This is a genomic window from Pseudomonas sp. B19125, from assembly GCF_044218855.1.
In the GTDB taxonomy this organism is placed as follows: Bacteria; Pseudomonadota; Gammaproteobacteria; order Pseudomonadales; family Pseudomonadaceae; genus Aquipseudomonas; species Aquipseudomonas edaphica.
The window spans coordinates 3042872-3096136 of the sequence record NZ_CP162589.1; the positions used below are offsets into that span (position 1 = coordinate 3042872).

The 53265-nt window shown below is 58.1% G+C and carries 66 protein-coding genes and 1 tRNA gene (2 of these 67 only partly in view); 47 read left to right on the forward strand and 20 right to left on the reverse strand.

Going from position 1 to position 53265, the window contains the following annotated elements:
• The 4 genes in view from AB4P96_RS13910 to tusD are tightly spaced (at most 1 nt apart) and all read right to left on the reverse strand, a layout consistent with a single transcriptional unit that may run on beyond the window.
• Positions 1 to 169, reverse strand: partial view of a TusE/DsrC/DsvC family sulfur relay protein gene (locus tag AB4P96_RS13910; RefSeq protein ID WP_177034998.1) — the 5' portion only. It extends 167 nt beyond the left edge of the window; only the first 169 of its 336 coding nucleotides appear in the window; the start codon lies at positions 167 to 169; the stop codon falls past the left edge of the window.
• Positions 166 to 444, reverse strand: coding sequence for a sulfurtransferase complex subunit TusB (tusB, locus tag AB4P96_RS13915; protein ID WP_065931003.1), 279 nt, complete (start codon positions 442 to 444; stop codon positions 166 to 168). The genes AB4P96_RS13910 and tusB overlap by 4 nt, the downstream gene beginning before the upstream one ends.
• On the reverse strand, positions 444 to 794 hold the full coding sequence (gene tusC, locus AB4P96_RS13920; protein ID WP_099548021.1) for a sulfurtransferase complex subunit TusC: 351 nt from the start codon (positions 792 to 794) through the stop codon (positions 444 to 446). Before tusC ends, tusB begins: the two co-directional genes overlap by 1 nt.
• A gap of 1 nt (position 795) precedes the next feature.
• Positions 796 to 1188 (reverse strand): sulfurtransferase complex subunit TusD, encoded by a 393-nt coding sequence (tusD, locus tag AB4P96_RS13925; RefSeq protein ID WP_058419924.1) that lies wholly within the window; start codon positions 1186 to 1188, stop codon positions 796 to 798.
• A 159-nt stretch (positions 1189 to 1347) separates the two neighbouring features.
• On the opposite strand from tusD, the gene AB4P96_RS13930 reads away from it, so the two are divergent.
• Positions 1348 to 2523 (forward strand): CaiB/BaiF CoA transferase family protein, encoded by a 1176-nt coding sequence (locus tag AB4P96_RS13930; RefSeq protein ID WP_395600883.1) that lies wholly within the window; start codon positions 1348 to 1350, stop codon positions 2521 to 2523.
• Positions 2524 to 2734: 211 nt separating this feature from the next.
• Here the strand turns inward: AB4P96_RS13930 and AB4P96_RS13935 are convergent, their stop codons facing one another.
• Entirely contained in the window at positions 2735 to 3229 is a 495-nt protein-coding gene (locus tag AB4P96_RS13935; protein ID WP_138450916.1) for a SprT family zinc-dependent metalloprotease, read from the reverse strand.
• Between the two features lie 127 nt (positions 3230 to 3356).
• Positions 3357 to 3959 carry a Yip1 family protein gene (locus AB4P96_RS13940; RefSeq protein ID WP_099548019.1) on the reverse strand — a complete coding sequence of 201 codons (603 nt, stop codon included), beginning with the start codon at positions 3957 to 3959 and terminating at the stop codon, positions 3357 to 3359.
• Between the two features lie 388 nt (positions 3960 to 4347).
• On the opposite strand from AB4P96_RS13940, the gene ttcA reads away from it, so the two are divergent.
• A complete protein-coding gene (ttcA, locus tag AB4P96_RS13945; protein ID WP_395600884.1) occupies positions 4348 to 5172 on the forward strand; it encodes a tRNA 2-thiocytidine(32) synthetase TtcA in 825 nt (274 codons plus the stop codon).
• 67 nt (positions 5173 to 5239) lie between these two features.
• Positions 5240 to 5911 (forward strand): DNA-3-methyladenine glycosylase I, encoded by a 672-nt coding sequence (locus tag AB4P96_RS13950; protein ID WP_099548017.1) that lies wholly within the window; start codon positions 5240 to 5242, stop codon positions 5909 to 5911.
• Positions 5912 to 6014: 103 nt separating this feature from the next.
• Here AB4P96_RS13950 and AB4P96_RS13955 read toward each other — a convergent pair whose 3' ends face one another.
• Genes AB4P96_RS13955 through arsC form a run of 3 tightly spaced genes read right to left on the reverse strand, consistent with a single transcriptional unit; the run spans position 6015 to position 7382 of the window.
• On the reverse strand, positions 6015 to 6434 hold the full coding sequence (locus tag AB4P96_RS13955; RefSeq protein ID WP_138450912.1) for a DUF2069 domain-containing protein: 420 nt from the start codon (positions 6432 to 6434) through the stop codon (positions 6015 to 6017).
• Entirely contained in the window at positions 6418 to 7032 is a 615-nt protein-coding gene (gene wrbA, locus AB4P96_RS13960) for an NAD(P)H:quinone oxidoreductase (RefSeq protein ID WP_138450910.1), read from the reverse strand. The genes AB4P96_RS13955 and wrbA overlap by 17 nt, the downstream gene beginning before the upstream one ends.
• The gene (gene arsC / locus AB4P96_RS13965) at positions 7029 to 7382 is read right to left on the reverse strand and encodes an arsenate reductase (glutaredoxin) (RefSeq protein WP_099548015.1); all 354 of its coding nucleotides are present in this window, start codon (positions 7380 to 7382) and stop codon (positions 7029 to 7031) included. Before arsC ends, wrbA begins: the two co-directional genes overlap by 4 nt.
• Positions 7383 to 7498: 116 nt before the next feature.
• Here arsC and AB4P96_RS13970 point away from each other — a divergent pair, with 116 nt between their 5' ends.
• Positions 7499 to 7960, forward strand: coding sequence for a TlpA disulfide reductase family protein (locus tag AB4P96_RS13970; RefSeq protein ID WP_017136574.1), 462 nt, complete (start codon positions 7499 to 7501; stop codon positions 7958 to 7960).
• 115 nt (positions 7961 to 8075) lie between these two features.
• Here AB4P96_RS13970 and AB4P96_RS13975 read toward each other — a convergent pair whose 3' ends face one another.
• The 4 genes from AB4P96_RS13975 to AB4P96_RS13990 form a co-directional block, all read right to left on the reverse strand.
• Complete coding sequence (locus tag AB4P96_RS13975; RefSeq protein ID WP_017136573.1) at positions 8076 to 8477, reverse strand: META domain-containing protein; 402 nt, start codon at positions 8475 to 8477, stop codon at positions 8076 to 8078.
• On the reverse strand, positions 8474 to 8914 hold the full coding sequence (locus AB4P96_RS13980; RefSeq protein WP_017136572.1) for a hypothetical protein: 441 nt from the start codon (positions 8912 to 8914) through the stop codon (positions 8474 to 8476). The genes AB4P96_RS13975 and AB4P96_RS13980 overlap by 4 nt, the downstream gene beginning before the upstream one ends.
• A gap of 71 nt (positions 8915 to 8985) precedes the next feature.
• The gene (locus AB4P96_RS13985; RefSeq protein WP_017136571.1) at positions 8986 to 9975 is read right to left on the reverse strand and encodes a 2-hydroxyacid dehydrogenase; all 990 of its coding nucleotides are present in this window, start codon (positions 9973 to 9975) and stop codon (positions 8986 to 8988) included.
• Positions 9976 to 10200: 225 nt separating this feature from the next.
• Entirely contained in the window at positions 10201 to 12954 is a 2754-nt protein-coding gene (locus AB4P96_RS13990; protein WP_017136570.1) for a response regulator, read from the reverse strand.
• A gap of 248 nt (positions 12955 to 13202) precedes the next feature.
• On the opposite strand from AB4P96_RS13990, the gene AB4P96_RS13995 reads away from it, so the two are divergent.
• Positions 13203 to 13928 carry a response regulator transcription factor gene (locus AB4P96_RS13995; protein WP_017136569.1) on the forward strand — a complete coding sequence of 242 codons (726 nt, stop codon included), beginning with the start codon at positions 13203 to 13205 and terminating at the stop codon, positions 13926 to 13928.
• On the forward strand, positions 13915 to 15273 hold the full coding sequence (locus AB4P96_RS14000) for a sensor histidine kinase (RefSeq protein WP_170040237.1): 1359 nt from the start codon (positions 13915 to 13917) through the stop codon (positions 15271 to 15273). The genes AB4P96_RS13995 and AB4P96_RS14000 overlap by 14 nt, the downstream gene beginning before the upstream one ends.
• Before the next feature lie 3 nt (positions 15274 to 15276).
• Here the strand turns inward: AB4P96_RS14000 and AB4P96_RS14005 are convergent, their stop codons facing one another.
• A complete protein-coding gene (locus AB4P96_RS14005) occupies positions 15277 to 15792 on the reverse strand; it encodes a DUF2062 domain-containing protein (protein WP_017136567.1) in 516 nt (171 codons plus the stop codon).
• A gap of 134 nt (positions 15793 to 15926) precedes the next feature.
• On the opposite strand from AB4P96_RS14005, the gene AB4P96_RS14010 reads away from it, so the two are divergent.
• The 8 genes from AB4P96_RS14010 to murB all read left to right on the forward strand — a co-directional run bounded on the left by AB4P96_RS14010 (position 15927) and on the right by murB (position 22782).
• A complete protein-coding gene (locus tag AB4P96_RS14010; protein WP_395600885.1) occupies positions 15927 to 18152 on the forward strand; it encodes a DNA internalization-related competence protein ComEC/Rec2 in 2226 nt (741 codons plus the stop codon).
• A gap of 109 nt (positions 18153 to 18261) precedes the next feature.
• Positions 18262 to 18897, forward strand: a complete 636-nt coding sequence (locus tag AB4P96_RS14015) for a MotA/TolQ/ExbB proton channel family protein (protein ID WP_016969293.1) — start codon at positions 18262 to 18264, stop codon at positions 18895 to 18897.
• The gene (locus AB4P96_RS14020) at positions 18894 to 19322 is read left to right on the forward strand and encodes a biopolymer transporter ExbD (protein WP_017136564.1); all 429 of its coding nucleotides are present in this window, start codon (positions 18894 to 18896) and stop codon (positions 19320 to 19322) included. The genes AB4P96_RS14015 and AB4P96_RS14020 overlap by 4 nt, the downstream gene beginning before the upstream one ends.
• On the forward strand, positions 19322 to 20332 hold the full coding sequence (lpxK, locus tag AB4P96_RS14025) for a tetraacyldisaccharide 4'-kinase (protein WP_177035002.1): 1011 nt from the start codon (positions 19322 to 19324) through the stop codon (positions 20330 to 20332). The genes AB4P96_RS14020 and lpxK overlap by 1 nt, the downstream gene beginning before the upstream one ends.
• A gap of 23 nt (positions 20333 to 20355) precedes the next feature.
• Positions 20356 to 20541: a Trm112 family protein gene (locus AB4P96_RS14030; protein WP_003174668.1), complete on the forward strand. Its 186-nt coding sequence runs from the start codon at positions 20356 to 20358 to the stop codon at positions 20539 to 20541.
• Positions 20538 to 21302, forward strand: a complete 765-nt coding sequence (kdsB, locus tag AB4P96_RS14035; RefSeq protein WP_058419882.1) for a 3-deoxy-manno-octulosonate cytidylyltransferase — start codon at positions 20538 to 20540, stop codon at positions 21300 to 21302. The genes AB4P96_RS14030 and kdsB overlap by 4 nt, the downstream gene beginning before the upstream one ends.
• The gene (locus AB4P96_RS14040; RefSeq protein ID WP_395600886.1) at positions 21302 to 21766 is read left to right on the forward strand and encodes a low molecular weight protein-tyrosine-phosphatase; all 465 of its coding nucleotides are present in this window, start codon (positions 21302 to 21304) and stop codon (positions 21764 to 21766) included. The genes kdsB and AB4P96_RS14040 overlap by 1 nt, the downstream gene beginning before the upstream one ends.
• On the forward strand, positions 21763 to 22782 hold the full coding sequence (gene murB / locus AB4P96_RS14045) for a UDP-N-acetylmuramate dehydrogenase (RefSeq protein ID WP_395600887.1): 1020 nt from the start codon (positions 21763 to 21765) through the stop codon (positions 22780 to 22782). Before AB4P96_RS14040 ends, murB begins: the two co-directional genes overlap by 4 nt.
• 72 nt (positions 22783 to 22854) lie before the next feature.
• Here murB and AB4P96_RS14050 read toward each other — a convergent pair whose 3' ends face one another.
• A complete protein-coding gene (locus tag AB4P96_RS14050; protein WP_058419884.1) occupies positions 22855 to 23526 on the reverse strand; it encodes a Bax inhibitor-1/YccA family protein in 672 nt (223 codons plus the stop codon).
• 152 nt (positions 23527 to 23678) lie between these two features.
• Between AB4P96_RS14050 and AB4P96_RS14055 the strand changes: the two genes are divergently transcribed.
• Positions 23679 to 23769, forward strand: a tRNA-Ser gene (locus tag AB4P96_RS14055).
• Between the two features lie 116 nt (positions 23770 to 23885).
• Here AB4P96_RS14055 and AB4P96_RS14060 read toward each other — a convergent pair.
• Together AB4P96_RS14060 and AB4P96_RS14065 are read right to left on the reverse strand one after the other, a co-directional pair.
• Positions 23886 to 24935: a tyrosine-type recombinase/integrase gene (locus tag AB4P96_RS14060; RefSeq protein ID WP_242173996.1), complete on the reverse strand. Its 1050-nt coding sequence runs from the start codon at positions 24933 to 24935 to the stop codon at positions 23886 to 23888.
• 1 nt (position 24936) lies between these two features.
• Entirely contained in the window at positions 24937 to 25179 is a 243-nt protein-coding gene (locus tag AB4P96_RS14065; RefSeq protein ID WP_242173947.1) for a DUF4224 domain-containing protein, read from the reverse strand.
• A 170-nt stretch (positions 25180 to 25349) separates the two neighbouring features.
• Between AB4P96_RS14065 and AB4P96_RS14070 the strand changes: the two genes are divergently transcribed.
• The 3 genes from AB4P96_RS14070 (at position 25350) to AB4P96_RS14080 (ending at position 27442) form a co-directional block, all read left to right on the forward strand.
• Positions 25350 to 26144, forward strand: coding sequence for a hypothetical protein (locus AB4P96_RS14070; RefSeq protein WP_395600888.1), 795 nt, complete (start codon positions 25350 to 25352; stop codon positions 26142 to 26144).
• 441 nt (positions 26145 to 26585) lie between these two features.
• On the forward strand, positions 26586 to 27086 hold the full coding sequence (locus AB4P96_RS14075; RefSeq protein ID WP_395600889.1) for a hypothetical protein: 501 nt from the start codon (positions 26586 to 26588) through the stop codon (positions 27084 to 27086).
• Complete coding sequence (locus AB4P96_RS14080; RefSeq protein ID WP_242173928.1) at positions 27083 to 27442, forward strand: hypothetical protein; 360 nt, start codon at positions 27083 to 27085, stop codon at positions 27440 to 27442. The genes AB4P96_RS14075 and AB4P96_RS14080 overlap by 4 nt, the downstream gene beginning before the upstream one ends.
• A gap of 422 nt (positions 27443 to 27864) precedes the next feature.
• Here AB4P96_RS14080 and AB4P96_RS14085 read toward each other — a convergent pair whose 3' ends face one another.
• From AB4P96_RS14085 to AB4P96_RS14095, 3 genes are all read right to left on the reverse strand, one after another.
• Entirely contained in the window at positions 27865 to 28131 is a 267-nt protein-coding gene (locus tag AB4P96_RS14085; RefSeq protein ID WP_242173925.1) for a hypothetical protein, read from the reverse strand.
• 28 nt (positions 28132 to 28159) lie between these two features.
• Positions 28160 to 28540, reverse strand: coding sequence for a LuxR C-terminal-related transcriptional regulator (locus AB4P96_RS14090; RefSeq protein ID WP_242173922.1), 381 nt, complete (start codon positions 28538 to 28540; stop codon positions 28160 to 28162).
• Between the two features lie 410 nt (positions 28541 to 28950).
• Positions 28951 to 29703 (reverse strand): XRE family transcriptional regulator, encoded by a 753-nt coding sequence (locus AB4P96_RS14095; RefSeq protein ID WP_395600890.1) that lies wholly within the window; start codon positions 29701 to 29703, stop codon positions 28951 to 28953.
• A gap of 71 nt (positions 29704 to 29774) precedes the next feature.
• Here AB4P96_RS14095 and AB4P96_RS14100 point away from each other — a divergent pair, with 71 nt between their 5' ends.
• The 29 genes from AB4P96_RS14100 to AB4P96_RS14240 all read left to right on the forward strand — a co-directional run.
• Positions 29775 to 29978, forward strand: a complete 204-nt coding sequence (locus AB4P96_RS14100; protein WP_242173919.1) for a YdaS family helix-turn-helix protein — start codon at positions 29775 to 29777, stop codon at positions 29976 to 29978.
• Positions 29979 to 30123: 145 nt separating this feature from the next.
• Positions 30124 to 30348: a hypothetical protein gene (locus AB4P96_RS14105; RefSeq protein ID WP_242173914.1), complete on the forward strand. Its 225-nt coding sequence runs from the start codon at positions 30124 to 30126 to the stop codon at positions 30346 to 30348.
• On the forward strand, positions 30345 to 31052 hold the full coding sequence (locus AB4P96_RS14110) for a helix-turn-helix domain-containing protein (protein ID WP_395600891.1): 708 nt from the start codon (positions 30345 to 30347) through the stop codon (positions 31050 to 31052). The genes AB4P96_RS14105 and AB4P96_RS14110 overlap by 4 nt, the downstream gene beginning before the upstream one ends.
• The gene (gene dnaB, locus AB4P96_RS14115; RefSeq protein ID WP_395600892.1) at positions 31045 to 32415 is read left to right on the forward strand and encodes a replicative DNA helicase; all 1371 of its coding nucleotides are present in this window, start codon (positions 31045 to 31047) and stop codon (positions 32413 to 32415) included. Before AB4P96_RS14110 ends, dnaB begins: the two co-directional genes overlap by 8 nt.
• On the forward strand, positions 32415 to 32624 hold the full coding sequence (locus tag AB4P96_RS14120; protein WP_395600893.1) for a hypothetical protein: 210 nt from the start codon (positions 32415 to 32417) through the stop codon (positions 32622 to 32624). The genes dnaB and AB4P96_RS14120 overlap by 1 nt, the downstream gene beginning before the upstream one ends.
• Positions 32621 to 33949 carry a tyrosine-type recombinase/integrase gene (locus AB4P96_RS14125; RefSeq protein WP_395600894.1) on the forward strand — a complete coding sequence of 443 codons (1329 nt, stop codon included), beginning with the start codon at positions 32621 to 32623 and terminating at the stop codon, positions 33947 to 33949. Before AB4P96_RS14120 ends, AB4P96_RS14125 begins: the two co-directional genes overlap by 4 nt.
• Before the next feature lie 296 nt (positions 33950 to 34245).
• Positions 34246 to 34635, forward strand: a complete 390-nt coding sequence (locus tag AB4P96_RS14130; protein WP_323624390.1) for an antiterminator Q family protein — start codon at positions 34246 to 34248, stop codon at positions 34633 to 34635.
• Between the two features lie 19 nt (positions 34636 to 34654).
• Complete coding sequence (locus tag AB4P96_RS14135) at positions 34655 to 35905, forward strand: hypothetical protein (protein WP_395600895.1); 1251 nt, start codon at positions 34655 to 34657, stop codon at positions 35903 to 35905.
• Positions 35906 to 36142: 237 nt separating this feature from the next.
• Entirely contained in the window at positions 36143 to 36487 is a 345-nt protein-coding gene (locus AB4P96_RS14140) for a phage holin family protein (RefSeq protein ID WP_323624394.1), read from the forward strand.
• Positions 36488 to 36510: 23 nt separating this feature from the next.
• On the forward strand, positions 36511 to 37248 hold the full coding sequence (locus tag AB4P96_RS14145; RefSeq protein WP_395600896.1) for a hypothetical protein: 738 nt from the start codon (positions 36511 to 36513) through the stop codon (positions 37246 to 37248).
• 198 nt (positions 37249 to 37446) lie between these two features.
• Positions 37447 to 38001 carry a terminase small subunit gene (locus tag AB4P96_RS14150; protein WP_395600897.1) on the forward strand — a complete coding sequence of 185 codons (555 nt, stop codon included), beginning with the start codon at positions 37447 to 37449 and terminating at the stop codon, positions 37999 to 38001.
• Entirely contained in the window at positions 37964 to 40027 is a 2064-nt protein-coding gene (locus AB4P96_RS14155) for a phage terminase large subunit family protein (RefSeq protein WP_395600898.1), read from the forward strand. Before AB4P96_RS14150 ends, AB4P96_RS14155 begins: the two co-directional genes overlap by 38 nt.
• Positions 40018 to 40230, forward strand: coding sequence for a primosomal replication protein PriB/PriC domain protein (locus tag AB4P96_RS14160; protein WP_177024015.1), 213 nt, complete (start codon positions 40018 to 40020; stop codon positions 40228 to 40230). Before AB4P96_RS14155 ends, AB4P96_RS14160 begins: the two co-directional genes overlap by 10 nt.
• On the forward strand, positions 40227 to 41753 hold the full coding sequence (locus AB4P96_RS14165) for a phage portal protein (protein WP_395600899.1): 1527 nt from the start codon (positions 40227 to 40229) through the stop codon (positions 41751 to 41753). Before AB4P96_RS14160 ends, AB4P96_RS14165 begins: the two co-directional genes overlap by 4 nt.
• Entirely contained in the window at positions 41719 to 43812 is a 2094-nt protein-coding gene (locus AB4P96_RS14170) for a ClpP-like prohead protease/major capsid protein fusion protein (RefSeq protein WP_395600900.1), read from the forward strand. Before AB4P96_RS14165 ends, AB4P96_RS14170 begins: the two co-directional genes overlap by 35 nt.
• Positions 43813 to 43881: 69 nt before the next feature.
• On the forward strand, positions 43882 to 44196 hold the full coding sequence (locus AB4P96_RS14175) for a DUF2190 family protein (protein WP_395600901.1): 315 nt from the start codon (positions 43882 to 43884) through the stop codon (positions 44194 to 44196).
• Between the two features lie 32 nt (positions 44197 to 44228).
• Complete coding sequence (locus tag AB4P96_RS14180; RefSeq protein WP_395600902.1) at positions 44229 to 44576, forward strand: hypothetical protein; 348 nt, start codon at positions 44229 to 44231, stop codon at positions 44574 to 44576.
• Positions 44551 to 45075, forward strand: a complete 525-nt coding sequence (locus AB4P96_RS14185; RefSeq protein ID WP_395600903.1) for a hypothetical protein — start codon at positions 44551 to 44553, stop codon at positions 45073 to 45075. The genes AB4P96_RS14180 and AB4P96_RS14185 overlap by 26 nt, the downstream gene beginning before the upstream one ends.
• 29 nt (positions 45076 to 45104) lie before the next feature.
• Positions 45105 to 45659 (forward strand): phage baseplate assembly protein V, encoded by a 555-nt coding sequence (locus AB4P96_RS14190; protein ID WP_395600979.1) that lies wholly within the window; start codon positions 45105 to 45107, stop codon positions 45657 to 45659.
• A 55-nt stretch (positions 45660 to 45714) separates the two neighbouring features.
• Entirely contained in the window at positions 45715 to 45933 is a 219-nt protein-coding gene (locus tag AB4P96_RS14195) for a hypothetical protein (protein ID WP_395600904.1), read from the forward strand.
• A gap of 6 nt (positions 45934 to 45939) precedes the next feature.
• Positions 45940 to 46266, forward strand: coding sequence for a GPW/gp25 family protein (locus AB4P96_RS14200; protein ID WP_395600905.1), 327 nt, complete (start codon positions 45940 to 45942; stop codon positions 46264 to 46266).
• Positions 46263 to 47144, forward strand: coding sequence for a baseplate J/gp47 family protein (locus AB4P96_RS14205; protein WP_395600906.1), 882 nt, complete (start codon positions 46263 to 46265; stop codon positions 47142 to 47144). Before AB4P96_RS14200 ends, AB4P96_RS14205 begins: the two co-directional genes overlap by 4 nt.
• A 1-nt stretch (position 47145) precedes the next feature.
• Complete coding sequence (locus tag AB4P96_RS14210; protein ID WP_395600907.1) at positions 47146 to 47835, forward strand: phage tail protein I; 690 nt, start codon at positions 47146 to 47148, stop codon at positions 47833 to 47835.
• Positions 47832 to 49784 (forward strand): phage tail protein, encoded by a 1953-nt coding sequence (locus tag AB4P96_RS14215; protein ID WP_395600908.1) that lies wholly within the window; start codon positions 47832 to 47834, stop codon positions 49782 to 49784. The genes AB4P96_RS14210 and AB4P96_RS14215 overlap by 4 nt, the downstream gene beginning before the upstream one ends.
• On the forward strand, positions 49781 to 50212 hold the full coding sequence (locus AB4P96_RS14220; RefSeq protein ID WP_395600909.1) for a phage tail protein: 432 nt from the start codon (positions 49781 to 49783) through the stop codon (positions 50210 to 50212). The genes AB4P96_RS14215 and AB4P96_RS14220 overlap by 4 nt, the downstream gene beginning before the upstream one ends.
• Before the next feature lie 102 nt (positions 50213 to 50314).
• The gene (locus AB4P96_RS14225) at positions 50315 to 51487 is read left to right on the forward strand and encodes a phage tail sheath subtilisin-like domain-containing protein (protein ID WP_395600910.1); all 1173 of its coding nucleotides are present in this window, start codon (positions 50315 to 50317) and stop codon (positions 51485 to 51487) included.
• A 12-nt stretch (positions 51488 to 51499) separates the two neighbouring features.
• Complete coding sequence (locus tag AB4P96_RS14230; RefSeq protein ID WP_395600911.1) at positions 51500 to 52006, forward strand: phage major tail tube protein; 507 nt, start codon at positions 51500 to 51502, stop codon at positions 52004 to 52006.
• A 6-nt stretch (positions 52007 to 52012) separates the two neighbouring features.
• Positions 52013 to 52321, forward strand: coding sequence for a phage tail assembly protein (locus tag AB4P96_RS14235; protein WP_395600912.1), 309 nt, complete (start codon positions 52013 to 52015; stop codon positions 52319 to 52321).
• Positions 52322 to 52467: 146 nt separating this feature from the next.
• Positions 52468 to 53265, forward strand: the 5' end (the start) of a protein-coding gene (locus AB4P96_RS14240) for a phage tail tape measure protein (RefSeq protein WP_395600913.1). The gene runs 2313 nt beyond the window's last position; the window shows 798 of its 3111 coding nt (coding positions 1–798); its start codon is at positions 52468 to 52470; the stop codon falls past the right edge of the window.

A 53265-nucleotide genomic window follows, 5' to 3' on the forward strand; every position in this document is an offset into this window, starting at 1 on the left:
CGTAAAACCCGCGCAGCAGTTCGAGGATTTCCCAATGTTCGGCGGTCAATTCCAGGGATTCAGCGGCGGCCAGGGCATTGGCCACGTCGATGGACCAGTCATCCAGGTTGACGAGGTAGCCGTCCTTGTCCAGTTCCAGCGTGCGTTCGCCTACGGTCAGGGTGTTCATAACCAGGTGTTGACCTTGTCGTAGTCGATCGACAGCTGCACGAAACCTGGGTAGTCGACGCTGTCGGCCCAGTCCGGCAGGGGCAGGTTGCGTGCCTGCATGTCTTCGGCCAGGACAAAGACCTTCACGCCACGGGTTTGCAGGGCTGCGTTGTGCAGGCCGTAGGCGCCATCGCCACACAGCAGGATAGCGTCCTCGGCGCCGCACACGCGCAGGCAACTGGCCAGGCGGCTATCGGTAAACGGGGAGTGAGATACCACGTGCAAAGTCGACATCAGAGGGTCATCACCTGGTCATAACGGTCAATCAATTCGGCGATCGCGGCGCTGTCCAGCGCCTGCGCGCTGGCAGGTGTTGCGAGGCTGCGTTCGGCAAGGCTGTGGCTGCAAGCAAACACCTCATCAATGCCGAACAGGCCCAACGCCTGCAGGTTGGCGCTGAGGTCTTTTTGCTGCACGGCCTTGGCATCCTGATGGGTTGCCAGCTGGAACACGCCATCGTCCATAAACAGCAGGCCGATCGGCAGGTCAAAAGCGCCACCGGCCAATACGATATCCAGCGCCTCGCGCGCACTTGGCCCGGACCACGGTGCCTGGCGGCTGATCACCAATAAAGACTTGGCCATCTCACGGCCCTCCAAAACAGATCAGGCGGTCGGCAGCCTGGATGGCGTCATGCAATTGCCCCAGGCCCGACAACGCCCACGGCGCGTCGAGGTTCACCGCGCTGCGTTGATAACGCGTGGCTTCCTCAGTATTGAGTACGCCACGGCGCAAGGCGGCGGCGATGCACACCACGCCGTCGAGCTGATGCTGGCTGACAAACTCACGCCACTGGCGGGCAATGTCCTGCTCATCCTGGGGCGCAACGATGTTATTGGCAGCGCTGTACACGCCGTCCTGATAAAAAAACAGCCGCACAATCTCATGCCCACCGGCAAGCGCTGCCTGGGCGAACAGCAAGGCGCGGCGCGAGGAGGGCGCATGGGCGGCGGAAAATACTGCAATCGCAAACTTCATGGAACACTCTGCAAGCAAACCTGAGCCAATGATAAAGCCGCCGCCGCGAAAAAGCCCGCCGTGATCAAAACGGTCACTCTCGGTGATTGTTCTGACGATTGCCGGTCGGGCCGGACCCGGCCTACGCTGTGGCCATTCGAAGAAGAAAAAGGAGTCCCCATGTCAGGTCCCTTGGCGTCCCTCAAAGTGCTGGATTTTTCCACCTTGCTGCCTGGCCCGTTCGCGTCCCTGATGCTGGCGGACATGGGCGCCGAGGTGCTGCGTATCGAATCGCCCACGCGCATGGACCTGCTGCGCGTGCTGCCGCCCCACGATCAGGGGACCTCGGCGAGCCACGCCTACCTCAACCGCAACAAGCGCAGCCTGGCACTGGACCTCAAGCAGGCCGAGGCGCTACAGATCGTGCGTGAGTTGGTCAAGGACTACGACATTGTCCTTGAGCAATTCCGGCCTGGGGTAATGGAGCGTCTGGGCCTGGGTTATGAGGCGCTGAAGGCGCTCAACCCCCGGCTGATTTATGTGTCGATCACCGGCTACGGTCAAACCGGGCCTTATAAAGACCGCGCCGGGCACGATATCAACTACCTCGCGTTGGCCGGCGTGGCCAGTTACACCGGCCGCCAGGACAGCGGGCCGTTGCCGCTGGGCGTGCAATTGGCGGATGTCGGCGGTGGTTCGTTGCACGCGGTGGTGGGGTTGCTCGCCGCCGTGATTGCCCGCCAGCACAGTGGCGTCGGCCAATACCTGGATGTGAGCATGACCGACTGCTCGTTCAGCCTGAATGCCATGGCCGGTGCGGGCTACCTGGCCTGTGGGGTCGAACCGGATTGGGAGAGCCATGTGCTCAACGGCGGCAGCTTCTACGATTACTATCGCACGCGTGATGGGCGCTGGATGTCGGTGGGTAGCCTGGAACCGGCGTTTATGCGGCAATTGTGCGAAACGTTGGGAAGGCCGGAGCTGGCCATGCAAAGCTTGAAACCCGAGCAGCAAAAAGCCCTGAAGCTGGCGTTACAGGTCGAGTTTGAGAAGCGCAGCTTTGACGAGCTGTGTGAGTTGTTCGCCGGGGTGGATGCGTGTGTCGAACCGGTGCTGAGCCTGAGTGAAGCGCTGGAGCACCCACAGTTGAAGGCGCGCGAGCTGGTCAGCCAGGTGCCACGGGGTGATGGCTCGACCCAGGCGCAACTGGCTTGCCCGCTGAAGTTTTCCGAGGGGTTGCCGCAGCCTCGGCATATTGGCGCTGCCGTGGGGGCGCACAGTGATGAGGTGTTGGCTGAGTTGGGGTTCAGTACTCAGCGGATAGCCGAGTTGCGGCGGGCCAAGGTTGTTGGGTGACTGATCGGGCCTCATCGCAGCATAGGTATCTACACAACCGATTAGAAGTCTGTCGCAAGTGGGCTGTTGTGGCAAGCCTGCTCGCCACAGGAGAAATTGGATGCCTTTAAAAGTTGTGTAGATACCTATGCTCATCGCAGGCAAGCCAGCTCCCACATTTGACTGTGTTCACGAATCAAAAGTGGGAGCTGGCTTGCCTGCGATGAGGCCCTTACTCCACCCGAGTTTCCCCGGTGAATACCAAGGTGTGCCGACACCGCCTGCACAAATACCGCCGCCCCTGATTCACCAGCCCATGCCGCTGGGCTGAAAACGGGAAATCGCTGTCGGCACACGGGCAGCGATAGATATACCGGGTCACTTGGCGGCGCTTGATCGCATAAGTGTGGCAACGATCCGGCGGCAGTTCGTATACCCCGCGCATGATCAATTGCCATTCCTCGCCATGGGGCTGGATGCGCTCGCCAAACAATTGGTGGGCGATCAGATGCGCCACCTCATGGGCCACGGTCTGTTTGAGGAAGTGCTGGCTGTTTTCGCGGTACAACTGTGGGTTGAAGCGCAGCAGGTTCTCGTGCAAATGCGCGACACCGGCCTTCTGGCCCCGCAGCTTGAGGCTAACCTGGGGGCGTTTGAAGCTTCGTTTAAAAAATGATTCGGCTTGTAGGAAACAATCTTCGACGCGGGTATTGAGTTGCTCGGGCATGCTGACCATATCTCCAGAGACGTCCAGTATGCCGCAAAAGCAGGTGTTTCCGAATCTGTCAGGCGCCGAATGGTCATGCATGACGCACAAAGCCACCTTGCGGTGGCTTTGCCTGCGGTTGATCAGCTTAGTTGGTGTAGATCGGGCCTACGCCCAGCCCCCAGACGATCACGGTAAACGCCATGATTGCCACCAGTACCACCAGGCCCACGGCCAAAACCGAGCTGGAAAACAGAAAGCCCTCGTCCGGGTCGATGTTCATAAACGTCGGCAGCCCCACATACAGCAAGTACACCGTGTAGCAGATAGCCGCCGTGCCCACGACCATGCCCAGCCACATATGCGGATAGAGCGCCGCCAGCCCGCCGATAAACAGCGGGGTCGCGGTGTAGGTGGCAAACGCTACGCAGCGCGCCATGCTGGGGCTGGCGTCGTAGGTGCGGGCCATCCAATGGATGAATGCGCCCATCACCGCCACGCCGCCGAGCATCGCCGCGTAGGACATGAGGGTCATCCACAACGCACTTTCCTGGGTCAACATGACCGGGGCGCGGCTGCCGATCACCCAGCCGACCCGGGTGGTGCCGATAAAGGCCGATACGGCGGGGATCGCCGCGAGAATCAAAGTGTGAGTGAGGTACATGTGGCCGATACTTTCTTCCTTATCGCCACGAATTTCCCGCCATTCCTGGTCGGGATGGGTAAACAGCCCCACGACGTGATGGATCATGCCAGTCACTCCTGTCGTTATTACCATCGCCCCCCATCGGAGCGCCCACGGGCCAAATGGCCACATAAGGTCCTGGATAGTTGTGCGACCTTACGTCGCAGTATAGGAAGTGATGACCGGAAAAACTGTAGGGCTTTAGAGCAAATTGCGCTGTAAACATGGGCGCTAATCGCGGTGAGGTCTGTCAGTGACCACTGGGGCTACTGTGGGAGCTGGCTTGTCGGGTCGCCGCATCGCTGCGATAGCGGTGGATCAGTGATGTATTAGTTGCTGACACACCGCCATCGCAGGCAAGTCAGCTCCCACATTGGATCGGCGTCGCCCATTGAAGTATTTTTGCGTAAAATGCTGCGCTTTTCGTCACACACCTCTAGCGGATCCAAGCGCCATGGGCACTCTTACGGTCAACCAGAACAAACTGCAAAAACGCCTGCGTCGCCTGGCCGGGGAAGCGGTCGCCGATTTCAACATGATCGAGGACGGCGACAAGGTCATGGTCTGCCTCTCCGGCGGCAAAGACAGCTACACCCTGCTCGACGTGCTGCTGCACCTGCAAAAGGTCGCGCCGATCCAGTTCGAGATCGTCGCCGTCAACATGGACCAGAAACAACCGGGCTTCCCCGAACACGTGCTGCCGGCCTACTTGAAAGACCTGGGCGTCGAGTACCACATTGTCGAAAAAGACACCTACTCGGTGGTCAAGGAGCTGATCCCAGAGGGCAAAACTACCTGCTCGCTGTGCTCACGCCTGCGCCGTGGCACGCTCTACACCTTTGCCGATGAGATCGGCGCGACCAAGATGGCCCTGGGGCATCACCGTGATGACATCGTTGAGACCTTCTTCCTCAATATGTTCTTCAACGGCTCGCTCAAGGCCATGCCGCCCAAGCTGCGTGCCGATGACGGGCGCAACGTGGTGATCCGCCCGCTGGCGTATTGCAACGAGAAAGACATCCAGGCCTACTCCGACTTCAAGCAATTCCCGATCATCCCGTGCAACCTGTGCGGCTCTCAGGAAAACCTGCAGCGCCAGGTGGTCAAGGAGATGCTGGTGGACTGGGAGCGCAAAACCCCAGGCCGCACCGAAAGCATCTTCCGCAGCTTGCAGAATGTGCAGCCGTCGCAACTGGCCGACCGCAACCTGTTCGATTTCAGCAGCCTTAAAATTGACGAGACCGCCGCTTCGCGCTTCGTCAATGTGGTGAACCTCTAAGACGTTTCAATGCTCTGAAAGACGGCGCTCACGGGCGCCGTTTTCAATTCAACTGCCAGGAGAGGGCATGCGCGATTACAAGTGGCTGCACGAATATTGTCTGAACCGCTTTGGTTCAGCGGCCGAGCTGGAAGCCCACCTGCCTGTACCCAAGACCCCGGCGCAATTGCGCAAGATCAGTGATGATCGCTACCTGTCGACCCTGGCGCTGCGGGTATTTCGCGCGGGCTTGAAGCACAGCGTGGTGGATGCAAAATGGCCGGCGTTCGAGCAGGTATTCTTCGGTTTTGACCCGGAAAAAGTCGTGCTGATGGGCGCCGAGCACCTGGAACGCTTGATGCAGGACACGCGCATCATCCGCCACCTGGGCAAGCTCAAGAGTGTGCCGCGCAATGCGCAGATGATGCTGGACATTGAGCAGGAAAAAGGCAGCTTTGGCGCGTTTATCGCCGACTGGCCGGTGACTGATATCGTCAGCTTGTGGAAGTACCTGAGCAAGCACGGCCACCAGTTGGGCGGGCTGTCGGCGCCGCGCTTTTTGCGCATGGTCGGCAAGGACACGTTTGTGCCGAGTGATGACGTGGTCGCGGCCTTGAATGCACAGAAGATCGTCGACAAGGCGCCGACCAGCCTGCGGGATTTGGCGACGGTGCAGGGTGCGTTTAACCAATGGCACGCCGAGAGTGGGCGGCCGATGTGCCAGCTGTCGATGATGCTGGCTTACACGGTGAATCATTGAGACTGAGTTGATCCGATCGCAGGCAAGCCAGCTCCCACAGGGGAATGCATTCCAAGTGTGGGAGCTGGCTTGTCGGGTCGCCGCATCGCTGCGATAGCGGTCTTCAGGCAGGCTGCAAATCTGCCGCCAACCGCCGATTCAACTGATGCCGCCACCGCACATACAACAGCGCGGAACAAAACACCGCCAGACTCGCCAGCATCTCCAGCACCCCGAACCACTGCCGGTTCGGGTCATATGCCGCCAGTGCGCCCTTGATGAAATACAGGTTCACCACAAAACACATCCACGAATGCCCGCGCGCGCTGCCCAGCAGCATGCCCGGCGCCAGCACCAGCAGCGGCACCAGCTCGATCAGCAGGATCACCCATGGGCGCGCACCGTGCAGGTCGGCGATGAACAGGTAATACACGCACAGCAAGCCCACCAGCCCTAAAAAAGCCACCAGGCTCAGTACGCGTGCCACCTTGACCCGTGGTTCCAGCCACGCCTGGGGTGGCAGGACCTTAGGTTTTCTGGCCACGGCCGTTCTCCAGCAGCGTGGCGGTAGTGGCCAGGCGCAGGCCGAGTGCCCGGCACAGGGTGATTTCGTGCTGATCGAGCATGCGTTTGCCGTCCGGCCCGGAATGGTGGCTGGCGCCATATGGCGTGCCGCCGCCCTGGGTGTCGAGCAAGGCTTGTTCGCTGTAGGGCAGGCCGGTGATCAGCATGCCGTGGTGCAGCAGCGGCAGCAGCATCGACATCAGTGTGGTTTCCTGGCCGCCGTGCAGGCTGGCGGTGGAGGTGAACACGCCGGCTGGCTTGCCGACGAGTGCGCCGGTGAGCCACAGGTTGCTGGTGCCATCGAGGAAGTACTTGAGCGGCGCGGCCATGTTGCCAAAGCGCGTCGGGCTGCCCAGGGCCAGGCCCGAGCAATTCTTCAGGTCATCCAGGCTTGCATACAACGCGCCTTCGTCCGGGATGCTCGGCGCCACGGCTTCGCACTCGGTGGAAATCGCCGGTACGGTGCGCAGGCGGGCTTCGAGGCCGCCTTGCTCGATGCCCCGGGCAATCTGCCGAGCCATTTCGCTGACCGAGCCATTGCGACTGTAATACAGCACCAGCACATAGGGCGCGGTCACGGCAGCAACTCCAGCACGTTTTCCGGTGGGCGGCCGATGATGGCTTTTTCGGCGGTTGCCAGGATCGGGCGTTCCATCAGCTTCGGGTGCTCGGCAATCGCGGCAATCAACTGCGCCTCGCTGAGGCTGGCGTCGGCCAGGTTGAGGGTTTTGTATTCGTCTTCGCCGGTGCGCAGCAGTTGGCGTGCGCTGAACCCCAGTTTGCTGAGCAAGGCCTTGAGTTGCGCGGCGTCCAGCGGCGTTTCGAGGTAGCGCACAACGGTCGGGGTCAGGCCGCGGGCTTCCAGCAGTTCAAGCGCACCGCGCGATTTCGAGCAGCGCGGGTTGTGATAAAGCGTCAGATCGGTCATGTGCGGGTCGCATCTTGCGTAAGGTGGCGGGTATTCTACCTGCGCGGCGACCCGTCCTTAAACCGTAAGAGGCGATAGGTCGCAGCCAACGTTCATTTTTTGCGAAGGATTTCCCCATGACTAGGCGACTGATCGGTGCATTGGCGATCATCACAACCCTGCTGCTCAGCGGCTGCGGTAACGATTACGGCGTTGACCAATATGGCAAGAAAGTGGCGGCCGAACGCCTGGACAAACAATGGGTGGTGGTCAATTACTGGGCCGAATGGTGTGGCCCGTGCCGCACGGAAATTCCGGAACTGAATACCTTGGCCGAACAGTTGAAAGGCCAGAACGTGGGCGTGTTCGGGGTCAATTTCGACAACGTGCAGGGTGAAGAACTCAAGGCCGCCAGCGAGAAGCTGGGGATCAAGTTCACGGTGCTGGCGCAGAACCCGGAAGAGATTTTCGATATTCCACGCAGCGAGGCGCTGCCGGTGACTTACATCATTGATGACAAAGGCAAGGTGCGTGAACAGCTGATGGGTGAGCAGACGGCAGAAGGCGTGTTGGCCAAGCTCAAAGCCCTGCGTGGTTAAATCTGTGGGAGCTGGCTTGCCTGCGATGCGGTTGGCGCGGTGTATCAGGTACACCGCGGTGATGCTATCGCAGGCAAGCCAGCTCCCACAGAAAGCCAGATCACAAGGAAGTCGATCAGCCTTCTTCCAGCCACAGTCGAATCGGCTTGCCTTCAGCCGGCCAGAACCGGGTTTGCTCGATCGGTGAGATATCCCAGCGCTGCACACCTTGCAGGGCCTGGAAGAAGCGGTGCTCCTGCTCCATCAAGGCTTCGGCGCAGAGTTTGCGGGTGCTGCCGATCTTGCCGAAACTGAGCGTCCGGCCTTCGACGGTGTACGGCGCAAACCAGTGGTTGCAGCCGCCATTGCCGTAGGCGCGGCCATCGGCGCCGAGGGTGACGGTCAGGTGCGCGTAATCCATCAACGGCCGTTCGCCAATCCACTCCACCACGTAGCTGTGGTCTTGCTGCAGCTTTACCGCGTCACCGGCACAGCCCGTCAGGGCCACACCGAGGGCGGCGAGCAGCACGCCTTTCATTGCGCAGCCTGCTGGCATTTCGGGCAGCGGTGCTTGTCGCCTTCGCTGGCCCAGCCCAGTTCCTTGATGCGCGCATTGGCGGCCGGTTGCAGCGGCTCTTTGGCCAGCTTGGTTTCCACGGCGAATTCAAACTCCAGCAGGCTGTCGCAGCTGTCGCAGTTGACCTTCCAGGTGTGAATTTCCAGCTCGCCGAATTTCGGCCCCTGGGCCATGGCGACCCACTGGCCCGCCGGGCGAATGGAATAGCGCGCGTCACCTTCGACGGTCAGGCGCATCGACAGGGTTTTACTGCCGCGCAGGGTGACGATCAAGACGTCGCCATGCTTGATCGAACCACCGTTGCCGGTGACCTGGTAACGGCCCGGCACCAGGGCGCGGCATTCGATCAGGGTGTGTTGCGGGCTCAGCAAGCTGAAGCGGAAATCGTGTTCGGCCATGGATCCTCCAAATAGGCGCGGCATCCTATCACGGGTGCCGGCCTATCATGAGCCTGGTATATGACCGCTGATCAACCTTGCACAAGGTTCTGCGGCTGGCCATCGGCCCACGCGGCAATGTTGGCCAGCGTGGTGGCTGCGATTGCCGCCAGGGCTTCACGGGTCAGGAATGCCTGGTGGGCAGTGATGATCACGTTGGGAAAGGTCAGCAGGCGTGCGAGTACGTCGTCCTGCAGCGGCAGGTCGGAGCGATCCTCGAAAAACAACTGGGCCTCTTCCTCATACACATCCAGGCCCAGGTAGCCGAGTTGGCCGTTCTTGAGGGCCTCGATCAAGGCTGGCGTGTCCACCAGGCCACCGCGTCCGGTGTTGATCAGCATGGCGCCAGGCTGCATCTGTGCCAGGGAACGTGCGTTGATCAGGTGTTTGCTGTCGGCGGTCAGTGGGCAGTGCAGGCTGATGATCTGTGCCTGGGCCAATAGCTCTGGCAGGTTTACATAGCGGGCGCCAAGGGCCTGGACCTGCGGATTGGGGAATGGGTCGTAGGCGAGTAACTGGCAGCCGAACCCGGCCATGATCTTGGCAAAGGTGGCGCCGATCTGCCCGGTGCCGACCACGCCGACGGTTTTGCCGACCAAATCGAACCCGGTGAGCCCGTGCAGGCTGAAATCGCCATCGCGGGTGCGGTTATAGGCGCGGTGCAAGCGGCGGTTGAGGGCCAGGATCAGCGCAACCGCATGCTCTGCCACCGCGTGGGGCGAGTAGGCCGGTACGCGCACGATACTCAGGCCCAGGCGCTGGGCGGCGGCCAGGTCGACATGGTTGTAACCGGCCGAGCGCAGGGCAATCAGGCGCGTGCCGCCGGCGGCCAGGTGTTCCAGCACCGGTGCGCTGAGGTCATCGTTGATAAAGGCGCAGACCACTTCGTGGTGTTCGGCCAGGGCCACGGTGTCGAGGTTCAGGCGGGCCGGTTGGAATTGCAGCTCTACACCTGCCGGCAGCGGCTCGCCGAGAAAGCTGTCGCGGTCGTAGGTCTGGCTGCTGAAAAGAATGACGCGCATTAAAAATGCTCCCTGCAGTCACTGAGTTTTAGGTAGGCCGATGTGGGCACCGGGCTTTTTGTGGGAGCTGGCTTGCCTGCGATGCAGGCAACTCGGTACATCAGGTACACCCAGTTGATGCCATCGCAGGCAAGCCAGCTCCCACACAAGCCAGCTCCCACACAAGCCAGCTCCCACACAAGCCAGCTCCCACACAAGCCAGCTCAACACAGGCCTGGAGAAGCCTCAGGCGCTGACCCGTGCCTCACTGGCCAACCGCGCAATCGCCATGTCCAGTTCATCCAGCGCGGCGATGGCCTTGGCGTCGTCTTGCTTGAGCAAGGTTTCCGCGCGCTGGCAGGCGGCGCGCAATTGAGGCACGCCGCAGTAGCGGGTGGCGCCATGCAGGCGATGCACGCGTTCGATCAGCGCATTGTTGTCTTTGGCTTCACGGGCGGCGGTGATCGCCAGGCGATCGGCTTCCAGCGAGGCCAGCAGCATGGCGAGCATGTCGGCGGCCAGGTCGGCCTTGTTGGCCGCCAGGCGCAGGCCTTCCTCATGATCCAGTACCAGCAGTTGCACGCCGGGTGCCAAGCCGTCAGTCGCGCGCTCCGGCCCTTGATTGCGCAGGGCCAGGCCGGTCCACTTCAACACTACTTGGGCCAACTGCCGCTCGCTGATGGGTTTGGTCAGGTAATCGTCCATACCGCTTTGCAGCAGCGCGCGTTTTTCGTTGGCCATGGCGTGGGCGGTGAGGGCGACCACCGGCAGCGGCGTACCGTGGCGTTCGCTTTCCCATTGGCGGATCGCCTCGGTGCTTTGGCGCCCGTCCATGCCGGGCATTTGTACGTCCATCAGCACCAGGTCGAAGGTTTCCTGCTTCACCGCGTCAATGGCCGCATAACCGCTTTCGACCGCGTGCACCTTGGCGCCCATGTCTTCGAGCAACGTTTGCACCAGCAACAGGTTGGCCGGGTTGTCGTCCACGCAGAGTACGCGCGGCGCTCGGCTGGAGAGCGGTTCGCCGGGTTCGCTGCGCAATGGGCGCGGGCTGATCAAATCGGCCAGTGCACGGCGCAGTTTGCGCGTACACGCAGGTTTGGCCTGCAACTGGCTGTTGGGGTTGGGCACTGACTGGTTGAACAACATCTGTTCGGTGGTCGGGCACAGCACCAGCACCTTGCAGCCCAGGTGTTCCAGGTCCCATAGATGCTGGTTGAGGCGTTCGGGCGGAATGTCATTGGCGGTGACACCGAGCACTGCCAGGTCGATTGCCTGTTCAGTCTGGTGTGCGCTGGTGATGCCGTTGGTCAGGCTTTCCAGGGTATTGAACGGTGTGACTTGCAGGCCGCAATCTTCCAGTTGGTGCTGCAACGCCTGGCGCGCGAGCTCGTGGTTTTCCAGCACGGCCACACGACGGCCGAGCAGCGGCGGGGAGGGCAGGTCTTCGGCGTCGTCGCGGGTTTTGGGCAGGCTCAGGCTGATCCAGAACTCCGAGCCTTCGCCCGGTGTGCTGTCGACGCCGATCTCACCGCCCATTTGCTCGATCAGCCGCTTGGAAATCACCAGGCCCAGGCCGGTGCCGCCGGGTTGGCGCGACAGCGAGTTGTCGGCCTGGCTGAAGGCCTGGAACAACGCACGCACGTCCTGGTTCGACAGGCCGATGCCGGTGTCTTGCACACTGATGCGCAGTTGCACGCTGTCTTCCTGTTCGTCTTCGACCATCGCGCGGGCAACGATAGTGCCTTCGCGGGTGAACTTGATCGCGTTGCTGATCAGGTTGGTGAGGATCTGCTTGAGGCGCAACGGGTCGCCCACCAGCGCCAGCGGCGTGTCGCGGTACACCAGGCTGACCAGCTCAAGCTGTTTGGCATGGGCGGCGGGGGCAAGGATGGTGAGGGTGTCTTGCAGCAAGTCGCGCAGGTTGAAGGGCACACTGTCGAGCACCAGCTTGCCGGCTTCGATTTTCGAGAAGTCGAGGATCTCGTTGATGATACCCAGCAGGTTGTCGGCGGATTTTTCGATGGTGCCCAGGTAATCCAGCTGACGCGGCGACAGCTCGCTTTTTTGCAGCAGATGAGTGAAACCCAGGATGCCGTTGAGCGGCGTGCGGATTTCATGGCTCATGTTGGCGAGGAACTCCGACTTGATCCGGCTGGCCTCCAGGGCCTCCTTGCGCGCCAGGTCCAGCTCGATGTTCTGGATCTCGATGGTTTCCAGGTTCTGACGCACATCTTCGGTGGCCTGATCGATACTGTGTTGCAGTTCTTCCTGGGCATTTTGCAGGGTTTCGGCCATGCGGTTGATGCCCGAGGCCAATTGGTCCAACTCCTGGCTGCCCAACGGTGGCAGGCGGGTTTCGAGGTTGCCGTCCTTGAGTTGGGCCACAGCTTGCTTGATCTGGCCGATGGGCGAGTTGATCGTGCGGCTGATGCGCAACGCCAGGGCGGCCGTGCAGATCAGGCCGATGGCGATCAGCAGCAGGCTGGCAAACAGGCTGCGATAACCGCGCAGCAACATGCCATTGTGCGACAGCTCCACTTCGACCCAACCCAGCAGGCGATCGGCTTCATCGGGGATCAATTCGCCCGCGAGGTTGCGATGGCGACCGAACACCGGCAGCAGGTAGCGCGTGGCGTCATTGCCACTGCGCTGCAGCAGGTGCGAACTGTTGCCGACCGGCGCAAGGTTGAGCATGGTCGGGCCGGCGTGGGCCAGGGACGAGCGGTCCGGTGCCAGGAACGACACCGCGCGCACGTCCGGTTGCTCCAGCGACTGAGTGGCGATGCGTTCAAGCAGGTCGGTGTTCTTGCTGCTCAACGCCGGGGCCACCAGCGGCGCCAATTGCTCGGCGATCATTTCGCCGCGTTGCAGCAATTGGGTCTGCAACTCCGACAGCTGCATCCAGGTGAAATAGCCCCCCAACAACAGGGCCATCAGGCTGGTCGGTAATAAGGTCAGCAACAGTACGCGGCCTTTTATCCCCATTCTTCTAAGCACGCCACTCTCCTGCTACCACACTGTTTTCGTTTATCTGCGCGGGCATCCGGCCCACGCCACCTGCGCAGTGTAGCCATTTGCGCAGTGTAGCCATTTGCGCAGTGTGGAACCTCGCAAATTAATGATCGACGTCAATCTCCGACATCAATCGCCGAGCGCAATCTTCGAGCCATCGGCAGCCTGGTGGCGATTGCCTGTCACCGTTTAATCTTGAATAATCAGTGATTGAGAATGACTTGCAGACGCTAATGAATCCCGCAGTTGGCCTACCCAGTATCCTGGCAATCGAAGACGACCCTGTATTGGGCGCCTATGTGCATGAGCAACTGGGCCGCTGTGGCTTCCAGGTCACCTGGTGCCAGAACGGCCAACAGGGCCTGCAGATGGCACGTGACCAGGCGTTCGACGTGGTGTTGATGGACATCCTGCTGCCGGGCATGGACGGTTTGTCGATTCTTACCCATTTGCGCCAGCACCATGCGACGCCGGTGATCCTCATGTCTGCGCTGGGCGCCGAGGCCGATCGCATCAGCGGTTTTCGCCTGGGTGCGGACGACTACCTGCCCAAGCCGTTCAGCATGGTTGAACTGCGTGTACGCATCGAAGCCATCCTGCGCCGCGTGGCCCTGGACCGGCGGCCGTTGCCGCTGCGTTTACCGGCACGCGACGATGCACGCAGCCTGCGTTTTGACGATGAACTGTACGACGTGTTCTTTCAAGAACACTGGGCCGGGCTGACGCGCAGCGAGTATCGCTTGCTCGAGACCTTGCACCGTAGCGCCGATGAAGTGCTCAGCAAAGCCTTCCTTTACCAGCATGTGTTGCAGCGCGGTTACGCGCCTCACGATCGCAGCCTGGACATGCATATCAGCCAGATTCGCCGCAAGCTCAAGGCCATCGGCTACAGCGAGCGCGAAGTGCGCACGGTGTGGGGCAAGGGTTATGTACTGAGCGGCCATGATGAAGGGCTTTGAGCGGCTGCCCGGCCGGCACTCGTTATTCTGGAAGCTCGCCTGCCTGCTGATCGCCTTCTGTTTGCTGATGATCTGGCTCAGTTGGTCCTGGGGCCGCTATATGGAAGAGCAGAACGCCTATGTGGCCGAGGAGTCCCGCGAGATTTTGCGCGGCTATGCCGCGGGCGCGGAATTGGCCTGGAGTACCCAGGGCAGTGCTGGCGTGGACACCTGGTTGCAGCTGATGGCCACGCGCGAATCGACCTGGATCGGGGTGATCGGCCACGACTTGCAGTCGCTGAGCAGCCTGCCGCTGAGCGACAAGGAAAGCCAGCGCCTGACTTTTCTGCGCGGGCTGGAGTGGCCGGTCAGCCGACACGTCAAAGGCCTGCCCTGGGTGAAAATCCCATTCCCGGTCAACCCTGGCGCCGGCTCGCTGGTGATCGAATTACCCAAGCGCTTTATGCCGGGGCGCTATCAGGTGTTCTGGCGCGTGGTGACCAACGGCGTGATTCCCGGCTTGTTTACCTTGCTGCTGTGCGTGGGGCTTTATCGGCTGCTGATCATGCCGCTGAACCAGTTGCGCGAGCAGGCCAACGCCTGGCGCGCCGATCAATTGAATACGCGCATGTCCCGCGAGGCCACCAGCCGCCAGGATGAATTGGGTGAGTTGGGCCGCGCCTTTGACCACATGTCCGAGCGTTTGCAGGGCACGGTGGAGTTGCAGCAACAGTTATTGCGGGACATGTCCCATGAGCTGCGCACGCCGTTGAGCCGTTTGCGCGTGGCCTGTGACAGTGAGCAGGATCTAGCGCAGTTGCGCGAGCGCCTGGGCCGGGAGATTGACGCCATGCAGCGCCTGGTGGAAGACAGCCTGCAACTGGCCTGGCTGGACAGCGAGCGAACGCGGTTACCCGAGGAAGCCATCCAGCTTCCGGCCTTGTGGGACATGCTGCGGGAAAACGCTTGTTATGAAAGTGACTGGCCAGCAGCGCGTTTGCCGTGTCTGTTGCCCGTCGACTGCTGGGTGCGCGGCAACCTGAATGCGCTGGCCCAGGCCCTGGAAAATATCCTGCGCAATGCCATACGACATTCCCCCGCTCAGGGGCAGGTGACGCTGGACGGCTGTCGCGAGGGCGATGATTGGCATATCTGGCTGCAAGACCAGGGCGGCGGTATTGATGAGCAGGACTTGGAACGTATCTTTGCGCCGTTCACCCGCCTCGAAGGCTCACGGCCGGGTGATGGCGGTTTTGGTCTGGGCTTGAGCATCGCCCGCAATGCGGTACAGCGCCAGGGTGGGACGTTGTGGGCGCAGAACAGCGCGCAAGGTTTGTGCGTGCACCTGCGGCTGCCAGCGCGCTAGCTGTCAGGTGCGTCGTTGTTTGCGCTTCTTCCACTGGTGCGCGACCCACCAGCGCCAGTAACCCATCGTCAGGCAGTAGGCCAGCGCGGCCAGCACCAGCCCGCACACCACGGAACCCAACAGGAACGGCTGCCACAGTGTGCCCAGTTGGCTGCTGATCCACTCCCAGGTCAGGTTGTCGGGCAGGCTGCGCGGCGGCGTGTTCATCAGCCAGGCGCCGGTCAGGTAGGTGCAGAAGAACACCACCGGCATGGTGATCGGGTTGGTCAGCCACACCAGGCTCACGGCAATCGGCATATTCCCGCGCACAGCGATCGCTAGCACCGCCGCCAATAACATCTGCAACGGAATCGGGATAAACGCCGCGAACAGGCCCACTGCCATGGCGCGGGCGACGGAATGGCGGTTCAGGTGCCAGAGGTTGGGGTCATGCAACAACGTGCCGAGAAATCGTAAGGACTTGTGTTCCCGGATACTCGTGGGGTCGGGCATGTACCGTTTGAATAAGCGCCGGGGCATAAGGGGTCCAGGTCAGTTCGAGGGGTAAGTATGCCCGCATTCTATAAACAGAAAATTCAGACTTTGTGACAAAACATCAGAGGCCGCGCGGGGTATCCGACTAAGACTAGTGGATCACTTGAAAAGGATGATTCATGAGAACAGGGATGTTCGCGTTCGGAATGGGCTTGTTGTCGCTGCGATTTTTACCCGCATTGCCCGCCACCGCGTGGCTGCTGGCCATGTTGGTAGTGGCCTTGATGTTGCTGCCGTTTCGTACCTATCCGCTGGCGTTTTTGCTGTTGGGCGTGAGCTGGGCGTGCATGAGCGCGCAATGGGCGTTGGACGACCGATTAAGGCCGGCTCTGGACGGTCAGACTCGCTGGGTTGAGGGGCGCGTCATCGGGTTGCCGCAAAACACCAGCACCGGCGTGCGCTTCGAACTGACCGACAGCCGGTCACGCAAGGGCCGGCTGCCCAAGCGTATCCGCCTGTCCTGGCATAACGGCCCGCAGGTTAACAGCGGCGAGCGCTGGCGGCTGGCGGTCACGCTCAAGCGGCCGGCAGGCCTGCTCAATTTCCAGGGGTTTGACTACGAGGCCTGGCTGCTGGCCCAGCGCATCGGTGCCACCGGCTCGGTGAAAGATGGCCAACGCCTGGCGCCGGCTCGCCACGCCTGGCGTGACAGCGTCCGCCAGCGCCTGCTGGCGGTGGATGCTCAGGGCCGCGAGGCGGGGCTGGCAGCCTTGGTGCTGGGCGACGGCTCGGGGTTGGCAACCGAGGATTGGCGGGTGTTGCAGGACACCGGCACGGTGCACCTGCTGGTGATTTCCGGCCAGCACATTGGCTTGCTGGCCGGTTTGATCTACGCGCTGGTGGCCGGGCTGGCGCGCTACGGTTGCTGGCCCCGCGCCTTGCCCTGGCTGCCGTGGGCCTGCGGCCTGGCATTTGCTGCCGCGCTGGGGTATGGCCTGCTGGCGGGGTTCGGTGTGCCCGTGCAGCGGGCCTGCGTGATGGTCGGGTTGGTGCTGCTGTGGCGTTTGCGGTTTCGCCACTTGGGTGTGTGGTGGCCGTTATTACTAGCGTTCAATGCGGTGCTGGTGCTGGAGCCGCTGGCCAGCTTGCAGCCAGGGTTCTGGTTGTCGTTTGCCGCCGTGGCCGTGCTGGTGCTGGCATTCAGCGGGCGTTTGGGCGCGTGGAGCGTCTGGCAGGCGTGGACCCGGCCCCAATGGCTGATCGCCATTGGTTTGTTTCCGGTGCTGCTGGTGCTGGGGTTGCCCATCAGCCTCAGTGCGCCGGTGGCCAATCTGTTTGCCGTGCCGTGGATCAGCCTGGTGGTGCTGCCGTTGGCACTGCTGGGCACTGTACTGTTGGCGGTACCGTGGGTGGGAGAGGGCTTGTTGTGGCTGGCCGGTGGCGCGTTGGATGGCCTGTTCACAGGCTTGGCGCTGCTGGCTGGGCTGCGCGCAGCGTGGGTGCCCGCCGACGTGCCGTTGGGTTATTGGTTGATCAGCGTCACGGGCGCGGTGCTCTTGCTCTTGCCCAAAGGCGTGCCATTGCGGCTGCTGGGCTGGCCGATGCTGCTGTTGGCCGTCTTTGCCCCTAAACCATTGGTGCCGTACGGGCAGGTGGAGGTGGTGCAATTGGATGTCGGCCAGGGGCAGGCGGTGATCCTGCGCACGCGCCATCACGCCATGCTCTACGACGCAGGCCCGCGCTCGGGGGTGGTTGACCTGGGCGCGCGCGTGGTGCTGCCATCCCTGCAAAAGGGTGGGGTGGCGGCGTTGGACGCGATGGTGATCAGCCACGCTCACGCTGACCATGCCGGCGGTGCCGCAGCGGTTGCCCGTGTGCTGCCCGTCGGAAGGGTTATCGGCGGAGAGACCGAAGGGCTGCCGGCTTTTCTCGCCGCCCAGCCCTGTAACAATGGCGAGCGCTGGGAGTGGGATGGCGTGTCATTCGAGGTGTGGCGATGGCCTGGCGCCACCAGCAGCAATCCGAAATCCTGCGTCTTGCAGGTACAGGCCCGTGGCGAGCGGTTGCTACTGACGGGTGATATTGATGAGGCGGCTGAAACAGCCTTTCTCGCTTCGCCCTTGGCGGTGCCGACCGATTGGCTGCAAGCGCCGCACCATGGCAGTCGCAGTTCCTCGTCCTGGGCGTTTTTACAGCGGCTTGCGCCCAAGTCGGTGCTGATTTCCCGCGGCCGTGGCAACGCATTCGGGCATCCCCATCCGCAGGTGATGGCGCGTTACCAGGCGCTGGGCAGCCGGGTCTACGACAGCGCCGAGCAAGGTGCCGTGCGTGTGCAACTGGGCAGTTTTAGAGCACCGGTTGTTGCGCGCAGTCAACGGCGATTCTGGCGCGAAGCGTTACCGTAATACAGGCTTACCAAACACCTGGGCCTGCGACAGGCGGGCCTGGCGCCTGCGAACCACGCCGGTGAACCTATATGGTAAAGTGGCGCACTTTTTCTAGGGGACATTCACTGTGTGGGAATTGGTCAAATCCGGCGGCTGGATGATGTTGCCGATTATCTTGAGCTCCATCGCCGCACTCGGCATCGTTGCCGAACGTTTGTGGACCCTGCGCGCCAGTCGCATAACCCCCGAGCATCTGCTGGGGCAGGTGTGGGGCTGGATCAAGAACAAACAGCTGGATAAAGAAAAACTCAAGGAGTTACGCGCCAACTCGCCGTTGGGTGAAATCCTCGCAGCGGGCCTCGCCAATTCCAAACATGGTCGCGAGATCATGAAAGAATGCATCGAAGAGGCCGCTGCCCGCGTCATCCACGAAATGGAGCGCTATATCAATGCTCTCGGCACCATCGCAGCCATGGCGCCGCTGCTTGGTTTGCTGGGCACGGTGCTGGGCATGATCGACATTTTCAGCTCGTTCATGGGTTCAGGCATGACCACCAACGCTGCCGTCTTGGCCGGTGGTATTTCCAAGGCCTTGATCACCACGGCAGCCGGCCTGATGGTCGGTATTCCGTCGGTGTTTTTCCACCGCTTCCTGCAGCGTCGCATCGATGAACTGGTGGTCGGCATGGAGCAGGAAGCCATCAAGCTGGTGGAAGTGGTGCAGGGCGATCGTGATGTCGATTTCGTTGAGGGTCGAGCGTGAAATTTCGCCGCAAGCAACGGGAGAATGTTGATATCAACCTGGCGTCGCTGATCGACGTGGTCTTTATCCTGCTGCTGTTTTTTGTCGTGACTACCACCTTCACCCGCGAAACCCAACTGCGCGTTGATTTACCCGAAGCAGTGAGTGGCTCACCGGCCGAAGACCAGGAAATTAAGCAGCTGGACATTGCCATCAGCGCCGACGGGGTGTTTTCGGTAAATAACCAATTGCTCGAAAAAAATGACCTTGCCAGCCTGATGGATGCCCTGCAGAAAGAGTCCGGCGGCGATACCAATATGCCTCTTTCCATCAGCGCTGACGGCAAAACCCAGCACCAAGCGGTGATCACCGCCATGGACGCCGCCGGCAAGCTGGGCTTCAGCCACCTGCGCATGACCACCGTCGAGGCGGCGAGCCCGCCCTGATGGCTATGTCCGATCGTTTGCTCAAGGCGTGGTACGAGGGCCATCCGGCACTCGTACTGTTGCGGCCGCTGGAATCTATGTACCGTCACGTTGTACAGCGCAAACGCGCGCGCTTCCTGGCGGGCGAGGGTGAGATTTACCAACCGCCGGTGCCTGTGGTGGTGGTGGGCAATATCACCGTCGGCGGCACCGGCAAGACGCCGTTGATCCTGTGGCTGATCGAACACTGCCGGCGCAGCGGCCTGCGGGTCGGCGTGGTCAGCCGCGGCTATGGTGCCAAGCCGCCGCAGTTGCCGTGGCGGGTCGAGGCCAGCCATAGCGCCGAAGTAGCGGGCGATGAGCCGTTGCTGATCGTTCAGCGCTGCGGCGTACCCCTGATGATCGATCCAGACCGCAGCCGCGCCGTCAAAGCCTTGCTGGCCAGTGAACCCCTTGACCTGATCCTCTCCGACGATGGCCTGCAGCATTACCGCCTGGCCCGCGACCTGGAACTGGTGCTGATCGACGCCGCCCGTGGTCTGGGCAACCGCCGTTGCCTGCCGGCCGGGCCTTTGCGCGAACCGGTGGAGCGCCTGCATAGCGTGGATGCGCTGTTGTACAACGGCGCCGGAGCCGATCGCGAGGATGGGTTTGCCTTTCGCCTGCAACCCACGGCGCTGATCAACTTGAAAACCGGTGAGCGCCAATCGGTGGAGCACTTTGCCGCCGGCCAGCGGGTCCATGCCGTCGCGGGTATCGGTAACCCGCAACGTTTCTTCAATACCCTCGAAACGCTACACTGGCAGCCGATTCCCCATGCATTTGCCGACCATGCGCCGTACAGCGCAGAGGTGTTGAATTTCACACCGTCATTGCCGTTGGTGATGACCGAAAAAGACGCGGTGAAGTGCCGCTCCTTTGCCCAGCCCGACTGGTGGTACCTTGCAGTGGATGCACTGCCGTCACCGGCGTTTGTGGCCTGGTTCGACACGCAATTGATGCGCCTGCTGCCCGCCCGACTTTTGCCTTAAACCGCTTTTTCCAGGAAATACTCATGGACACCAAACTGCTCGACATCCTCGCTTGCCCGATCTGCAAAGGCCCGCTCAAGCTCAGCGCCGATAAAACCGAGTTGATCAGCAAGGGCGCCGGCCTGGCTTATCCGATCCGTGATGGCATCCCGGTGATGCTGGAAAGCGAAGCCCGTACCCTGACCACCGATGAGCGCCTGGATAAATGACCACCGCCTTTACCGTTGTCATTCCTTCGCGCTACGCCTCCACGCGCCTGCCGGGCAAGCCGCTGCAATTGATCGGCAACAAGCCGATGATCCAGCTGGTGTGGGAACAGGCCTGCAAAAGCAGCGCCGAACGCGTGGTGGTTGCCACCGATGACCCGCGTATTATCGAAGCCTGCAAAGGTTTCGGTGCTGAAGCGGTGCTGACCCGTGAAGACCACAATTCCGGCACCGACCGCCTGGCCGAAGTCGCCACGCAGTTGGGGTTGGCGCCCGACGCGATCGTGGTCAATGTGCAGGGTGACGAACCCTTGATCCCGCCGTGCGTGATCGATCAGGTCGCCGCCAACCTGGCCGCCCACGGCGAGGCGCGTATGGCGACCCTGGCCGAACCGATCGAAGACATCGACACCCTGTTCAACCCGAACGTGGTCAAAGTGGTCAGCGATATCAATGGCCTTGCGCTGACCTTCAGCCGCTCGACCCTGCCTTGGGCGCGGGATGCGTTCGCCAAACAGCCCGACGTCTTGCCCGAGGGCGTACCGTACCGTCGCCATATCGGCATTTATGCCTACCGCGCTGGTTTCCTGCATGACTTCGTCAGCTGGGGGCCGTGCTGGCTGGAAAACACCGAGTCCCTGGAACAGCTGCGTGCCCTGTGGCACGGTGTGCGTATCCACGTGGGCGATGCGCTGGAAGCGCCGCCAGCCGGTGTCGACACCCAGGAAGACCTTGAGCGCGTCCGTCGCCTGCTGGGGGCCTGATGGAGGTTCTGTTCGTCTGCCTGGGTAATATCTGCCGCTCGCCCACCGCCGAAGGTGTGCTGCGCCATAAATTGCGCGAAGCGGGGTTGGCCGGCCAGGTTGAAGTGGCGTCTGCCGGCACGGGTGAATGGCACATCGGCAACCCGCCGGACCAGCGCAGCCAGCGCGCGGCGCTGGTGCGCGGTTACGACTTGTCGGCCCAGCGTGCCCAGCAGGTTTCCCGTGCAGACTTTGCTCGATATGACCTGATCCTGGCCATGGACCACAGCAATCTGCGCAACCTCCAGGCGTTGCATCCAGGCCAAGGTAAAGCCGAGCTGGACTTGTTCCTGCGCCGCTATGACGCCGAGGTGGACGAAGTGCCAGACCCTTACTACGAAGGCGAGCAAGGCTTCGAACGGGTACTGGACCTGATCGAGCGGGCCTGTGATTTATTGGTGATCGAATTGAAGGGGCGGTTATGACCTTGCAAGTGCTTGCGCAGGTATCGCTCAAGCCATTCAACAGCTTCGGCATCGACGTGCGCGCCCAGTGGTTTGCCGAGGCCCGCAGCGACGCCGATGTGCGTGAAGCCCTGGCCTATGCAACGGCGCAGTCATTACCACTGTTGGTGATCGGCGGTGGCAGCAACCTGCTGTTGACCCAGGATATCCAGGCGTTGGTGTTGCGCATGGCCACCCAGGGCGTTCGGGTGCTGCAGGACGACGGTGTAAACGTGGTGGTCGAAGCCGAAGCGGGCGAAGCCTGGCACCCGTTTGTAGTGTGGACCTTGGAACACGGCTTCTGCGGCCTCGAGAACCTCAGCCTGATCCCCGGCACCGTCGGTGCTGCGCCGATGCAGAACATCGGCGCCTACGGTGTGGAGATCAAGGACGTGTTTGCCGGCCTCACCGCGCTGGATCGCCACACCGGCGAACTGCGCGACTTCAGCCTGCAAGAATGCAACTTCGCCTACCGCGACAGCCTGTTCAAGCACGAAACCGGACGCTGGCTGATCCTGCGTGTGCGTTTTGCCTTGAGCCGCGCCAGCCATCTCAAGCTCGACTACGGCCCGGTGCAGCAGCGCCTGGCCGGGCAGGGCATCACTGAGGCGACGCCGAGTGATGTCAGCCGTGCCATTTGTAGCATCCGCCGTGAAAAACTGCCCGACCCGGCAGAATTGGGCAATGCCGGCAGTTTCTTCAAAAACCCACTGGTGTCCCATGTGTTGGCGGCTGAGCTGAAGGCGCAGTATCCGGATCTGGTGGCATACCCGCAGGCCGATGGGCAGATGAAGCTCGCCGCTGGCTGGTTGATCGATAAAGCCGGTTGGAAAGGCTTTCGCGACGGCGATGCCGGCGTGCATAAACTGCAGGCGCTGGTGCTGGTCAACTATGGCGCGGCCACTGGGCATGACATTGCCAACCTGGCACTGCGCATCCAGCGTGATATTGCTGAGCGTTTCAAGGTCGATCTGGAAATGGAACCTAACCAGTACTGAGCGTTTGCAATCCCGTGAAAACAAAAATGCCCCGTATCTTTCGATACGGGGCATTTTTTATTGCGCTAGCAATCAGTCATCGCGGCTCATGATGCCGAAGATCTGCAGCAGGCTGATGAACAGGTTGTAGATCGACACATACAGGCTGATGGTCGCCATGATGTAGTTACGCTCACCGCCGTGGATGATGGCGCTGGTCTGGAACAGGATGCACACGGAGGAGAACAGCACAAAACCCGCGCTGATCGCCAGCTGCAAGCCGCTGATCTGGAAGAACATGCCGGCAACCACTGCCGCCAGCAACACGAAGAAGCCTGCGGTAATGAAGCCACCCAGGAAGCTCATGTCCTTACGGCTGATCAGCACGTAGGCCGACAGGCCACCAAACACCAGGGCCGTCATGGCAAATGCCGAGCTGACCACTTCCGCGCCGCCGGCCATACCGAGGTAACGGTTGAGGATCGGGCCAAGGATAAAGCCCATGAAACCAGTCAAGGCAAACGCCGACACCAGGCCCCAGGCCGAGTCACGCAGTTTGTTGGTCAGGAAGAACAGACCGTAGAAACCAATCAGCACGACAAAGATATTCGGGTAGCCGACGCGCATCTGCTGCGCCACATACGCCATTACGCCGCTGAACGCGAGGGTAAGGGCGAGCAAGCCGTAGGTGTTGCGCAACACGCGGCTGACTTCAAGCTGCTCAGCCTGCGCGTTACCATTCAGTGCGTAATTCTGTTCGCGCATGGCGACACTCCTTCAGTTTTGAAACATTCAGTCGCAAGGATCATAACAGACGCTCTGTAACAAGCCATGGCAAGAGTTTGACAGTGTGTTTCATTCGGGTATTATGGCGCCCGCTGACACGGGATGGGCTATCATAATCCTGTGAAGCAAAAGGGAAATTGGCAGAGTGGTTGAATGCACCGGTCTTGAAAACCGGCGAACGTTAATAGCGTTCCCAGGGTTCGAATCCCTGGTTTCCCGCCAAGATTTACACGAAAGCCTCGCGAAAGCGGGGCTTTTGCGTTTCTGGGGTTTGGGAAGGTTTGTGCTGCTTTTGGCAGGGGTTCCGAAACTTTCGGGTAGGAGTTCCGAAACTTTGCCTATTTGGACGGTTTCGCGGTGGCGCCAATCCTCCTGTAAACCCGCTTTGTGATCTCCTGTTTACTGTGTCCCAGCAGCAGGCTGGCATCCCCGATATCGATGATTTCCGACGCGGCTTTCGGCCGGATGTCGCGGAACTGAAAGCCTCCAATCTTGGCCGCGAGCAGCGGGTCGCCTTGTTCGATGGCGTTCTGCTTTGCTTTTTCCCGCGCCTTGTCCCAGCGCAAGCGCAGCATCCCCTTCGTCATCCGCTTTCCGTATCTGTTGATCAACAGGTACTTGGACGAATGACCGACATTCCTTTCGCTGATCTCTCTGACCAATCTCCCCAAGCTGTTTTCCCCGGCTTCCGTACGCATCAAGATTCGAAGCTTCTGGCCGGTCTTGCCCTGCGTTACCAGGAAGTAGTCACCCTCGGTATCGTCGCTGCGCATGATCAGTACGTCAGCAGGCCGCTGTCCGGTCAAATAGCCCAGGTCCATGGCCTCCTTGAGTTCTTGTTCGGCAACCGCGTAGACGGCATCCCAAACAGCCGCGTTGGCGTAGTAATCACGCGGCGCCTCCTTATTCTTCCTGATTCCCTGGCAAGGGTTCTCCCGCTCCGTGAGCCCCCACTCCCTGGCCATGTTGAAAACGTGGGACAGAAGCGCGATCTCGCGGTTGGCACGAACCTTCGCTGAGCGGGCATCACGGTAACCGGCGATGTTAAACGGCGTAATTGAGTCGATGGGTGCTTCATCAAACGTAGGACGGAGCTGTTTCAATTCCGCCATGTTGTCCCTCTGGGTCCGTTGACCCTTTTTCGGAATGACGTCGCGCGCGTAGCGGTCAAAGATCCCCTTCATCATTGTCAGATCGGCCGGTTTTTCCTTGGCTTCAAGTTCGGCCCACTTCAAGCGCGCTTTGCTCAAGTCTGTGCCCAACGGAATTTCTTTGCCGGCAGAGTCACGGTAGTAGTAGCCGACCCAGACCTTCCCATTTTTCCTGGCACGCTTACGCCGTACCATGCCAGGCGGCAAATCTCTGTTTTCGATGTTACGGGGGCGCATATCAATTTACCCTGGAGAAGTCTGGTGTCCAAGCGAGGCGCGCTGGCGGTGGGCTTTGTTCAGATATGGTCGCGCTAACGATGCCCAGTTTCATGCGGGCGAACATCCTGCCGACTAAGGGCCGGCCGCCACGACTCTCAACGAAAGCCCAGCTTCGATCCTTGAGCCATTTTCGTTGATCTGCTCGACGCTTGTAGCCGGTAAGGTCGGCTAACTCCTCGTCTGATAATATTTCTGTTTGCATAGTTACCTCCTAGCGCGCGCACCGTGCCGCGCTGTCTTGATGCTTCATATGATGTTTTGCCGCCTCGGGATGCAGAGTTGCTTCCGCTATTGACCGGCTAGCGTATAGAGGGGTATGGCATATTTAGTTTTAAGCACTCCTAGTGCTAATCTATATAGCTGGCCGGCGAGATGAATATTTTTAATTTCTATTTTTTTGGGGTGTTGGGAGGTTTGGTGGTTTTATGTGCGTTGTGCAAGGAATCTGATGACTTAAGGTGTAGTCATTTGCTCCCTAAGTGTGCTTATAGGGTTATTGGTAAATCTAAAAGGCAAAAGGCGTCACCAGTTTTTGTTAGGTCGAAAAGGAATCTCGCTAGTCCAACTGATTACCAATATAAAAAGTATTTGTTATGTTCGAGCTGCGAGCAGTTGTTTTCTACTCGTGAAGATATAATTTCAAAGTACTGGTTCAGGAAGCCTGGATTTTTACTTAAGGAGCAACTTCGCCAGGTAACGTGTTATGAGGGGGACGATTTTGCAAGGTTTTATCCGGTATACCCACCAGTGACTCTTGATGAAGAAGATTTATATTATTTCGCGCTGAGTTTGTTGTGGCGTTCCTGTGCTGGTTCATGGGGCGATTATGAAGGGGTTAATGGCTTTTCTGGTAAGGTTTTACATTCTATAGGCGAGTACTTACTTGGTCGATCTAGTGCGCCTTCAAACGTTAGGGTTTTGGTGTTCGTAGACTGGAGTGGGGTTCTCGAACAAATAATGACATTGCCGGTTGGGAAAGAAGGCAAGGTTCAGATAGTAGTTCTTGGGTTATGTATAGAGATTTATGTGGAGGATGTTATTGCCGATCCTTTGGTTCGGTCTCTGCAAAGTTTAAACCAGAAAGTTGCACTCATTCTTGATAATAAGCGCTGTGCGGAAGTGTTTGGATTTATTCATGCAATGGCAAGAAAAACACAGGAGCAGTAGCCTTGCTACTTAATGGTTTTGTGTTTTCGATTGAGTCGAATAAGTCTTTGGTATTAGCCATTGAAGTCCTTGTCAAGTAGTTTTGGAGCGTAGGGGGGTGTGATATCCGTTCTTCTCATATAGAGCTGAATTAAAAGTGGATGGTTGAGGCGGGTTGCTTTGCCGAGGTTGGCGGTACAGCAATCGGCGAATAGGCCGGGATGTTCATCGCGTGATCGTCGGAGACTGGATTATTTCGCTATAGCTGTGATGGCAAGCTTGTCTTGAAAGGTCATGTCGAGAGCGGCAAGCGCCGATTTCGCTGCAAACAGAGGGGATACAAGGTCATGGAGTGAGCTATGTACCTGGTTGCAATCAGAGAGAGCGCGCGTAGTTTTTTTCGTAGGGCTAAGATATTATGGAGTCCATGGGTCTGATTTGCTTAGACAGGAAGCTGTGCAGTTGGAGGCTAAGGAATTGTGGGATGATTTAAATAAGATAGGCACCGTTCTTACAATCGTTGGTTTTTTTCTGACCGTTGTGACTATGTTTCTCGCCTTGTATATAACCAGCGCGCTTAGGCGCAAAGTTAGAGTGCCTGAGACTTTTAATGAGATAAAACAACTGATTTCCGAAATGCGCTTACTTCTTAAGAAGATGGAGGAGATAGAGAGGACCGACGGGAGTAAAATAGAAATGGGCGAGCACCAAAGAGATATCTCCGTATATATACATAGGTCCATTGCATATGTTCAAAATATTCGACCAAAATTGGAAAGTCTCCAGCGCAAAAGTGCCGATGAATTGATAAGCTTGATGGCTGAAAAAAAAGGCCTCATTAGGCGAGGCTGGGTTTGCAAAAAGCTTTCAACAAATCAGGCCTGGGATGTGCATGATAAGTTACATAGCTTTTCAGTGCACTTGGAAACACTAATTAGAGATCGCTCGGCAGGTGGTGTATGATTGATAATTCCGCAAGAAACCTCGCTGTTTTCCTTATTCGAGCAACGGCAAATAGATCTGTTACATGGACGCTTGAAAATGCGCCTATGCACTCTATTCCAAGCTCCCCGAATCAGGTTTTAATTTTTCTTACAACAAGATATCAGGATCAGAGAATTGCGATATTTGAATCTGTAAGCGGATATAATCATGAAAGCGATTCTCGTTACAGAGGGATCGTTACTATCGCAATTATGGATGAATCAGACAGGATGCTTTGGCGATATGATGGTGTTGAACCTGAATTTTATGAGCTGCTGTCTGATGCTAGGCGTTCATTGACTGTTGTTGATGACTTTCTGAGGCAATTTAGATAATAGGCAGGAGTTTTGGGATTTTTGGAAGGCGGTTGTTTTGGTCTGCCTGCTCAGTATGAGAGCTGGAATGTAAGAGTTTGAGCAGAAGTTGTCAGCGTCTTGATTTCGCATGGCAAGCTGATTATCACTTTTCGAGTTGCCACCTTTAGCCCTCCACATTTGGTATTTGCGTTGGTTGGAGGAGGGATTGCTACTTCGCCCTATCCTACGTTGCCTATACCTAATCCGCGGGAGGGCGGCTGGCAGCCGCTTGTGAACAGGTGTGAATATGCCCTCCACCTAAACTTTTCGACGCCAGATGCTGTTTTCTTTGCTGCTGCCTTTGCGCTTGCGGCGCTGTTCCTCGGCCATGGATTACCTCTCAGACTTCATATGCTGGTAAATCGAGCCATGCTTACCTATTGCGTTGTCTAAACTGGTTGCTAATAGGCCGATGCTGTGCCCGGACGATTGAGTTCCAGTGACTTAGCTAAGCTGATAGCCTCCTTGTTGGTCCAGCGAAACCCTCTGACTTTTCCGGTAGCCCGCTCTACAATGTGATAAGCCTTGCCGCGGTTTACAACTTGGTAGCGAATTTGCGTCAAGGGTTGTTCCCTGCCGATCAGAGCATAGAACTCGGCGGTGGCGATGTGCGTGCGAATCCGTAAAGCCGCAGCTACTTCGACTCGCTGTTGAACTGATGAATGCATGATTGATACCCCGTTGAGTTGCATTTATTTAAGCAATTAGCGCCGGTCGTTCTGAATGCCTCACGATTCGCACCTGAGCAGTTCGGCGTTCGGGTGCTCGGCGATCACGGCGCATCGACTCGTCGCCAATCATTGCGTGCATGGCGATCAGCGCGGCCAGTGCAAAGCAAATCGGTGAGATGATCTGGCGGCGCATCGCCTCGGCAATCATCGCCGTCTGACGGGTCACGCCAAGCTTGAACATCGCGCATGAAAGACGCTTTGTCACGGTGCTGGCGGCCACGTCGAACTGTCGCGCTATTTCTTTGGCCGTCATGCCCTGGGCGGCGGCCAGTAGGTAGCGCAATTCCTTCGGCGCAAGGCCTCGTCCGAGGTGGCCCTTCCATGCGCCGCTGATGATTTCGTCCATCGCTTTGACTCCCTGTTGTTTTCCGAAAGCGCCCGATACAGGCGCTGACGTGAAATCTTCTGGTGTCGTCTGCCGGCATCCCGCTACTGGCGTCACTGCCGGCCCCATCAAATTGTTTGTCCAGCCGCGGACCTTTCGGCTTGTTCTCCCGCTGGATAACTCGTCTTGGCGCTTTAAGCTGCACGCCCGGGTCAGTTGCCAACCCTCTGAACCGTTTAGGCCGGTCCATCGCTGCCTTCCATCTGGCCGGTTGTTATCCGGCGACGAAATAAAATTACAACCAATAATTGTAATGATCAAGCTTTGGTTGTAATTATTTTCTTGACGACAGTGGAATCTTGAATTTTTCGCGTGCATAAAAAAGCCCGCTCAATGGCGGGCTTTGGGCTTTACGAGGCGGCAGAGAGAGGTCAGCGGGAGTACATGGCCCACCAGAATACATGCCCCAAAACAGCAAGCTGCTGCTCTTGGATGTCCTGAAAAGTGTATTCCTCATCGGGGTGCTCATCGCGGTTGAAGCTGCGCAGGCGTATGCCCGAAGGGGTCCGAAATAGTTGCTTAATCCTTAACTGGCCGTTGTGGTTGATCGCATACATTTCACCATCAACAACGTCTTTCAGTGTGTTTTTTCCAATATTGATACCCACTGTAGCGCCGTCTCGCAGCACTGGCATCATGCTGTTGCCGCTGACTACTACGCACTTCGCATTGTTGAATTGGACGCCGTTGTGTCGTAGGTCTTTCTTGAAGAACCGCAGCCGAGAGGTGTTGCTTTCCTCTATGGCGAACCTTCCCGATCCAGCTGCTAGCTCAACCTCATGAAGGAAAGGGACATACACCTCATCCTCATCGAGTGGAGTGTTTTCGTCCCATAGTTCGATTGACTGTAGAGGCGTGCGGGCAGTTGCGCTACGTGATTCGACTGGCCCTGATTCACCCATCAAATAGGCGACAGAAACGTCAAGCACTTCACTCAGATGCTTGATGCGTTGGTTTCGCGGAGCTGTTCGCCCCGCTTCCCATGCCTGGACCGACTGCGGGCTGACACCAAGCTTGCGCGCCAACTCAGATTGATTGAGTCCTTGCGCTTCTCGTGCTGCCGCTATGCGTGAAGAGTTAGTAGTCATGAAAGCCAGAATACAACCAGCACTTGTAGTGAGCATTGCAATTCTCGCTTGTAGTCATTGGCTTGTTTCTGTAACTTTGGGTTGTAATTTCGGCTAGTGAGGCTTCTATGGAGCGTAATGCAGCAGCGCGTGCGGCTAAGGCAGCAGGCGGCCAATCGGCCCTTGCTCGCGTTCTTGGTTGCACACCGCAAAACGTACAGCGTTGGTGTGCATCAGGACGCGTGCCGGCTGAGCGCGTGATCTCAGTCGAGCAGGCAACCGGCATACCACGCCATGAGCTCAGGCCGGACCTTTATCCGGAGGCGGCTTAACCGCTCTGTGTAGTCATTTTCCGCAGTAGCGGGGCGCCTGAATAGAGACTTTGGATCGGCTGTTAATTCATCCAGTACTCATATCGTAGGCATAAAAAAACCGCCTGGCAGGGCGGTTCAGTACAGCTTTATTCCGAGGTCAATAATGATCAATAACACCCCCGCAGTCAACCGCTCTGGAGATGTCGCGACACCCTCCGAGCGTCCAGAGATGGTGTCGCGACACCTCGATCAAAATCAATTCGCTGCGATGAATGCCGCCCTCATGATCGGCGGCCAGTACTCGCATGCATCCAAGTCTCAATTCCGCCGTGAATGCCTCGATTACTTGAAGGCGTCCCTGGCACCTGCCCAGGATGTTCCCGCATGAGTACCATCATCATGAGCCTGTGCTGGCCGTTGCAAGGCATGAGTGGCCCGCAAAAAGCAGTCCTTATTTCGCTGGCTGACAATGCAAACGACGAGGGTGTTTGCTGGCCTTCTATTGCCCGAATCTCTGAGCGTACTTGCCTCGCCGAGAGGACGGTTCAGGGTGCGATCAAGTGGCTAGGGCAAGCGAACATTTTGTCTGTCCGTGAGCGGATGGGGCGTTCGACTATGTATACCTTGACCCCGGCAGCATATGCACCCCCGCAGTACTTGCACCCCGCAGCAGATACACCGCCACCCCCGCAGCTCACGACGAAAACCCCCGCAGCAGCTGCACCCAGAACCGTAATAGAACCATCAAGTGAACCATCACCTCTTGCTGGAGCTGAGCAACCAACGAAAATTTCGAAGCCGAAATGCCCAACCCAGGCAATCGTCGATTTGTTCAACGCAACGATCCCGGAATTTCCTCGGGTCATGTTGTTGACCAAGGATCGAATTGCCAAGGTCAACGCACGTTGGAACGAAAGCGATGTTCATCAGGATCTCAGTTTCTGGGCCGAGTACTTTGCCCTGGTGCGCTCCAGCGAGTTTCTGATGGGTAAGGTTTCGGCTTCTGGCGGGAATCCTTTCCGCTGCAACTTCGATTGGCTGATTGCCCCGAGCAACTTCGTGAAGGTCGTTGAGGGTAATTACAATGCGTGATCCCTACAGTCTGGAAGCCGAACACGGTGTGCTGGGGGCGATGTTCCTGCGCCCTGAGCTGATCGACGTACTGGCCGCCGATCTGGTGCCCGAGGACTTTTACTACGAGGACAACGCCGAGCTGTATCGCGGGATTTTGGCCTTGCACGCTGATGGTCATCCCGTCGATATCGTGACCGTCGGGGTTTATGTGGGGGATCTGCCTGGTGGTGCGAGTTCGTTTGCCTATTCCGCAGAAATTGCCCGCAATACGCCAAGCGTTGCAAACGCCGCCTCCTACGCCGGAACGGTTCGTGAGCGCAGCCTGGATAGGTCGATCATCGAGCTAAGCGTGCGGATCAACGACATTGCCTACGGTGACCAGCCGGCGGCTGACAAGGTTGCAGCTGTACAGGCTGAGTCCCACGCCATTGACAGCCAATCGGCAACATCCGAAGTGGTCAAGGCTGAGGACTTTCTCAACGACTACATCGAGGTGCTGCAGGCCCGGGCTGATCGTGGTGATGAAATTGACGGCCTGTCCACGGGCATTCCTGATTTGGACGAGAAGCTGCAAGGGCTCAAGCCTGGCCAACTGATCGTCATTGCTGGCCGTCCAGCCATGGGCAAAACCACGCTCGCTATGAACATCGCGTCTCACGCGGCTATCCGTGATGGCAAAAGCGTGATGGCGTTCAGTTTGGAAATGGATAACACGGGCCTGATGGATCGCTTCATGGCGTCCGAAGGGCGAGTGCCGTTACAGCTGATCAAAAATGGCAAAGCCCCGAACACTCACGGCGCCGAGCTGATGAGTGCCGCCGGCAAGCTCAAGAAGTCGAATCTGTTCCTGTCGGATCGCGCGTCGATGTCAATGAATCGACTGCGCTCGGCGGCTCGCCGCCATAAGCGTCGGTATGGCTTGGACCTCATTGTCATCGACTACCTGCAATTGGTGGAGTCCGACTCGCGCACGTCCAGTCGTGAGCAGGAAGTCAGCCACATGACACGCACCGCGAAGCTCATGGCCCGGGAGCTAGGCGTTCCGGTGATCCTGCTCAGCCAGCTTTCCCGTAAATGCGAAGAACGGCCCAACAAGCGGCCGCTGTGTTCTGACCTGCGTGAATCCGGCGCCATCGAGCAGGACGCGGACATCATCCTGTTCGTGTACCGCGATGAGGTCTACCACGAACACTCCGAAGCCAAAGGCATTGCCGAAATCATTATTGGCAAGGGCCGTGACATTGCAGGCGGCACCGTGCGTGCCGCGTTCCTCGGTCAATACAGCCGATTCGAACAGCTCGCGGCTGGTTGGGTTGAGCCGAACAAACCCGAAAAGGTCAGCAGCATGCGCGACCGCTACAAATCAAAGGAAAAAATCTGATGGCTGCTTCCCGCCTTGCCGTTCCCAAACCTGCCCTCTACCGCTATGCGGTGTTTTGCTGCTCTTCCAAGATCGACCTGGGAAGTGCGCCGGATCATGCGCTGGCGCTCTTTTTCGATCAGGCCATGGCAGTTCGATACGGCGGCCAGATGTGGCCGTCGACGTTTGAGGTTATCGACCTCCTTAATCCGGAGGAGGGCGCGTTTTGAGCACGCAAATCCAAACCCTCACGGTGAAGCTGTCGGACGCTGAGATTGCCCGCAATGCCAAGCTTGAGCATGTGCGCGACCTGCGGGACGCCAGTCACCCGGCCCTGCATTTTCGTTTCGCGAAGAACCGCACGCGCGGCTCTTGGTACTTGCTCAACAAGCGCCAATGGCACCGCATCGGCGCCTTTCCTGACCTGAACACAAAACAAGTCATCGCGGCCTTGCCGGCGGTGCGACTGCGCGTAGCCGCCGGCGGCGCCGCCAGCGTTTCGGGGTGGGTGACGGTGGGGGAACTGCTCGACTGGTTCGGTGAACGCATGACCAAGTCGCGCGCGTTGTCCGATAAACGCCGGAAAGCGATCAAATCCGCGATCAGTTGCCAGCTCAAGCCGCATCTGGATGATTTGCCGCTCGCTGACGTGAGCGCCCAGACATTGGACAAGTTGCTGATGTGGCCCGCCCAGGAGGAGCTGTCGCTGTCGTACGTTCAGCAACTGTTTCGCCTGGTCGCCATGGCCTTCCGTCAGGCGCGCAAGTTGGACCTGATCCCCTTTAACCCTACGGCCGAACTCAAGTTCAGCCACTTCACCACGGCGCGCATCCAGCCCAAGCCCGCCCGTCTACGCGATGTGCAGGTGCCCGAACTGGTGACGCTGCTGGCTGAGCGCTTCGACAGCGCGCCATGTGACGCCATGCTGGCCTTGATGATGTTGTGCCACGGCACGCGGATCGGTGAAACCCGCCAGGCGCGGTGGGCTGACATTGCGCTGCCTGAGCGTGAGTGGTTCCTGCCCGCTGAACACACCAAGACCAAAACCGAACTGCGCGTGCCACTGACCGATCAGGTGTGTGCACTGCTGCGCCGTTACCGCGAACGCCAGACTGCCCAGGGCTACGACGGGGCCTTTCTGTTCCCTTCGCGCCGTGGCAAGCCGCTGAGCGACAACCAAGCCAGCGCTGTATTCACCCGGTTAGGGCAGGGCGCATGGACCAGTCACGACCTGCGCAAGGTGGCCCGAACTGCCTGGACTGATCTCGGCGTTGACGGTCATATCGGCGAGATGCTGCTCAACCACTCGCTCGGCAAGATCGCCTCCACCTACATCAACACCCAGGCCAAAGAACAGCGCCGATTGGCATTGGTGAAGTGGCACGACTGGTTAGACGAACGCGGCTTCAAGGCGATTCACGCGCAGACAGGCGTTAGATATGAACATTCGCAAAATCTCGTAGACGCCTTGAACGGCGGGGTCTGCGAGCCAGAACCACAATTTGTTAAGGGCGAGGTATTAAAACGTGCAGAAACGACAGGGGCCTGGCTTTAAGTTGGAGCGGATTGAGCTTGAACCCTGCTCGATCTGCAAGGGTAAGGCGGTAGTGGCGGGGGTGTTTTATGAGCTGGTTTGCACGGATTGCAACGGCTCAGGTTGGGTTGTTCAGGGGACCAAGTTGGTGCTTTCTGTCGATGAGTTGGTCACCCAATTGAGTTTCAAATTGCAGCAGGTACAGCGCGAAATCATGGCGTTGAAGACTGTTTCAACACCGATAGGGCCACGGAGCCAATACGAGCAACCAAACCGTCTGGGAGCAGGCGGAACAAATTACACAGGGGATTGAGAGCATGATGATTCGTAAGCCGGCTGGTCGGCCATTGGGAGACACCGAGTATCTGCTTGAACAGTGGGGGTGGTGGAGAATGGACAGCATGGGCGTACCCGGTTACACGTCGCCGACTTTGGCGCTGATGCGGCAGGCAGTGGCGCAGGTATCAGCGAGTAAAAGCTACTGCATTACGGATGAGTGGGCTGTAGCTATCGATAGCGCAGTGGCAAGGCTCGCTCATCGTGACCAACAGATGGGCGATGTGATTTGGTTGTACTACGGCGAAAAATGGCCCATGTTGCGAGTGGGCAAACACTTCGGCCTCAGCGAAGGAAAGGCTCGCGAGTTGGCCAGGGCCGGAGCTGCTTGGATTGATTGTGCGGTGAGTGAAATGCGACAGATAGCCTAGACATTCCTTGCGGCGCTAGATGCTGCAAGTCAGCCAAGAAAGGAAATTAGAAGTGGAAATGGAACCTCCATCAGAAATTATTGAAGTAATGACGGTCTTTCTAGGAGGGCTCAAATTTTCTCCTCCTGGCGGTAGGTGGTTGTTCCATGCTGGCTCGAAAAATTTCGGGGGGGGCGGGTTTGGCCTTGAACTTTACGTGGACTTTAATCGCAGAAATATTGCGGCTCTAAAGCTTCTGCGCAGTTCATGCGGGAGCAAACTTGACGGGACGGTGGAACAAGCAATCACGGTTCTTCAAGATTATTTTATTGAGGAAATTGAGCTGCTGGGTGGTGGGGGGCTAATGTTTGAAGCGTTATCGCATCCTCATAAGACGGTACTGGATCGTGTTACCTCAGAAATGGTAGTGAGGTTTGCGGCCGAGTTTGCTAATTATTTAGATGATAAGTTCAAAGAGTGTTTCTATCTCATACCCATGACCGGGCTCACTTGTGTGGAGGAGGTAAATGAACCGGAATTTGTTTGGTGGCCATGGAATAAAGACCTTGGCGAGGTAGCCGATAAATTTAATTTTCACCGCACAGAACTGGTTGCTGGGCAGTTTCCGCCCTTAATAGAGGGTTTTAGCCTGACCCCATTATTTAATAATGATTCGTGGCTAGGTTGTTTTGCTACTCATGATACTTATGGGGAGGCGAAGCTTAGGCGTATGGCTGGAGCCCTTTTTCTTGGGCTTGAGTTAAAGAACTCTCTCATGATTTCTGGTGCCAAGCAGCCAAAAGGTCTCTTTAGTGTTAAGCAGGGCAGATACGGTTTCAAAACTATTTCCTCTCCGCTGCCGCATTTAATCGCGCCTGTAACAGTGACGAATGAAGTAGCGGAGTTTGTGCGAAACGTATTGAGAGCGGCTACAGGTGATACAAGGCTTTCCGTTGCACTAGAGTGTTGTGGCGCAGCTTGGAAACAGTCTGAAAGAGATAGATTCATGCAGTTGTGTGTCGCTTTCGATGCATTGTTTGGGGTTAATGGTCGAGTGACTCAAAGTATAAAAGAAGGCGTAAGGAAAAATGCTGAAAATGTAGCGGAAGCAGAAGACAGATGTCGCTTGCTTCTTCGCATGAGAAATGATCTTCTTCACGGCGAGTCTTTCGCTTTGGCGCAATGCGCAGATTACTTGGAATATAACGAACGGTTTGGAGTTCTTCCGTCTACAGATCAAATTAGCTTGCTGCGAGCTTGTGTTTGGAATCTGGCCATCGCTCCGACTTGATATTGGGGGCAGATAGCTAAAAACCTTTTCCGCGCGGAATAGTTATGGTTTTATAGCAGCGTGTATTGCTGTGAACGCAGCGAGACGCCTTCAAAACCCGGCCACTAAGCCGGGTTTTTTGTTCCTATTTTCAAGCCCTGCCATTGAGCAGGGCTTTTTTGTTTTCGGCCCCACGCCTGTCTCCTTGCCTAAAGCGGATGCCAGCGACGTGGAGGCCGACCTATTTGAGGACTCAAGATGAACTCCGAGCACCAGGCACTGACCGATGTACCTCTGTGGTTGTTGGTTCTGCTGAGCCTCGCCGGTTTGTCTGGAGAAATGCTTCGCGCATCAGGTAGTGACCTGGGGCTTCGCCAAATCCTTCAGCGAGTAGCACTGCGCTTTCTCGCTTCCGGCCTGCTGGGTATGGCCACGTTGCTGCTCGCAATGGCCCTATGGAACAACCTCTACCTGGCGGCCGGCTTGGGCATTGTAATCGCCGTAATAGGCGCAGACGTTGCAGGTGGCCTGTATACGCAATTCTTGGCGCGCAAGGCTGGCGTTAACGACCCGGCTTCAGGCCGTGCCACCAACGGTCAGTAGATCGGCAGAGCAGGAGAGGTAGGATGTTCAAGGTCGACATGTCGCTGGACGCGTTCCCTGTTTCTGCGGGCATGCGGGAGCTAGAGAAAAAGCACATTCCATTTGTGATGGCTCGCACCGCGACCTTACTGGCCCAGCGGGTCAAGAAGGGCACAATCACGGTGATGCAAAAACGCCTGGACCGGCCCACCCCTACCACGCTGAATAGCCTGTTCGTAAAAATGGCCACCAAGGCGCGAGCGGCTGAGGTCTACTTCAAAGACTCATGGGCGTCGGGCATTCCTGCCGACACTTACCTACAGCAGGCGGTGAGTGGTGGCCTGCGGCCTCACAAGCGTTTCGAGAAATCGTTGATAGCGCGCGGCATCATGCGCAGTGGCCAATTTGCCGTGCCCACCACGGCCTTTATGAATCAGTACGGCAACGTGTCACGCGGCACTATGATGAAGATCCTATCGGGCCTGGGTGCTGCTGAATCGACGCGGGGCTATCAGGCAAACGCCAGTGGCAGTGCCAGAAGTCGACGTAAGGGCAACGCCCATCGCTTCTTCTCGGGTGATGTCGACGGCACGCAGGGTGTGTGGGAGCGCAAGTCGATGGGCATCGGCGATGCGGTACGGCCGGTATTTATCTTCAGCGATTCAGCGCCCAGGTATCGAACCATTTTCCCGTTCTTCAAGATCGGGCAGAACATCGTCAACGCGAACTATCAGGCTGACGCAGCGACCGCCTGGGCTGAAGCGATGGCTTCGGCTCGTTGATGGCTGTAGTCGACGAGAAGTCAGAGAAAAGGTGAAAAAAGTGGCCTTTTCTTCAATTTCATCGCCTTTTTCGCTTGACAGGTAGGCCGGGACGAAAAACAAAAGGTACTCCCGGACCCCCACCCGTCATGGGGGTAATTCGGGCCCCGCGTCTTCGCTATATATGACCCATTTTCAAAGGTTGGTTGTTGTGTAGTTATGGCTAATCAATCTATCACCCGTAAGCCTGAGTGGCTGAATAAGTCACGCATGGCTGACAGCCTTGGTATTACCACGCAAGCTTTCGACAAATGGGGCGTTACGCCGGTCGCTAAGATCGGGCGGGAGTCGTTTTACGACGTGCGTTCTGTGCTGGATAACCGTCTGGTTCACAAGGGCGAGAAACAACAACCGCTCGATGGTGACGGGCAACCCATTGATCCGCTGATTGAGTACAAACAAGCGCAGCAGAAGTTGCGGTTGACCACTGAGCAAGCCGACGCCCAGGAAATGCGTAATCGTGTGAAAGCCAAAAAGCTGGTGCCGGTGGATTTCTGTCTGTTCGCTCTTGGCAAGTTGAGCGCCATGCTCGGCTCAACCCTGGACACCATTCACATCAAAGTGAAACGCAAGCACCCGGAAATCGAGGTGCGTCATATCGAGGCTATCCAACGTGAAATAGCCGTTACGCGGAACGAAGCGGTCAACCTGGCCGACACCTTGCCGGAGCTTCTAGATGAGTTTGTCGAAGCCCTGGATGAGGGCGCTGATTGAGGGCGTCCGTAAGGGGCTGACTGGACTCTACAAAGAGCCACCACTTACGGCCGTTGAGTGGGCAGATAAGCATTTTTACTTGTCGTCCGAATCGTCGTATCAAGAGGGGCGATGGACTACGGCGCCGTTTCAGGTCGCCATTCTCAACGCGATGGGCAATGACCTTATCGCCGTGGTCAACGTGCTGAAGTCTGCGCGGGTTGGCTACACCAAGATGCTGGTGGCCAACAAGGGCTACAAAATCCAGCACAAGAAACGCAACGTGTTGTCGTGGTGCCCGACGGACCCCGATGCCGACACCATGATGAAGCGGCACATCGAAACGATGATTCGTGACGTTCCCCTGGTGCGCGCCTTGGCGCCCTGGTACGGCGTGAAGCACCGGGATAACACCCTGGACGAAAAGCGTTTTGATAACTCGAAAATGCTCTGGTGCCTGGGTGGCAAGGCCGCGCGTAACTATCGGGAGAAAAGCCCGGACGAAGTAATTTACGACGAGCTGTCGAAGTTCGACGCCGATATCGAGGGTGAAGGTTCACCAACGATGTTGGGGGACAAGCGCTTGGAGGGCGCAACGTTTCCTAAGTCGATTCGCGGTTCAACGCCTGGCGTTATCGTTGCCGGCGGCGACGATGATGAATCAGTGGGTGAGGGCTGCCAAATCAGCCGCGCGGCCGATGAGTCGCCGCATTTCCTGCGGTTCAACATCAAGTGCCCGTGCTGCGGCACAGAACAGCACCTGAAGTGGGGCGCCTTCGATAAACCTTACGGCATGCGCTGGCTGCTAGATGGCTACGGCCAGGTAGAAAAAGCCTGGTACTTGTGTGAGTCCGGTAACGGCTGCTCGTTCGAGTATCACGAAATGATTCAAGCGTCTGTTGCTGGGCGCTACATCTGCGAGCGACAAGGGATTTGGACCCGCGACGGCATGGAGTGGTTTTCGGCTGATGACCAGCCGATCACTACGCCGCGTTCCGTCACGTTTCACATCTGGACCGTCTATTCCGAGTTCGTCACCTGGGCGTCAGTTGTCAGCGAGTGGCTGAAGGTCGGCAAAGACCGGGGCAAGCTCAAGACCTTTATCAACACCACATTAGGCGAAGCCTGGGAAGAAGACCAAGGCGAGAAACTGGAGTGGGAAGTGCTGGCCAAGCGGCGCAGCAACTACCTGAAAGTGCCCGCCCGGGGCGTTGCACTGTTCGGCGGTATTGATACGCAAGATGACCGGTATGAGGGGCGCGTGTGGGCCTTCGGCGCCGGTGAGGAAGCGTGGTTGATTCACCGCTGGGTGCTGACTGGAGACCCTGCGAGCGTTGAGCTGCGCAAGAAGGTAGGCCAGGAAATCCGCCGCCAGTTCACCCGCGAAGACGGCACGCTAATGCGTGTAGAGCGTTGGTGTTGGGACTCTGGCGGTCACTACTCGGACGAAGTGCGAAAGGAAAGTAAAAAGCACGGTGTTACTTGGGTTATCCCGGTATTTGGCGCCGCGACTTACGGCAAGAAAATTGCCAACTTTCCGAAGAAAAAGACCAAGGGCGACCGGGTTTACCTCACGGAAGTGGGAACGGACAACGCCAAAGAGCTGATCTACAGCCGCTTGAAAATCGAGCCGGACGGCAACCGTCCGGTGCCTGAGTGCATTCACCTGCCCCTTAACGAGCTGGTGTGTGACGAAGACGAAATGAAGCAGCTGACCAGCGAGCGCAAAGAATGGGTGGTTTCCAAAGGTCGACGCGTGCAGCGCTGGACCAACGGCCGCCGTCGAAACGAAGCCCTTGACTGTTTTGTGTATGCGCTGGCCGCCCTGCGGATCAGCCAGGAGCGGTTCGGTCTGGATTTAGAACAGTTGGCCTTAGAAGCCCAGTTCGTGCCGTCCTCTGGTACGTGGGAGGTGCCGGACGTACCGGACGTGGATGAGCCAGAAGAATCCGAGACGCCTATTGAGCCGGCGCGGCCTGTTCCCCCATCAACTCAAGCTGACGCCCCGGGCGACTGGCACAACGTGGAAAGTAACGGATGGCTATAAACGCGCAGGAGATGCTGGACAAGTATCTGGAGGCAGAGGCCGCCATTCTGCTGGGCAAAACGACCATTTTTAATGGTCGCACCCACACGATGGCCGAACTGCCGCAAATCCAAACAGGGCGGCGTGAATGGGAGCGCCGCGTTAACGCTCAACGCGCCGCGCAACAAGGCAGCCCGGGTTATGCCCTGGCTGACTTTCGTTGAACGTCTTTGACCGCCTGGTTACGGCGGTGAGTCCTGCCGCTGGGCTTAAGCGCCTTGCGGCGCGCAGCGGCATTCAAGCCTTTGAGGCGGCCAGGATCACCCGCACTCACAAAGCAGAACGGCAAACCCGAAGCGCTGACAGTTCCTTGCAGCGTGACGCGGAATCATTGCGCGGCCAGGCGCGAAAGCTGGACGAAGATCACGATTTAGTGACCGGCATTTTTGACCGGCTGGAAGAACGGGTAGTGGGTGGTGCAGGTATCGCGGTGGAGCCGCTGCCCCTGGACCATGCAGGCAATATTCACCTGGGTTTCGCAGCGCAAATTAAAGACCTATGGGCCGAGTGGTCCTTGCGGCCAGAAACATCGGGCGAGCTGACCCGGGCACAGATGGAACGCCTGGTGTGCCGAACCTGGCTGCGTGACGGAGAAATGTTGGCCCAGCTGCTGCTGGGTAAGGTGCCGAACTTCAAGCACCTGCACAAAGTGCCTTTCTCATTGGAGCTTCTGGAGCCGGATTATCTGCCCTGGAACTACAACGACGACTCCAAAGGCATTTGCCAGGGAATCGCACGGGACTCATGGCGGCGGGTACTCGGTTACAACCTGTTGAAACGTCACCCGGGCAGCGCCTTGGGTTTCAGCCTTTCGGCGGATACCAAGTTTGTGCCGGCCGACAGGATGTTGCACATCGCTTATCGAAAGCGGATCGGGCAAAACCGAGGCCAACCCTTGCTGCACGCCGTGCTAACGCGCTTGGCGGATATCAAGGACTACGAGGAAAGCGAGCGCATTGCGGCACGCATTAGCGCGGCCCTGGCGATGTTCATCAAAAAGGGTTCTACCGACGACTACGTGGTTGCGCCTACGACTGCCGGCAAGGACGGCCAGGCCACCGGCGCCCGGAGTATTCCTATTGCGCCGGGCATGGTGTTCGACGGTCTGTTGCCCGGTGAAGACGTGGGGATGATCGAAAGCAACCGGCCCAGCCAGTTTGTGGAGAGCTTCCGTAACGGCCAGTTGCGTGCCGTATCAGCTGGGACACGTATTGGCTACTCCACGGCGACACGCAGCTACACGGGCACCTATTCGGCGCAGCGTCAGGAGCTGGTGGAGTCGCAGCTGGGTTACGACCTGCTGCAACACGAATTCATCGACTACTGGTCGCGCAAGGTTTACCGGGCCTTTGTCGAAATGGCATTGGTCAGCGGCGTGCTTGTGCCGCCTGGTGACGTAAACATGGATTCTGTTTACAGCGCGGTTTATCAGGGGCCGGTTATGCCCTGGATTAACCCGGTGCATGAGGCAAACGCCTGGGATGCGCTGGTGCAGGCTGGTTTTGCCGATGAGGCCGAAGTGGCGCGGGCGCGCGGTCGCAACCCGCAAGAGCTTAAGCGTTCGCGAGAGGCGGAAGTGAAAAGCAACCGGGAAAAAGGGCTGGTTTTCAGCTCTGACGCCTATCACAAGTTCTACGGGAAAGTGACCGTCAATGCAGACCTATCAAACGAAAAAGAGAAAGCCTAAATCACCGCCCTTGATGTTGCCCCGGGCGTCCGTCCAATCGTCAGTATCAGCCGCGATTACAGCGGCAAATCAGCCGGTAGAAAGTTGGTACTCAATGCGCGCGATGGCGCGCGGCAGTGTCGAAATTCTGTTGTATGACGAAATTGGTGGTTGGGGCATTACCGCCAAGCAGTTCGCACAGGATCTGGCGGCTTGTGGTGACGTGTCACAAATCAATCTGCGCATTCACTCGCCGGGTGGCGACGTGTTCGCCGGCATGGCGATTTACAACACGCTCAAAGCGCACCCGGCCCGCGTAGATGTGTACATCGACGGCCTGGCGGCTTCCATGGCCAGCGTTATTGCTATGGCGGGCGATAAGGTCTACATGCCGACCAACGCCATGATGATGATCCACAAGCCTTGGGGCGCCCAGGGCGGTGATGCTGACGACATGCGCCGCTATGCCGATTTGCTGGACAAGGTGGAAGGGACGTTGGTGCAGGCCTACGTCAGTAAGACCGGCAAAAGCGCGGAAGAAATTCACGCGCTGCTGAAGGATGAAACGTGGATGGATGGCGGTGAGGCGGTGGCAGCCGGCTTTGCTGATCAGTTGATTGACCCCCTGGTGGCTGCCGCACAACTCAAATCGAAACGCATGCAGGAGTTTGAACACATGCCACCAGCAGCTAGCAACCTGATGAACCCGCGCAACCAAGTACAAGCCCCAGCGCCGGCCGCCCCGGCCGCCCCGGCCGTCCCGGACACGGCCGCCGCGCTCACAGCTGACCAAATTCGCGCCCAGGTAATTGCTGAAGAAGGCGTGCGCCGCGCCGGTATTACCGCCGCTTTCGGCACTTTTGCTGGGGCACATGCTGAGCTGTTGCAGGCTTGCGTTACTGATATGGCCTGCACGGTGGAGGGAGCGCGCGCGCAGCTGTTGGCCAAGCTGGGCGAAAATACCTCCCCGTCCAATGTGCCAGGCATGCACGGGCATATCTCTAACGGCAATCTGGTGGGTGATTCGGTGCGCGCCTCCCTGGAAGCGCGGATCGGCATCGCCGCCATCGAAGCCAGCAACGGCCTCAATCACATGAGCATGCGCGAGCTGGCCCGCGCTTCTCTGACCGAGCGCGGCATTCTGGTGGCAACGCTTAACCCTATGCAGATGGTTGGCATGGCGTTTACGCATGGCTCCAGTGACTTCGGTCAGATTCTGCTGGATATCGCCGGCAAGTCGGTCCTTTCGGGCTGGGAAGAAGCGCCGGAGACCTTCCAGCTCTGGACCAAAAAAGGCCAGTTGAGCGACTTTAAAACGTCTTCGCGTGTCGGCCTGGGTGAGTTCCCTAGCTTGCGTGAGGTGCGTCCCGGTGCCGAATACAAGCACATCACCCTGAGTGACCGTGGCGAGCCGATTACGCTGGCCACCTACGGCGAGCTGTTCTCGATTACCCGTCAGGCGATTATCAATGACGACCTGTCGTTGCTAAGTGACGTGCCTTACAAGATGGGCCAGGCGGCCCGCGCGACCATCGGTGATTTGGTCTACGCGGTACTGACCAGCCCGCCGAAGATGCGCGACGGCAAGTCGCTGTTTGATGCTTCGCGCAAAAACAACGCCGCCGGCCCTGCGTCTGAGTTGTCCATTGCCAGCATGATTATCGGCAAGACCGCTATGGCTTCGCAGAAAACGCAAGTGGAGGGTGGTAAGGCTCGCACCTTGAACATTCGCCCGGCCTACGTGCTGACACCGGTTGCGCTGGAAGATCGGGCCAATCAGCTGATCAACTCGGCTTCTGTTCCTGGCGCTGATGCGAACTCTGGAATCATTAACCCTATTCGTGGTTTTGCCCAAGTTATCGGTGAGCCGCGTCTTGATGACAACTCGTCTACGGCTTGGTACATGGCCGCCAAGCAAGGTAGCGACACCATTGAGGTGGCTTACCTCAATGGTATTGATACCCCCTACGTCGAGCAGCAAAACGGCTTCAGCGTTGACGGCGTGGCCAGCAAGGTGCGTATCGATGCTGGTGTTGCCCCTTCGGACTTCCGTGGCCTGTACAGCGCTGCTGGCAAGTAACCAACCGAAGTACCTGAAAGCCCCGCCCTGTGCGGGGTTTGTCGTTTCTGCGTTCTGGAGATTTGAACGATGGCTAAAAATTATCAAGGTGCGGGCGTGCAGCGCTCGTTTGTTGCGCCTACGGGCGGTGTTTTCAGCGGCATGCCTTTTGTACTCGGTGCCCTGGTGGTTGTGCCGCTGGAGGACGCAGCGAAGGGGCAGCCGTTCACCGGTGTGCTGGGCGGTGCCTGGCTGCTGCCAAGCACCGGTGCGCTGAAGGCAGGCGCCAAGGTCAGCTTGTTGGCTGGTGGCCTGGTGGCCGATGGCACCGCTGACTCTGTGCCGTTCGGCAAACTGCTGGGCGATGCTGTCGGCGGTTTCGCTGAAGCGCTGTTGATCCAGTAATGGATGGCGGCTTTCGGGCCTTGGCTGATCGTATGGACGCCCTGTTAGTGGGGCGTCTTGGTGATCCGGCCATTTTGGCCAACGGGCGCACTATTTACGGCGCGTTTGCTTCTCCCTTTGTCGGCGCCGAAATCGGTGGCGGCAAGGGTGGTGCCGTGCGGCTGGGCGGCGCAATCAACGCCGACGAGGTGTTAGAGCCGACGCTGACCGCGCGAGTGGTCGACGTGCAAGGCGTCAAGAAAGGCGACTTCCTAACCATTGATCTGCCGGCTGTGCTGGGTGGCGGCCGCTACAAAGTCGTGCGTCCGAAGCCTGATGGTTCCGGCATGATCGAGCTGGTGTTGAGCGTACCCAATGAGCGAACTGACGACATTACATGACGCGATAACTCGCATTATCAGCGAGCGCATGCCCAGCGTCTTGCACGTTGAATCGTTCCCGGAGCTGGACGCTCAAGTTAGGGCGCCGGCGTTGCTGTATGGCATTACTGACATGTCCCTGGGCACTGATCGAGGTGAGGGCAAGACGGCGCTGGTTGGCCGTTTTCAGGCCTGTATTCTGATCGAGGCTGACCGTCCTAAAGCTCCGTTACAGGCCGCTATCTTGGCGTCCCAGCTGGCCACGGTACTTAAGGATCAGTGGTGGGATGTGGGATTTGTCACAGGCCCGCCTGAGCAAATCCATGCGCAGCCTGAAGCCCCATTGCCTGAGCTTGAACAGTTCGTCATGTGGTCTGTTCAGTGGATACAGAATTTCGAAGTAGGGGAGCTGGTATGGCCTTGGCCTGATGAGCCGCCGGGTTCACTTGTGTTCGGTTTCAGCCCTGACACTGGCCCAGGCAGCGAAGGCCAGTACGTCGCGCCGGGAGACATTCCGTGAGTGCCTACGTGTCGGCGCAGCATGACCGCATGATCGCGGCCATGCTCAAGCCTTGTTATGTGGTGGCCGTCGACCTGGCGGCATCGCCGCCCGCTTGCCGGGTTTCAGATGGCGAGTGGACAAGCGCCTGGGTGCGCTGGCACAGCCTGGCTGCGGGTAAGGCGCGCCATTGGCGTGCGCCAAGCCTTGGCGAGCAGGGCGCGCTGTTCAGTCCAAGCGGTGAGGCCGCCCTGGGCACGTTTATCCCGGGGCTTTACGGCAACGCCGGCGCGCCGCCCGATAACCGTGACCACGTGGAGGTGTGGCGGTTTGATGATGGCGGTTCGCTGGTCTACGACTGGCAAGCCAAGTCCTACACCATCACTTTGCCCAGCGGGACGGTAACAATCAAAGTCGGTTCTACGGCGGCCATCGTTACGGATAACGCTGTAGCCGTTAAGTCTGGAAAAATCAGTTTGACCGGTGATGCAATCAGTCTGACCGGCCAGGTCACTATCGACGGACCGTTACACGTAACGCAGACCATCACCGGTGCCGCTGACATTCTGGCTACCGGCAATAGTGACAACCACCACAAGCACTAACACAGCTATCCACGACAACCCGCCCTGTGCGGGTTTTTTTATGACCGGAGGAAACATGGCCAGGCCACTCAAAGGCGACAGCGCAGAACAGAACACACCGCCAAACAGCGCGCAGGTGCGGTACCGCGACAAGGTGTATCGAACTCGGATGATCATCCTGCAGGACGGTCGCGCACTGCCGGTGGAGGCCTTCACCGTTACCGTAACGGCAGACGATGAACCGGCCCTGAAGTACCTGGCTGAGCATCCCGAGTTTGAGCTGATCAAGGAGTAATGCCCGATGATGGGAATGGATCGCCGTACCGGTCAGATCATTACCGGCATCGAGCATCTGCGGCAGTCCATTGAAGACATTTTAGGCACGCCCTTGGGCAGTCGTCGCATGCGGCCGGAGTACGGCAGCAAGCTCCGCCGTTACGTCGATCTGCCTGTGTCCGCAGGCTGGAAAAGCGCCGTGCAAGCCGAGGTTGCGCGCGCGCTTGGCCGTTGGGAGCCGCGTTTGAGGCTTGGAGGTGTGCGGGTGACGGGTGTTCTGGACGGAAAAATCACACTGGAGCTGAAAGGCGAATACCTGGGCGACAGCCAATTACTTGAGGTGTCCGTATGAGTACCGTGGATTTGTCGGCGCTGCCGGTGCCTGAAGTGCTAGAGCCTTTGGATTTTGAAGCGGTTTATGCCGAGGAGTTGGCGACCTTTCGTTCATTTATGGGGGATAACTGGAGCGCGCCGCTCGAAAGTGATCCAGTCGTAAAGCTGCTGGAAGTAGGCGCCCTTCGCCGGTTGCAAAACCGCGCCCGGGTAAACGACAACGCCAAAGCGTTGTTGCTGCCTTATGCCCAGGATGGCGACCTAGACCAGCTCGCCTCTAATGTCAGCATTCGGCGCTTGGTGATCCAGGCCGAGAATTTGACCACTTTCCCTCCTACGCCGAAAGTTATGGAGTCGAACGACGCGTTGCGTGAACGGGTGCAGCTGGCCTTCGAGGGACTGACTACGGCGGGGCCGCGAAACAGTTACATCTTGCACGCGCGCAACGCCTCGGCGCTGGTGGGTGACGCCACGGCCGAAAGTCCGTCGCCGGCGGTGGTGGTTGTAACGGTGCAACACCTTAACGGCCCTGGCACTGCCGATGAGGCGCTGTTGGATCAGGTAGAGGCGTACTTGAGTGAAGACAACATCCGGCCCCTTGCAGACAGACTCAAGGTGCAGGGCGCCGAGGTAATCAACTATCGCGTGGATGCGGTTTTGCATATGGAAGGCGCGGGGCCTGAAAACGAGACCTTACGAACCGAAGCAGAGCGACGCCTTGCGGCCTGGGTGAATCCTAGACGCCGATTAGGTGTCGAGGTTGCCCGCTCTGGTGTCGATGCTCAGTTGCATATCAGCGGTGTCAGGCGCGTGGAGCTGATTGGTTGGACCGATATACGGCCAACTAAGGCCCAGGCGGCCTACTGCACGGGTTTTACCGTGAAGCTGGGTGACTGATATGAAAAGCCTGCTGCCGCTCAATGCCACCACGCTGGAGCGCGCCATAGAGGCCGCGACGGACGAAGTAACCGAAATCCCTTTGCGCACCTTATACAACCCGGACACGTGCCCTGTGGCTTATCTGCCGCTGCTTGCCTGGACGTGGTCTGTCGATCGCTGGGACAACAATTGGTCGGAGGCGGTAAAGCGTTCGGTTATTCGTTCATCGTTCTTTGTGCATGCCTACAAGGGCACTGTGGGAGCGTTGCGCCGAGTGGTTGAGCCGCTGGGGTATTTGATTGAAATCCAGTCGTGGTGGCAGACCACCCCTATGGGCGAGCCTGGAACCTTTGCCCTCAAGGTTGGCGTGCTGGAAACCGGTATCACTGAAGAAATGTATGCCGAGCTGGAAAGGCTGATTGATGACGCCAAGCCCGTCAGTCGGCACCTGACGGGGCTGGCTATCAGCCTCGAAACTACTGGCCCGATTAACATTTTCGCAAGTGCATACGACGGGGACGAGATTGATGTTTATCCGCCGGTACTTCGGGATATCGAGACTACCGGTGTTATTGGCGGCGGCGGTCGCGAGCATTCCATTGACGAGCTGGAGGTTCACCCACCGCCGCCGGCCTCTATTTCGATTGATTGCTATATCGGTGTTCCCGGCCGCGAACATTCCATAGACCTTTTGGACGTATATCCATGATTGATGTTAATTCGCAGTTCTTCGCCATCCTGACGGCTGTTGGTGAGGCCAAGCAGGTCAAAGCCGATGCAGGGCAAATGACTTGGAAACTTACTCACATGGCCGTAGGGGATGCAAACGACACTAACCCGATACCGGACCGCTTGCAGAAGTCATTGATTAATGAGCGCCGGCGTGCGCCATTGAACTCGCTGGGACCTGACCCAATTAACCCTGGAATTCTCGTAGCCGAGCAGGTTATTCCGGCTGACGAAGGCGGGTTCTGGATTCGCGAATTGGGCCTGTTCGATTCGGACGGGGATCTGGTCGCGGTGGCCAACTGCGCGCCGAGCTATAAGTCGAAACTGTCACAAGGCTCTGGCCGCACGCAAATCCTGCGTATGAACTTCATCGTCAAAAGCTCGACGAATGTGCTTTTGCAAATTGACCCATCAGTTGTACTGGCCACGCGTAAGTTTGTGGAAGACTCGGTGCTTAATGCAGTCAACGCGCTGGACTACAAGGCTTCTGTGTTGGTCGCCACTACCGCGCCGATTGTGCTGGCGGGTGTGCAGACCATTGATGGTTTGGTTGCCCCGGCCGGTTCGCGGGTGCTGGTAAAGAATCAAGATAAACCGGCCGAAAATGGTATTTACCTTGTCGCTGCTGAAGGTTGGGTCCGTGCCGCCGATTCGGACAATGGCACCAAAGTCACGCCAGGCATGCAAGTTGTTGTAGAACGGGGCACAGTAAACGCCGATACGTTGTGGCTGCTATCGACTGATGGGGCTATCGTTGTCGGGACTACAGCGCTGAGCTTTAAAAACATTACACAAGGCTTGGCTCCGATTAACGCGCCGGCGTTTAAGGGCGCGGCAACGGCTGAGTCCGCGTCTCGATTTGATAGCTCGCAACTGTTGGCGACTACTGAGTGGTCGCGTCGTCAGGGCAAGACGTATTCGGGGAGTACCGCGATTAATAACAGCGGTTCGATTCTTGCTGCTGCGGTCGGTCAAGTAACAGTGCTATTTGGTGACGCGGCCAGCACAATCAACCTCCCGGTTTCTTCGGACCTGCCTATTGGTTCTACGGTCACGGTAATCTGTTACAACACCACATCGTCAGCGATAACCCGAGCGGGTACAGACCTAATATACGGCGCTGATCCAGGGCAATCGGTTAGCGTCAAAAGCCTGAAAATGATTTATGGAGATATTCTTGAACTTACGTTGCTGAACAACGCTGCCGGTGCAGGTGCGTGGTACGTTAGCGGCGGGAATATGATTGCCAGCGTGGTGGTTCCGCAATTTGATAGCAGCCAACGGCAAGCCTCTACTCAATTTGTCCAGCGCTCGCTTGGTAATCTGAGCGGGATAAGAATTTACGATACTGCGGCAAAATTAGAGCTGTCCGATTTTGGCCGCCTTATCCTTGCAAACTCCGGGGCTCAAATAACGCTTACTTTGCCAGCTATTGGTGGTGCGCAAAATGGATCAACCATTCATCTGAGAAACGTCGGTACCGCGCCCTTGACCGTTGTGCCGCCAGCCGGGGGGTCAATGTCGAATGTTGCGACAGTCCCACTTTCGGGTGTCGTCGTTGCTGCAGGAGCTTCGTTTGAAGCAACGGTGTTTGGTAATAACTATTTCTTTTCGGGCTCGGCATCTTTAAAGCATGAGTCAGAATTTGCCAGCTCGCCAAATCATCAAAAGTTGCCTGGTGGTGATATTGAGCAGTGGGGGCTCTATATTTCGGCTCCATCAGGTTCAGACACCGTTATCCCATTGCCCTTTGCGTTTTCGGCTGTGCCTACAAATATTCAATTGACGTTTGCTAACTTTACTAACGGTGAAAGTGTAGGCGGTTCTCCAGTGTTGCAAGCGAGAAATAGCACTCTCGGAAGTATCACTGTGCGAAATCTTTTTGGCGCGAACGCCTCATTCTTCTGGCGAGTAAGAGGTAAAGCATGACTGTTTTTTATAGTTCTGAAACAGGCTTTTTCTACGACGATCAGGTATGCACGTTTATCCCTGCTGATGTGCGGGAGTTCTCCGCCGAAGCCAGGGATGAGCTGTTAGCCCAAGTCAGTCATGGAAAGCGTTTGGTGTGTGGTCCGGACAACTGGCCGGTGGTGATAGATGCGCCGGTGCAGACAGGGGAACAGTTGGCCGAAGTTGAGCGGTATTGGCGTTCGGTGCAGTTGAGTGCCACTGACGCTGTGGTGACACGTCACCGCGACGAGATAGAAGACGGATCAAAAACCACGCTCACCGTCGATCAGTACACAGAGTTACAGGCCTACCGCCGTGCATTGCGTAATTGGCCGGAAGCTGGTGAGTTCCCGTTGAACGAACACCGGCCCCCGGCCCCTGATTGGCTTTCAGCGCTGACCCAATAAACGCCCCGCACTGACGGGGCGTTTTCTTTTCCGTTACGCGTAACAACAAACCCCTAACAGCCTCGCACTTGCGGGGCTTTTTTGTTTATGGAGATTGGGCACATGCCTACTACAAGTCGTTTTCACGGTGTGACCGTTACGCTGGTCGATACCGGTGCGCGGACTATCGCGCTGCCGTCGTCGTCCATTATCGGCCTGGTAGATACCTTTACGCCGGCGCCGGAATTCTCGGCGCAGCCCGGCGAACTCGTACTACTGACGCGTGATAGCGAATCGGTAGCAGCTTTCGGGCCTGACTCCGCAATCACCCGCGCAGCCAAGGCCATCTTTGCCCGTTCCAAGGCCGTGATCGTTGCTTGTGGTGTCGCGAAGCTTGAAGACAAGGCGCTGCAAACCTCGGCAATTATCGGCGGGGTGAAGGCCGATGGCACACGTACCGGCTTGCAGGCGTTGCTGGACGGTAAGAGCCGTTTCAATGCCCAGCCTCGTCTGCTGGTGGCCCCTGGTCATTCCGCTACGCAGGCAGTGGCTACAGCCATGGACGGCCTGGCAACTAAGCTGCGCGCCCTGGCCATCATTGATGGTCCTAACACTACCGACGAAGAAGCCCTGGAGTACGCCAAAAACTTCGGCAGTAAGCGTATCTACATGGTAGATCCAGGGGTTCAGCAGTTCGATACCGTGGTGAGCAAGACCATTGATTCCCCGGCATCCGCTTGGGCGGCGGGGATGTTCGCTTACACCGATGCCGAGTACGGATTTTGGGCGTCTCCGTCCAACAAGGAGTTTGTTGGCATCACCGGTACCACCCGCCCTATCGAGTTCTTGGACGGTGACGAAACGTGCCGGGCAAACCTGCTGAATAACGCGAACATCGCGACCATCATTCGTGATGATGGCTATCGCTTGTGGGGCAACCGCACGCTTTCCAGTGACGCGAAATGGTCTTTCGTCACCCGCGTTCGCACGGTCGATATCGTGATGGACGCAATCCTGGCCGGCCATAAATGGGCGGTGGATCGGAGCATCACTAAAACTTACGTCAGTGATGTGACCGAAGGTCTCAACGCGTTTATGCGCGACCTGAAGAATCAGGGCGCGGTGATCAACTTCGAAGTCTATGCAGACACCGAGCTGAATACGGCGACCCAGCTGGAGCAAGGCAAAGTTTATTGGAACATTCGGTTTACCGATGTGCCGCCGGCTGAAAACCCTAATTTCCGCGTTGAAGTCACCAATCAGTGGTTGACCGAAGTCCTCGACACTGCCGCCTAAGGAGGCCGCTAAATGATTCCTGAAGTATTGGTGAATACCAACCTGTTCGTGGACGGCATCAGCTTCACCGGTGACGTACCAAGCATGACCCTCCCAAAAATCGTGGTGAAAACCGACGAGTTTCGCGCTGGCGGTATGGGCGGGGCGATTGAAATGGATATGGGCCTGGAGAAGATGGAGGCCGGTTTCGTCACTACCGGCGTTCGCCGTGAGTCTATGAAGTTCTTGGGCCTGGCTGATCAGACCGCTTGTAATACGGTTTTTCGTGGGGCTTTTAAGGGCCAGAAAGGGCGCATTACCCCAGTGGTTGCGACCGTGCGCGGAATGCTCAAAGAGCTGGATTTGGGCGACTGGAAGGCCGGTGATAAGGCCGAGCTTAAGCACTCGATTGCCGTCACCTATTACAAGTTGGAAATCGACGGCCGCGTGATGTACGAAATCGACCCGGTAGCGTGCGTGCGCGTTATCAACGGTGTCGACCAATACGCGGCAATGCGTACCGCCCTGGGCCTTGGATAAAAGAACATGAAAACCAAAGACGTAAATGCATTGCCTGAGTGGCTGGAAATGACAGCGGACGGCGCCCGCGTGACGCTGAAATATCCGTTGGAAGTCAATGGCGTGAAAACCGATAAAGTCCCGATGCGTGCGCCGTGCTTGCGCGATCTGCGGGCCGCTGGTGCCACCAGTAACGGGGATCAGGAACAGCTAGAAGTCACCATGCTGTGCAGCCTCACAGAAATCGGTGAGAAGGACTTGGGCGCCATCAAGACGGTGGATTACAAGCGCCTTCAGGAAGGCTATTTTCGCCTGGATAACGAATTCGGGGTGTGACGCTGGGCAAATGAAACAGATGGCCAAACGTCTGGCGGCTGAGCTGCATTTTTCGGCCGCCGAGATTTTGGACATGCCTGCTTCAGACATGGTGTGGTGGCTCACGGATTGAGCCGCTATCAAGTCACCCGACATAGGGCTAGCACATGGCGAGTAAATTAGCGCTTGGCATCGTCATTGGCGGGGCCGTCAGTTCTACAGTGGGTTCGGCCTTCAAGGACGTTGAAAGCCGCATAAAGCGCCTGGAAGCCACCGGCGCAAAAGCCCGGGTGCTTCAAAACACCATTGGCGACACGATCCGACTGCGTGAGGAATGGCGTAAGGCGCACCTGGCTGGCGAGAAAGGGGCTAGCGACCTGCTGACCAAGCTGGACGCTAACCTGGCCAGCCTCAAGAAACAGGGTATTGAAGTTGGGCGCTTGGAAAAGGCCTATCAAACCTTGGGGCGCACGGCACACAACGCAGAGCTGAAGGCGCTGGGCCACCAGCAAATCAAGGCCGGCCGAGAGGGCATTAAAAGCACTGTCGGCCAGGCAGTTGCTTACACGGCGGCCGTGGCGGTGCCTACTAAAGTAAGCGCTGATTTTGGCGCCATTATTCGAGATATTGCGATCAAAGCGGGCATTGCCAATGCCCCGCAAGAAGCGCAGATGTCCAAAACGATTTTGCAGACCTCCCGTGATTCAGGGATGGGCCGTAACGAAGTCGCAGAGGTAGTTAACTCCCTGGTCGGCGCTGGCATGGATCTGGCTGAGGCTCTGTCTTATGCGCCTACCGCCGCAAAATTCGTCGTTGGGCAGGGGGCGGGTGCTGAAGACACGGCCAAGATGATCAACGCCTTGGGGCAGAACGCCAAAATTTCAGACCCCAAGGTTATGCAACAAGCCCTTGAAGCAATCGCCTATCAGGGCCAGGCCGGCAGCTTTGAGGCCAGCGACATGGCC

Excerpts from the sequence above, each read along its gene's own strand:
- tusB (WP_065931003.1), bottom strand. The coding sequence starts at position 444 with ATGTCGACTTTGCACGTGGTATCTCACTCCCCGTTTACCGATAGCCGC.
- tusC (WP_099548021.1), bottom strand. The coding sequence starts at position 794 with ATGGCCAAGTCTTTATTGGTGATCAGCCGCCAGGCACCGTGGTCCGGG.
- tusD (WP_058419924.1), bottom strand. The coding sequence starts at position 1,188 with ATGAAGTTTGCGATTGCAGTATTTTCCGCCGCCCATGCGCCCTCCTCG.
- AB4P96_RS13930 (WP_395600883.1), top strand. The coding sequence starts at position 1,348 with ATGTCAGGTCCCTTGGCGTCCCTCAAAGTGCTGGATTTTTCCACCTTG.
- AB4P96_RS13935 (WP_138450916.1), bottom strand. The coding sequence starts at position 3,229 with ATGCCCGAGCAACTCAATACCCGCGTCGAAGATTGTTTCCTACAAGCC.
- AB4P96_RS13940 (WP_099548019.1), bottom strand. The coding sequence starts at position 3,959 with ATGATCCATCACGTCGTGGGGCTGTTTACCCATCCCGACCAGGAATGG.
- ttcA (WP_395600884.1), top strand. The coding sequence starts at position 4,348 with ATGGGCACTCTTACGGTCAACCAGAACAAACTGCAAAAACGCCTGCGT.
- AB4P96_RS13950 (WP_099548017.1), top strand. The coding sequence starts at position 5,240 with ATGCGCGATTACAAGTGGCTGCACGAATATTGTCTGAACCGCTTTGGT.
- arsC (WP_099548015.1), bottom strand. The coding sequence starts at position 7,382 with ATGACCGATCTGACGCTTTATCACAACCCGCGCTGCTCGAAATCGCGC.
- AB4P96_RS13970 (WP_017136574.1), top strand. The coding sequence starts at position 7,499 with ATGACTAGGCGACTGATCGGTGCATTGGCGATCATCACAACCCTGCTG.
- AB4P96_RS13975 (WP_017136573.1), bottom strand. The coding sequence starts at position 8,477 with ATGAAAGGCGTGCTGCTCGCCGCCCTCGGTGTGGCCCTGACGGGCTGT.
- AB4P96_RS13980 (WP_017136572.1), bottom strand. The coding sequence starts at position 8,914 with ATGGCCGAACACGATTTCCGCTTCAGCTTGCTGAGCCCGCAACACACC.
- AB4P96_RS13985 (WP_017136571.1), bottom strand. The coding sequence starts at position 9,975 with ATGCGCGTCATTCTTTTCAGCAGCCAGACCTACGACCGCGACAGCTTT.
- AB4P96_RS13995 (WP_017136569.1), top strand. The coding sequence starts at position 13,203 with ATGAATCCCGCAGTTGGCCTACCCAGTATCCTGGCAATCGAAGACGAC.
- AB4P96_RS14000 (WP_170040237.1), top strand. The coding sequence starts at position 13,915 with ATGAAGGGCTTTGAGCGGCTGCCCGGCCGGCACTCGTTATTCTGGAAG.
- AB4P96_RS14005 (WP_017136567.1), bottom strand. The coding sequence starts at position 15,792 with ATGCCCCGGCGCTTATTCAAACGGTACATGCCCGACCCCACGAGTATC.
- AB4P96_RS14010 (WP_395600885.1), top strand. The coding sequence starts at position 15,927 with ATGAGAACAGGGATGTTCGCGTTCGGAATGGGCTTGTTGTCGCTGCGA.
- lpxK (WP_177035002.1), top strand. The coding sequence starts at position 19,322 with ATGGCTATGTCCGATCGTTTGCTCAAGGCGTGGTACGAGGGCCATCCG.
- AB4P96_RS14030 (WP_003174668.1), top strand. The coding sequence starts at position 20,356 with ATGGACACCAAACTGCTCGACATCCTCGCTTGCCCGATCTGCAAAGGC.
- kdsB (WP_058419882.1), top strand. The coding sequence starts at position 20,538 with ATGACCACCGCCTTTACCGTTGTCATTCCTTCGCGCTACGCCTCCACG.
- AB4P96_RS14040 (WP_395600886.1), top strand. The coding sequence starts at position 21,302 with ATGGAGGTTCTGTTCGTCTGCCTGGGTAATATCTGCCGCTCGCCCACC.
- murB (WP_395600887.1), top strand. The coding sequence starts at position 21,763 with ATGACCTTGCAAGTGCTTGCGCAGGTATCGCTCAAGCCATTCAACAGC.
- AB4P96_RS14050 (WP_058419884.1), bottom strand. The coding sequence starts at position 23,526 with ATGCGCGAACAGAATTACGCACTGAATGGTAACGCGCAGGCTGAGCAG.
- AB4P96_RS14060 (WP_242173996.1), bottom strand. The coding sequence starts at position 24,935 with ATGCGCCCCCGTAACATCGAAAACAGAGATTTGCCGCCTGGCATGGTA.
- AB4P96_RS14065 (WP_242173947.1), bottom strand. The coding sequence starts at position 25,179 with ATGCAAACAGAAATATTATCAGACGAGGAGTTAGCCGACCTTACCGGC.
- AB4P96_RS14070 (WP_395600888.1), top strand. The coding sequence starts at position 25,350 with ATGAATATTTTTAATTTCTATTTTTTTGGGGTGTTGGGAGGTTTGGTG.
- AB4P96_RS14080 (WP_242173928.1), top strand. The coding sequence starts at position 27,083 with ATGATTGATAATTCCGCAAGAAACCTCGCTGTTTTCCTTATTCGAGCA.
- AB4P96_RS14085 (WP_242173925.1), bottom strand. The coding sequence starts at position 28,131 with ATGCATTCATCAGTTCAACAGCGAGTCGAAGTAGCTGCGGCTTTACGG.
- AB4P96_RS14090 (WP_242173922.1), bottom strand. The coding sequence starts at position 28,540 with ATGGACGAAATCATCAGCGGCGCATGGAAGGGCCACCTCGGACGAGGC.
- AB4P96_RS14095 (WP_395600890.1), bottom strand. The coding sequence starts at position 29,703 with ATGCTCACTACAAGTGCTGGTTGTATTCTGGCTTTCATGACTACTAAC.
- AB4P96_RS14100 (WP_242173919.1), top strand. The coding sequence starts at position 29,775 with ATGGAGCGTAATGCAGCAGCGCGTGCGGCTAAGGCAGCAGGCGGCCAA.
- AB4P96_RS14105 (WP_242173914.1), top strand. The coding sequence starts at position 30,124 with ATGATCAATAACACCCCCGCAGTCAACCGCTCTGGAGATGTCGCGACA.
- AB4P96_RS14110 (WP_395600891.1), top strand. The coding sequence starts at position 30,345 with ATGAGTACCATCATCATGAGCCTGTGCTGGCCGTTGCAAGGCATGAGT.
- dnaB (WP_395600892.1), top strand. The coding sequence starts at position 31,045 with ATGCGTGATCCCTACAGTCTGGAAGCCGAACACGGTGTGCTGGGGGCG.
- AB4P96_RS14120 (WP_395600893.1), top strand. The coding sequence starts at position 32,415 with ATGGCTGCTTCCCGCCTTGCCGTTCCCAAACCTGCCCTCTACCGCTAT.
- AB4P96_RS14130 (WP_323624390.1), top strand. The coding sequence starts at position 34,246 with ATGATGATTCGTAAGCCGGCTGGTCGGCCATTGGGAGACACCGAGTAT.
- AB4P96_RS14135 (WP_395600895.1), top strand. The coding sequence starts at position 34,655 with ATGCTGCAAGTCAGCCAAGAAAGGAAATTAGAAGTGGAAATGGAACCT.
- AB4P96_RS14140 (WP_323624394.1), top strand. The coding sequence starts at position 36,143 with ATGAACTCCGAGCACCAGGCACTGACCGATGTACCTCTGTGGTTGTTG.
- AB4P96_RS14145 (WP_395600896.1), top strand. The coding sequence starts at position 36,511 with ATGTTCAAGGTCGACATGTCGCTGGACGCGTTCCCTGTTTCTGCGGGC.
- AB4P96_RS14150 (WP_395600897.1), top strand. The coding sequence starts at position 37,447 with ATGGCTAATCAATCTATCACCCGTAAGCCTGAGTGGCTGAATAAGTCA.
- AB4P96_RS14155 (WP_395600898.1), top strand. The coding sequence starts at position 37,964 with ATGAGTTTGTCGAAGCCCTGGATGAGGGCGCTGATTGAGGGCGTCCGT.
- AB4P96_RS14160 (WP_177024015.1), top strand. The coding sequence starts at position 40,018 with ATGGCTATAAACGCGCAGGAGATGCTGGACAAGTATCTGGAGGCAGAG.
- AB4P96_RS14170 (WP_395600900.1), top strand. The coding sequence starts at position 41,719 with ATGCAGACCTATCAAACGAAAAAGAGAAAGCCTAAATCACCGCCCTTG.
- AB4P96_RS14175 (WP_395600901.1), top strand. The coding sequence starts at position 43,882 with ATGGCTAAAAATTATCAAGGTGCGGGCGTGCAGCGCTCGTTTGTTGCG.
- AB4P96_RS14180 (WP_395600902.1), top strand. The coding sequence starts at position 44,229 with ATGGACGCCCTGTTAGTGGGGCGTCTTGGTGATCCGGCCATTTTGGCC.
- AB4P96_RS14185 (WP_395600903.1), top strand. The coding sequence starts at position 44,551 with ATGAGCGAACTGACGACATTACATGACGCGATAACTCGCATTATCAGC.
- AB4P96_RS14190 (WP_395600979.1), top strand. The coding sequence starts at position 45,105 with ATGATCGCGGCCATGCTCAAGCCTTGTTATGTGGTGGCCGTCGACCTG.
- AB4P96_RS14195 (WP_395600904.1), top strand. The coding sequence starts at position 45,715 with ATGGCCAGGCCACTCAAAGGCGACAGCGCAGAACAGAACACACCGCCA.
- AB4P96_RS14200 (WP_395600905.1), top strand. The coding sequence starts at position 45,940 with ATGATGGGAATGGATCGCCGTACCGGTCAGATCATTACCGGCATCGAG.
- AB4P96_RS14205 (WP_395600906.1), top strand. The coding sequence starts at position 46,263 with ATGAGTACCGTGGATTTGTCGGCGCTGCCGGTGCCTGAAGTGCTAGAG.
- AB4P96_RS14210 (WP_395600907.1), top strand. The coding sequence starts at position 47,146 with ATGAAAAGCCTGCTGCCGCTCAATGCCACCACGCTGGAGCGCGCCATA.
- AB4P96_RS14215 (WP_395600908.1), top strand. The coding sequence starts at position 47,832 with ATGATTGATGTTAATTCGCAGTTCTTCGCCATCCTGACGGCTGTTGGT.
- AB4P96_RS14220 (WP_395600909.1), top strand. The coding sequence starts at position 49,781 with ATGACTGTTTTTTATAGTTCTGAAACAGGCTTTTTCTACGACGATCAG.
- AB4P96_RS14225 (WP_395600910.1), top strand. The coding sequence starts at position 50,315 with ATGCCTACTACAAGTCGTTTTCACGGTGTGACCGTTACGCTGGTCGAT.
- AB4P96_RS14230 (WP_395600911.1), top strand. The coding sequence starts at position 51,500 with ATGATTCCTGAAGTATTGGTGAATACCAACCTGTTCGTGGACGGCATC.
- AB4P96_RS14235 (WP_395600912.1), top strand. The coding sequence starts at position 52,013 with ATGAAAACCAAAGACGTAAATGCATTGCCTGAGTGGCTGGAAATGACA.